The sequence below is a fragment of the Spirochaetota bacterium genome (genome assembly GCA_040756435.1).
Lineage (GTDB): Bacteria > Spirochaetota > UBA4802 > UBA4802 > UB4802 > UBA4802.
In genome coordinates, this window is record JBFLZD010000009.1 from 1 (window position 1) to 57671 (window position 57671).

A 57671-nucleotide genomic window follows, 5' to 3' on the forward strand; every position below is an offset into this window, starting at 1 on the left:
TTTCAATTTCTTTGGTAAGTTTAAGTTCGGTTTCTTTAATTTCGTTGCGGACTGTTTCAATTTCTTTGGTAAGTTTAAGTTCGGTTTCTTTAATTTCGTTGCGGACTGTTTCAATTTCTTTGGTTAGTTTGAGCTCCGTTTCTTTAATTTCGTTTCGCACTGTTTCAATTTCTTTGGTAAGTTTAAGCTCAACTTCTTTAATTTCCTTACGCGTTTGCTCAATCTCTTTCACCAATTTTAATTCGGTCAAGGTAATATCCTGCCGTGTTGCAACCTGATTGTTGCTAATAGCTTCCTCTACCATCTCAATGAATTCAGCCAATATCTTAGCCTTTTCCTGGTCATCTTTAAATGCTTCATAAATACGTATGGCATATCCCATTAAAGTACTCCTTGTTTTTTATTTTTTTAATAAGTATGATCATTCTTTATAGAGTATATCCCATGCACTTTCTATGTCAAACGATTTTATCAATAGGTTCAATACTCCCTTCACTACCAGCTACCTGAAGATCCGCCACCACCAAAGCTGCCACCGCCGCCGCTAAAGCCACCGCTTGATGAAAAACCGCCACCAGAAGAAAACCCACCGCTTGAAAAACCTCCACCGCCAGATTTCATTGATGAAAGGATTATGCCAGCAATAAACCCAATAATGGCCAGCAAGATAAGTGCAGATAAAGTGTATCCAAAAAAAGCTCCAATTATAGGAAGCACTATAGCACCCAATATCCCACTCAAAAGGCGCCTGAAAGCACTGATAAACGACATAACAATAAAGGCAATCCACATAAATGCAGCATAGTCAGGAGCTGATTTTTGCGGTTTTAAGCTGTTTGCATCAAACTTTCCCTTTACAATATCAATGATGGCATCAACGGCTTTTGTAATGCCGGCATCATAATCGCCGTTTTTAAATTCAGGGATGATGATATAATCAATGATTCTTCCGGCAAGCAGGTCTGTTAACGTTTCTTCCAGTCCTTTACCCACCTCAATGCGTACCTTTCGGTTATCGCGAGCAACTAACACAATGACACCATTGTCCAGCCCCTTTTGACCAATTTTCCATGTATCAGCTAATCGTATGGAGTAGGATTCAATATCCTCGTTGCCAATTGAAGGAACAGTTGCCACAACCACCTGCGTTGAATCTTCTTTTTCAAGTTGTGTTAATTTTGCCTCTAATTCAGCTTCGGTTGTGGATGAAAGTATATCCGCATAGTCATTGACATGTGCCCGTAAAGGCGGGATGGGCGCTAACTCCTGAGTAATAGCAGTAACGCTCACACACAACGCACATAGTACTGTGAAAACCCATTTCATTGATTGTCACCAACAATTATATTTTTAAGCTCGTCAACATCATCAGGTTTATAGGGATATTCTTTTGATAGTCTGTTGCCAATAGTTTCAATGGTTGCGCACAATGCAGGAATAAACTGCTTTTGTTTAATGCCGGTAATAATTTGCTTAATGCACATATCCCAAAATTGGGGTTCAATTTTTTTATGGGCATCTTCATCAGCAAGTATCCACACCTTTTTTTCAAGAAGTGTTATGTACACAAGCACGCCATTTTTATCAGCGGTTTTATACAAACCATTTTTATAAAATGCAGTGATGGCTGCTTCACGCACTTCGGCATCAACTTCGCGCGGGTTTAAAAAAAGGCGCGTTAAAAAGATGCTTTTAGCAATAGTAACTTTGAAAACAAGAAACAGCAGACTAAAAAACACTATGAATATCCACAGATTGTCTTTGTGAAAATAAAACAATGGTGCAATATAGTGGGTCAGTGCTATGGCAAGTGGCAGCGAAATGACTGCCGAAGTATACACGCGTGCAAGCGGATAATGATAGCTTGCAGTGACAATCATGGGGACAATTTCTGCGCTCGTCAGTTTCTCAGCTTTTTTCACAGCATCAATAATGCACTGCGCATCAGCCTGAGACAATATTTTTGCAACCAGGTCTTTCATAGGTAACTATCGCCTATTCAAATGAAACTTTAGGAGCAGCTTTGGCGCCCTCTTCAGCCTTGAAGTACTCCTTGCGCTCTAAGTGAAGCAGAAAATTATTTGTCAGGTTATAGGGGAAAATTCGTATTGACGAGTTGAATTCTTTAACTGCTTCGTTATAGCGCTGTCGTGCCACATTGATGCGGTTTTCAGTTCCTTCAAGCTGGTGCATTAAATCGGTAAAGTGTGCGTCGGCTTTTAAATTGGGGTAGCGCTCTACAACCACCATAAGACGTGCCAGTGCACTTGATAGCTCGCCCTGCGCTGCCTGAAATTTTGCAATAGCTTCAGGGTTGCTTAAATCTTTTGGCGATAGTTGAACAGAAGTGGCCTTTGCCCGCGCTTCAATGACAGCCTGCAGTGTTTGCTTTTCGTGCGCGGCATATCCTTTCACCGTGGCAACTAAGTTTGGGATAAGGTCAGCCCTTCGCTGCAGCGCCGATTCTAAATCGCCGTATGCCTTGAACACCTCTTCTTCCTGCATCTGAAGTTTATTATATCCACATCCCAAAAAGGAAAACAGTGACAGTGCAATAATAACAGGTAAAAGATAGGAAATTTTTTTCATAAGCCCTCCTGATGGAAAAGATAAACCGCTTTTATGCGTAAGATGAAAATATACGCATAAAACAAAACGGTGTCAAGAATAAAAAATCATGCAGTGCTGGCAAAGTGGGGGTCAGAGCCACATCAAAAGGAAAAGTATATAATCCAAAAAAGGCTGAACTTTTTGTGTCCTGAGCATAAGGGAAAAAATATGCACCATGCAAAGAGAATTAGCTAAAGAAGTTAAGAACAAAAATTATACTTGCAAATAACATAATTTTATTTACTTTATAAAGCAAATATAGTATGCAATATATGAATGATGATAGATTCAAATTAAAAATGTTGGAATAAGCAACTAATGAAACTGAGTAGTGTTGAAGAAAGAAAAATATTACTTGATGCTGAGTTGAAAAAAATTGTAGAAGTTCTTAAACAAAAATATGATCCTGAAAGGATAGTACTTTTTGGGTCTTTGTTAGATGGGAATATCCATGAATATAGTGATATTGATTTGTTAATAATAAAGAAAACTTCTAAACGACCAATTGATAGGATTATAGAAGTAGCCAAAATTATTAATCCATCATTGGGGGTTGATTTGTTTGTCTATACTCCAGAAGAATTTGATACACTTGTAAATGAAAAATATAGTTTTTTTATCAATATTTTAAAAAATAGCAAAATTCTTTATGAAAAAAGAAACAGCAGAATGGATTAGTATAGCCAACGAGGAATTAATGGCTGCTAAATATCTGGAAAAACTTAATTTACCAAGAATGGTATGTTATCATTGCCAGCAATTTGTTGAAAAAGCTATGAAAGCATTCCTGGTTGAAAAAGATATAGAATTTCATAGAACACATAATATTCTTGATTTGAAAAATATAATTGTAGCATTAGGAGTTGATATTCCATTAAACAATGATGAAGCTATTTTTTTAAACAGTATTTATAGATCACGATACCCTGCTGGTTTGGGTTTACTCCCCTATGGCGAGCCCGATAAGAAAGATTGTGAAAAAGCATTGGAGTGTGCCACCAAAATGAGTGATTGGTTGGAAAAAAATATAAAATAACGAATATTTTTAGCTCTTTGTGTTTTCCTCGTCCTTAGTGTAAGAATAAAAAATCATGCAGTGTTGGCAAAGTGGGGGTCAGAGCCACATCAAAAAAACCGTACAGTCATACTGAACTTTTTATTAAAATATATAAAAAAGTGTTGCTATATAATTGTTTTTTTGCACTTTTATTGTTATATTGCTGTAATTAATACATATATAATGTTCCTACTGTTATATGTGTACCAGTTCTTTTTTATAATTGCAATGATGTGTACTTGCCCCTGCCTATTGTATATCATGAGCTATAGTAACAAAGCTGTTGTTATATTCTTATAAGGATTAAGGATATAACAATGTAGGCACTTGCTTATGATGTGTATGAACACGCAGTGAGCAAAGCCTTAATACTTCTACTAATTGGAGGAAAATTATGAAACGCCACACAGTATTAATAATAGCAATCATGGTAATTGCAACAATAGTATCCTGTAGCTATGAAAACACTGCCACAGTTACTATTGACACTGGCATACGCCAGCAGGCGCACCTTAACTGGTTTGGCCGTGTTCTTGCGTTACTTAGCTTTTCACAGCCACTGCAGGCCGATCCAGTGCCTGGGCTTCCATATTCCATTACTCAGATAAAGTTATTTATAAAAGCTTCTGATATGGAAACTATTGAAGAGAGTATACCACTTGATACCGGCAAAATAACACTGGAAGTCCCCGCAGGCAGCCAGCGTACATTTGAGGTGGTAGGATATGATGAAAGTGGTTATAGATATTATGGAGGTATAACCACAGTAGACCTTTCTCCAGGACAAGAGGTTAATCTAAATATTGAGATGGGGGAGCTGTTTGATTTTACACGGTATGATGGAAGTGCTTCATATTATCAAAGTCAAAATCAAATAATTATAACAGCTTATACACAAATAAATCCAAATGTCATTGCATTTAAATTATATAGAAAACCTGTGGGGAGCAACTTTGCAGAAGAATACTATACAACATTAACCAATATACAATTTACAATGGATCAATATTCCATTACATATACTATTCCTGCGACATTAGATTTGAATTATAACTATTTGATTTTATCAGTTACAAGATATGGTGAAAGTGATAGAAGACAACTAAACATTTATTGATTATTAATGAAGAGTATCCAAGATAAGAAAATTTTACAAAAGGAGGAAACCCAATGAAAAAAATCCATACACTGCTTATCATCACTGTGGCGCTGCTTTTTGTAGCAGGTCCGCTTTTTGCTGCCATTACCGTGGTAAGCGTAAAGGGTGAGGCGCTGTACAGTGACGGTGGTGCTTTCAAGCCCTTGCAAAAAGGCATGCAGCTAAAAGAAGGGACAAAAATCCAGACTGGTGCAAAATCACAGGCTGTGCTTGATATAGATGGGCACATTGTAACCATAAAATCACTTACCCTTATCAAGGTGTATAAAAACATTGCCAAAAAGGATGAGTCCACCAACAGCCTGGGCTTAAAATATGGAAGCATCAATGCAAAGGTTAAAAAGCTGCCACAGGTAAAAACAAGCTTTTTAATTACCACACCGGTGGCAACATCATCGGTGCGGGGCACCGAGCAGAATACAAGCTTTGGGCCTGGGTTTGGTATGCAGGTAACAGTCCCTGAAGGTGAGCTTAATGTACAGTCAAATGGAGAAAATAAAAAGGTTGGAGGCAACTTAGAATACAGCAAGGGAGGGGATGATCCGCGCAGTGGTGACCTTACCGGGAATATGCAAAATAACTACATAGGCAAGACCGCACCGGATAATCTCACTGATGAGGAAAAGGACATGATGGGCAAATACGGCGACCAGCTAGTAGATTCAACCCAAACCCCGGCAGATGTGCTGGACAATGTAGGTGGAGCATCATCGATCAATGTCAATTTGATATGGAATGTACAATAAGTCATACTGAACCATGTCCTGAATTTATTTCAGGAGTGATTCAGTGCAGTCATCCTGAACTTGATTCAGGATCTCAAATAGCAATGTGGGATAGTTTGTGCAATGGGGAAAAGGGGATTTGTTTATATAATGACAAACAGAAAAGATGGAACATTGTATATAGGTGTAACATCAAATTTAATAAAGAGGGTTTATCAACATAAGACTAATTTGGTAGAAGGGTTCACATATAAATATAATCTTAAAAGATTAGTATATTATGAAATTTTTGAAACAATAGAGGAGGCTATTAAAAGGGAAAAACAGCTTAAAAACTGGAAAAGAGAGTGTAAGATTACATTAATTGAATCTATCAATCCTCAATGGTTAGATTTATATGATGATATTGCAGCTATATGATAAGAGATTCCGGATCGAGTCCGGAATGACGGATGGCATAAAGATTCCGGGTCAAGCCCGGAATGACGAATGGCGTAAAGATTCCGGATCAAGTCCGGAATGACGAATGTGCAATAAGTCATCCATAATCATGTCCTGAATTTATTTCAGGAGTGATTCAGGATCTTTATGGTGAGAACAAAAGATTCCGGATCAAGTCCGGAATGACGAATGTGCAATAAGTCATCCATAATCATGTCCTGAATTTATTTCAGGAGTGATTCAGGATCTTTATGGTGAGAACAAAAGATTCCGGATCAAGTCCAGAATGGCGGATGACGAAAAGATTCCGGATCAAGCCCGGAATGACGGATGGCATAAAGATTCCGGGTCAAGCCCGGAATGACGGATGACGAAAAGATTCCGGGTCAAGTCCGGAATGACGGATGACGAAAAGATTCCGGGTCAGGCTCGGAATGACGGATGACGAAAAGATTCCGGATCAAGTCCAGAATGACGGATGGCGTAAAGATTCCGGATCAAGTCCAGAATGACAGATGACGAAAAGATTCCGGATCAAGCCCGGAATGATGGCTATGAAGTGGGTGCATAATACAATAATTAGATGTAGAAATTCCGTACCATAAGGAGGTTTCATGCGCACAATTATACTATTAATAATGACACTGTGTATGGCAACAGCTGTTTTTGCGCAAAGTGCCATGCTTGCAGTAAAGCTTGCCGAAAAGCCGGTGGCAACGGTTGAAGATGCAGTGGTGCTTTTTATGATGTCAACCGATGGCACCAGTCAGGGGTATGCAAAGGATGCGGAAGCACTTGCTGCAAAAGGAATATTGCCAAAGGTATATGATCCAAAAACGCCTGCCACCATGGGTATTGTTGCCTACATGATGGCAAAACAGGCAAATATAAAACATTCCCTTATGTTTAATATTTTCAAAAGCCAGCGCTATGCGGTGTTTGCGTGCATAGCAGCGGGGTACCTGCCAGCCAATGCAGGGGAAAGCGTTGCATTAAGCGGTGTGGAGCTTATGGAAATTATGGGCAGGTTTGGAGGTGAATAATGAAAAAAATAATAATATTATTTTTGGCGATAGTTACTGTTAATACATCCCCCCTTCTGTATGCACAGGAGGAATACATACCTTTACCCGATGTTGCCGCTGACCCGGATTTAGCGGTTGCCACAAAGCCAGTGCAACCGTTTACACTGCGGTATGGTGGATGGATTACACCGGTAGTTATAGATCAGCGTACAACTGACACCGATTTGATGACATCCGTAACCACTGCTCGTGTATGGCTTACGAGCACACTATGGGCAAATGCATCATTGTATGTGCGTATCAAAGATAGCTTTTTGGCAGTAATCCGCGAGCAGGATGTGAATATTGATAATACCAGCAACGTATTTGATTTAGATATAGCTCAGGTTACCATTCCAGTGATGAAAAATAAGCTGCGTGTGGTGTTAGGGCGCAAGTATTATGTAACCGGTGCAGGGCTTGTGCTCAACGGCCGCGGTGATGGCGGTGAAGTACAATATTATTCACGCTACGGCGACCTGAAAGCTTTTGGCATGTATTCAGGATTGCTTAATAAAGATGATAACCCGTATGGGTTAAGTTCGCGCGATATAGCCGATGGCGCAAAGCGCATCTTTACCGGTGCACAGTATTCAAAGGATTTTCTGTTCAATAATACCGTTTACCTGTATGGCCTGATGGAGATAGACAAACAGGATGAGGATGCAAATAATAAATCAGCCTACGATGCACAGTACATTGGTGCAGGTGTTAAAGGAGTGGTAAGCGACTCACTGTCATACTATGTAGAATACGTATACCAGATGGGTACATCGTATGCAACCATTATGCCAGGCATACAGGAAGAAAGTGATATCAAAGCTATGGCAGTACTGGCAGGATTGCGATATTTCTGGAAAGCAGCCTACCGTCCATTAATTAATCTGCAGTATGCTTATGGTACTGGAGATAAGGATGCTACAAGCTACAGCAATGCAACCGGCAATACCCTTGATGATGATACGCGCTTCATGTACTTTGGAACATTTTTGGGTGGTTTTGCACTGCGGCCACAATTAGGCAATTTGCATGTTATACGCCCGGGAATTGGATTTTCACCATTCTATAATGGCGGTGACCGCATAAAGGCAATGAACCTTGTTGTATATTATTCATATTACATGAAGGATAAAAAAGAATCGCCCATTAGCGGTGGTGAGGCAGAATTGCCAAAATCATTTGTGGGGCAGGGTGTTGATGTGATGCTACGCTGGCCGGTGTATTATGATTTTTCATTCTTTGCCAATTATGGGCTGTTTTTACCAGGTGATGCGTATCCATCCGGCACATCAGAGCGCCATTTCATCATGGCTGGCGTAAATATTGTATTTTAAACATTCAGTCACGCAGAGAACGCAGAGTACACAGAGAAAAGGAGGTGTAGTGTAGAAGCTCTTCCAAATCTCTAAAGTTCTGGGTACTTGGCGAACTCTATGTGAGTTTAAAGATATAGCACGCAGGGAACGCAGAGAAAAGAAATGGATGTTAAACTATACAAAATACTTCTATGACTCTGCGTTCTTAATGCTATCAGAGAAGGGTAAAAAAAGTATATCACCCATTATCTTCATATTTATTTACTATTCTTTTTAGTCCTTCTTTTAAGGTAGGAGCTCCAAAATTAATTAATAATCCAACAGGACGATTCATTAATCGAAGATAGGTTAATAATTGCTTATGATGATATGGCAATAACTTTTCAACTGATTTCAATTCAATTATAATTATATCATTAACTAATAAATCAATTCTGAAACCATCATCAAAACGGAAACCTTTAAATGCAAAACTTACTGATTTTTGTCTTTCAACATTTAAACCACGTTCTATCAACATTTTATGTAAAATGGTTTCATAAACTGATTCAAGGAGTCCAGGACCTAATTCGGTATGTATTTCAATTGCACAATTAATTATTAATTTTGTAATTTCATTTATTTCCATATATATTATCCAAAGTATTCCTGATTTTTTAGAATTATTTAGCAATGGTTGTAGTAAAAGTCAATATTTGTGTAACAATAATTTAATATATTTTCTCTGAAGGCAATCTGCGATCTCAGCATAATATAATTAAATATTTTTTTATTGATTGATAGTAAAAACATTAATGTAAATGTTACATCATATTATTATGAAGGAGAATCCTTGACTATGAATGTAAACCAGCGGCTGTTAATTATAATATTTCTTCTTATCATTACACTCTTTATCATAAACTATCGCCCAATTAATGCAAATCCTTTGCTGGATAATGTGGCTGTGGAGCAATATACGCTTCCCAATGGCATTACCTGTTTGCTGGTAAACAGTGGCTATACGCCAACGCTGGCATTGATAATTTCGTTTAAGGTGGGTTCGGTTGATGAAAATTATCAAACTGCCGGTGCAGCGCATCTTTTGGAGCATATGATGTTCAAAGGCACAAAGACAGTGGGCACTACAAACTTTGAAGAAGAACAAAAATTATTGCAACAGATTGAAGCAGTGGGTGAAACAATTGACTGTATATCATTAACAAATCCTGATAATGTACAGTTGCCTCTATTAAAAGAGCGATTGCAAACATTGCAGCAAAAGGCAAATGCGTATGTGGTAAACTCAGCGTATGATGCCATCTACACGCAGGCAGGTGGCATAAACTTTAATGCAAGCACATCACGCGACATGACACAGTATTACATAGAGCTTCCCAATGATGCGCTGGAACTGTGGGCAAAATTAGAGTCAGAACGTATTAAAGAACCGGTCTTCAGACAATTTTATACCGAGCGTAACACTGTGTACGAGGAGCGCCTGATGCGCTATGAATCCGACCCGCAAAGTAAATTATTTGAGGATTTTTTGGGTATTGCATTCCTGGCACATCCTTATCGGCATCCCACCATTGGTTATACATCAAATATTCCATTTTTGTCATTGAGCCTGGTGCGCAAATTTTATTTTGACCATTATGTTCCACAAAAGATGACCATTACCGTTGTGGGTAAACAGGATACATCACAAACGCTGAAAATCCTGAAACGGTATTTTGGGACAATACCACAGGCACCATCGCAGGATTTTATTGCCATAAAAGAAGATAGTAAAAACAATAGAAGGCTTGTAACATATGCAGATGCAACACCGTATCTTTTAATTGGCTGGCATAAGCCCACCATGCAGCATTTTGATGATTATGTATTTGATGTTATTGCTGAAATACTTGCAGGTGGCAAAAGCTCACGGTTGTATAAAACGTTAGTACTGGATAAAAAGCTTGTTTCTCAGGTTGAAGCTTATAACGGGTATCCGGGTTCACGGTATGATAATCTTTTTATACTTGAGGCAACTCCAAAAGATTCTTCACAGTGCGAAGCGGTGGAGGAGCTTTTGTACAGGCAACTTGAAGCACTTGGTACCACATGCACACAGCAGGAAATTGATGCTGCCATACGCCGTTTAGAGTCTTCACTCATTTTTGATATTGATACTAATTTAGGAGTGGCGCGTATGCTTAGCTACTATCAAACAATTACCGGTAATTGGCGTTATATAGCAACGTACAGTGAAATGTTGAAAAAAGTAACACGTGAAGATATCAAACGTGTAATAGATATGTACTGTAAAAAGGAATGGACTACCGTTGCAATTTTGAAAAAACGGTGAGGGTGAAAATGATATGTCATTCAAGATACAACAGGGAACGTATCAAGGCCTCTTGGTCCTGGTTGGGGCGGGACTTTAAAGGACATTGTGTGATACATAACATTTTCAATGGAGAATACATAATGCTAAAGACCATAAAAGCAATAATCATACTGGCTATACTTTTCATACCACTGTTTGTTCCAGCAAATAGTCTTATAACACTTCCACATATTGAAACCATTGATAGCAATGGTGTTCCTGTATTTTATGCGCAGGATACATTACCCCAGTGTACAGTGTATGTTTCTATTGGAGTTGGCTCGTTATATGAACATGCAACTAATGCCGGCATAAGCCAGCTGGCAGCGCTGGTACTGTCACTAGGTGGTTCAAAGAATTACCCCAATATAAATGAATACATTGATGCAATAGGTGGACGTTATTTGGTCAGTGCCTCGTTTGAAACGGTAACTATCAGCATGCGAGTGCATCAGGATGAGGCTGCTAAGGCATTTACAATCCTTGCTGACATCATTGCAAATCCGCTTTTTGATAGGCAGTTAACACAAACAGCACGCTTCATGCTAAAACAGCAAATACAGCAAAAGCAGGATGACCCAATGACTATTGCCATGGAAAAAGCACGGCACTATGTATTTGGCGATAGTGGCTATGGAGCAGTCATGACCCAACAGTCACTGGATGGAATAACCGATGCTGATTTGGAACAACTGTGGAAGCAATACGTTGTTAAGGAAAATGTGCGCATTGGAATTGTAACATCGCTGAATAAAGAAAACGTAATACAATATGTAGCACAAATGACCAACGCTCTGCCTCATGGGTATGCAATCGATTACACAGTCGATATAGAAAAAGCAAAGAACAATATCAGCACTAAAAAGATATATTTTATTGAAAAGGATATACCGCAGTCAACGATTGTCATTGCAACAGTTGCTCCGTCAATTAAAAGCAACAATCGTTATGCGCTGGAAGCTGGTAATTACATACTGGGTGGTGGGTCGTTTAATTCATGGCTTATGGATGAAATACGGGTAAAACGGGGATATGCGTACTCCACAGGTTCAATAGTACGCATGCGGAAAAATACTGGTTTATTTTTAGCTTACGCCCAGACATCAGCAGCAACGACATTGGCAACTATCGCAATTATGGAAAACGTTTTAACTAATTTTGCAAAAACAGGGCCATCTCAGCAGCAGTTACAATGGGCAAAGGAATCACTATTAAAAAGTTATATATTTGAATTTAACTCATTGCGTGATATTATACAGTACTACATGTGGATTGATTATAATAGGCTACCTGAATCGTATATTCAGGAATATCCTGACGGCATTACATCCGTAAAAAACAATGATATTACTATGTCCTTTAAAAGTATTGTCAGTGGCTATGTCATTGTGGTTGTTGGTAATAAAGATGTTAAACAGCAATTGGATGCTGGTAAAATAAACTATACTATTGCTAAATAATAATAAGTTTTACCCAACAAATGATTTACTTGTACTTATCATGTCTTCAATCAGGGCACAGTCAGAAAGGATTTTATTTGCTTCAGCAAGTGTATTGTCTATGGATAGTATTGCATCAGAGTATGTTTGCTTTTGAAACGGCGTCATATTCCTTTTTTCTTCAATGTGCTGCTGTTCCAGCAAAAACCGTATATCAGATAATATTTTTATGATGGTTTTGTATGCAGTCTTCACCTGATACCACATCTCATAATACCTGACATAGCGTAATTTTGATGATTCAGAAGGTATTTCATCAAGAATTTTCCGGTGCTTTGTATCTAATTTTGATTGATAGTAAATTATTGATCGCGGATAGTTGTTGAATTCGTTGTACAATTCAACAATCTTTTCAAGTGCCTGTATGCCATCCATGTCTAAATTTCTGAAATAGTCATTCATGGTATTCCATGTCATCTTGTCAGTATCCGAAATGATATTTGCGTTTGCTATACTGGCAATAATTCCATTAAGACGGTCTTTATGTGTCCTGGTAATTTCCACAATATGATTGATGCACATTTCGGGGTCAAATTCCATAACCTCGCCTAAATAGTCATCCTGATGCATACTTTCAACTTTTTCAGCTTTGCGTTGCAACTTCTGTGAAAAATATGAAGCATGCTTTCGGGGTGTGCGCATGATTTTTACTATTTCTATTTTTCTTTCGGCTCTATTATATCGTAACCCATACATATTGCCGTATTTATCAATATACCGGTTAGCTAAATCAAAAGTACTGATTTTGGATGTATCTATTTCTGATATATCGTCTATGCGGATAAATTTAGTCTTCATCAGTGTTTAAACCTGTGTCAGTATTTCCTCAGGTAATAGTTCATTAAAGCGTATAGCAACGTAACTATCGCCCTTAACTTTCTTTGCTGCATACCGCTGTGCAACTTCGGAAGGGTTATTTTGAATCATTCCTGTGCGTACAATTTCACCTGTTAATTCCAGTTTAGTTCTATTGATTTTGAAATACAGTTTCATTGGCATCTGAACACTGACTCGGCAGTTACATACCATAAATGCGCCGGATGAGCTGATGTTTAGAATATATCCTTTTGATCTTATTGTTGGTTTCTGACTTGTTGTAACTTTTTCAGGATCACCTTCAAAATAATCAAATTTGACCTTGATGTTGCATTCCTTGCGTGGATGTTTACGTTTTTCTGTCATGGCATTTTCCTGTATAATAAAAATTTTTTTATTTTTTCTTTACAGAACACAAAACTGTTACTATAGTAACTTCTATGTTTTGTCAAGAATTGTTTTTTTTGATGTCAATTTTGATTACATTGTTACAAATTCTTGACAGGTATTAGTAATTGCTGTTTATGGCTTACGATATAATGGATACTATCTGTTTAGAGGATATATGAAAGACAAAAAAACCAAATTTATTTTTGTTACCGGTGGCGTATGTTCTTCATTGGGCAAAGGTATATCTACAGCTTCATTGGGGCTGTTACTTGAAGGACATGGGTATAAGCTTTCTATCATAAAGATGGATCCGTATATTAACATTGATCCCGGTACTATGAGTCCGTTCCAGCATGGTGAAGTATATGTTACTGAGGATGGTGCTGAAACAGATTTAGACTTAGGATATTATGAGCGCCTGACTAACGCTAAGCTTACCCGCAAAAATTCTGTATCCACCGGCCAGATATACTATGAGGTGATCATGCGTGAACGCCGTGGGGACTATTTGGGCAGGACAGTACAGGTTATTCCCCATATCACCAACGAAATTAAAAAGCGAATTTATGATGTTGCAAATGAAGATGACCTTGATTTTTTGCTTGTTGAGATTGGTGGAACGGTTGGTGATATTGAATCAATTCCTTTTTTAGAAGCAATACGGCAAATACGACAGGAATTAGGCAAAACAAGAGTGCTCAATGTTCATCTGACGCTGGTGCCAACAATAACAGTGGCTGGTGAGCAAAAGACAAAGCCAACCCAGCATTCAGTAAAAGAACTTATGGAATTAGGTATATTGCCAGATATACTTCTATGCCGTTCATCACGGCCGCTTACTGATGATTTGAAAGGCAAAATAGCATTATTCTGTAATGTGTCGGAACGAAATGTTATCTCGGCTGTTGATATAAGTCATTCCATTTATGAAATTCCTTATATGTTGCATGACAATAAATATGACGAGGTGGTGCTGGAGCATTTTGGTCTTCCGGTAAAACCACTGCATCTTCCCGAATGGGATACATTTATTAAATCCCTGATGAATCCAAAGAAAAAAGTCACGATTGCTGTTGTAGGGAAATATATTTCACTGCAGGATTCCTACCGCTCAATCTATGAAGCGCTTACTCATGGTGCTGTTGCCAATAATGCAGAACTTGAAATTGTACGGGTAGAATCTGAAGAGATTGAACGCAAATTCATGGGCAAACTGGATGAACTTTTTAAAGGGGTTAACGGCATATTAATACCTGGTGGTTTTGGGAATAGAGGTATTGAAGGCAAGATAGCAACTATTGAATATGCACGTGTTAATAAGATTCCGCTGTTTGGCATTTGCCTGGGATTACAATGCGCTGTTATTGAGTTTGCCCGCCATGTATGTGGTATGGAAAACGCAAATTCCACCGAATTTGACCCCACAACACCATATCCTGTTATTTCACTTCTGGAAGAGCAGGAACTTGTGGATAAATTAGGAGGAACCATGCGGTTGGGGGCATATGTATGTGTATTTAAGGATGGTTCAAAAATTAAATCAATTTACAATGCCAATTCTGCAATGGAACGCCACAGACACCGATTTGAGTTTACCCTTAAATATAAGCAGGTATTTGAGGATAATGGTATGGTGCTGTCGGGCTTCCATCCTGAAAATAATCTGGTTGAAACCATTGAATACCGGGATCATCCATGGTTCATCTGTACTCAATTTCATCCTGAATTCAAGTCAAAGCCTGTAAAGCCACATCCTTTATTTAAGGATTTTATTAGGGCTTCGCTGGAAAATATCAGGCAATAATGCAATTTAAATGGACAATTGGGTTGAAATTTTTGTATATTTATGTAAGAATGTGGTGTAGTCAGGAACATCTGAATTGAGGAAGATTGTTGCGAGGGAGTGAATGGCTTTCTTAAAGCTTGATGTGGTACAAACCCAGCGTTTACGCCTTACCCAGAGTCTTAGACAATCCTTAGACTTATTACAAATACCTACACTTGAACTAGAGGAAATATTATTACAGGAACTGGAAGAAAATCCTGTTCTGGAGTGTGACGATACACTTAATGATGGATTTGAATCCCTGGATACTGTCGCTAAAAAGGAAATAGAAGGAACGGTTTCCCCAAAAGAAGATTTTACTCCCGAATATGAAAGCGAAGATACTCCCACTTTAGATTATGACAAAAAGAATGTAATGGAAATTGTTTCGCAGGCTGAAACATTGCAGGAGCATTTATTGGCTCAGGCAAGGATGTTGCAACTTGCACCTGATGAAATGACCATGCTTGAGGAGCTTATTACCAGCCTTGATGATAATGGTTTTTTGCCTGTTTCTATAAAGGATTTGCAAAAAGAATTAGGTGGCGATAGTTCAAAAATAGAAAAACTTCTCAATATAATACACTCACTGGATCCCGTTGGGTGTGGTGCTTCCACTGTTACTGATTCATTGTATATTCAGGCACAATACTTTTATCCTGATGATGTATTGTTGCAACAGATAATAAAGGATTATCTCCCATATATTCAGCGATATGAGTATGATAAAGTGGCTAAACAACTGAATATAAGCACGAAAGAAGTAAAAGAAAAAGCTATACTCCTTACCAGTTTGACACCATATCCGGGTGCACATTTTTTTACCCGTAAGCCATTGTATGTACGTCCTGATATTGAGGTTCATCTGATTGATGATGAAGTTGTTATCAACCTTCTTGATGAATGGATGCCCAAATTATATATTAATGCTCGTTACATTGAGATGCTGAAACAAAAAAAAGTTGATGAAAAAACAAGGGAATTTATACATGATAAAGTTACTGCAGCAAGGAATCTTATAAACAATATCAGCAGGCGGAATGAAACACTTCTTCTTGTTGCGTATGCAATAATGAACAGGCAGAAAGAGTTTTTACAAAAAGGACCTGGCTATTTAAAACCTTTAATTTATGCTGATTTAGAGTCCGATTTGGGATTTCATGAATCTACCATTGCCCGTGCTGTGGCCAATAAATATGCCCAGACCAGATGGGGTGTTTTTGAGTTTAAATATTTTTTTGTTAAAAAAATTCAATCCGTACATAATGAGGATACATCCTCTGATACTATTATGAAACGGATGAAAGAACTTATTAATAGTGAATCAAAACAAAATCCGTTAAGTGATGAGGAAATACTTGACATATTGAAGGCAGAGGGTATCCGTATTGCGCGCAGGACTATTGCAAAATACAGGGATATGTTATCTATCCCTGCATCACATATTCGTAAAAAATTATATTTAATGAAACATGAGGGTGACCATGAATCTAACAATTACAGGCAGAAATTTTGAAGTAAGCGATAGCATTCGTGAATATGCTGAAAAAAAGTTATCAAAGTTAACCAAGTATTTTCATCAGTTGATTGATATGCATGTATGGTTGCTGATAGAACGTCAGGACCATATAGCTGAAATTACTATTAATGGCGATGGCGTGCAGTTTTATGCTAAAGAAAAAGCTGGTGATATGTATTCTTCTATAGACCTCTTGCTTGACAAGATTGAACAGCAAATAGTACGATATAAAGAACGGCATTCAGGACATAAGGTTACGCCGTTAAGTGAGCTTGAAGATATAGCTACATTTACTGTCAAAGGTGAGCAGAGTTCCATAACAATACGGCAGGTGAGCAATAAACCGGTAGATGAAAAGGAAGCATATCTGCAAATGAAACTGGATGGCAGTGATTTTACTTTGTTTAAGAAGGGCGAGAAATCAATTAAAGATTCAGTTGACTATATGAATAAAAATTATGCTGCAATTTATAAAGATGGCAATGAGTACACAATGATTGAAATACCGTTTGAAATGATACAGGAAAATTCATTTAACCCGTCAAAGTTTAATGAATATACTCTTGAAATCAAGAATGATTCATCAGTAAATCCAGATATTAAATTTAAAAAGAAAAAATCATGTAATATTAAAATGATGGCAATCAATGATGCGGTTATCGAAATAACAAAAAATAACACTCCATTCATTGTATTTTTTAATACTGAAACTAACTATCTCAATATAATTTACAAACACGGCAAAAATTTAGAACTTCTGGTGCCGGCATTTTAATGGAACAATGAAAAAACAACTGCGCATCCGTGATATTTTAGAAAATACACAAAAGATTGACCTGCAGCTTACACTGATCACTGGCAGGGAAGGAATTGATAAGGCTATCACCGCTATTGAAATTAACCGGCCGGGTCTTACCCTGGCTGGTTTTTTTGATTATTTTGCCTATGACCGTATTCAGATTTTTGGATTAGGTGAAACAGCATATATCAAGCAGTTATCTCGTGAAAGGCGAGAGGAAATTTACAGTAAATTTTTTTCTTATAATATAGTTTGCTGTGTATATACCCATAATGAATATCCGGATGAGGTGTTTATTGAGTACGCTAAAAAGCACAGGGTTCCAACCTTTGTTACTCAACATCCAACAACCCGGTTTATAAGCTTGTTAAGCCATATCGTTGAGGCTGCATTTGCAGAGTCGGTAACTATACATGGTACATTAATTGATGTATTTGGCATAGGAATATTGCTTATAGGTAAAAGTGGGGTTGGGAAAAGTGAAACTGCCTTAGAGTTAATAGAAAGAGGGCACCGGTTGATTGCTGATGATCTGGTTGAGATAAAAAAAATTGATGAGTCCTTGTTAATGGGAAGCGGCTCTGAACTTATACGCCATCATATGGAGATACGGGGAATTGGAATATTGAATGTTCGTGATATATTTGGTATCAGATCAGTAAGGAACAGAAAGCGTATTGAGCTTGTGGCTGAATTACAGGAGTGGGATGCAAATACCCACTATGACAGGCTTGGTATAGAAGAACAGGTGTATACCATACTTGATATTGAAGTTCCCTATATTATTGTTCCAGTAAGGCCTGGAAGGAATATCCCGATAATTATAGAAACTGCAGCACTTAATCAACGGTTAAAAAAAATGGGCGTATTTTCCGCGCTGGAACTTGATAAAAAGATTCAGGAATGGATTGCAAGGGAGAATAACAACAAATGAAAGAAAAGAAGGTAAAGGTAAAAAGTGATGCTGGTGTCCATGCGCGTCCTGCATCAATACTGGTACGAGAAGCAATGAAATTCCCATGTGATATCTATATCATTAAAGGACAGATGGAAGCAAACGGAAAATCCATCATGTCCGTGCTGGGATTAGCTATAACCAAGGGAAGTTCTCTGATAATACGGGCTAATGGCGAAAAGGAAGAAGAAGCTGTGGATCGATTGTCAGCTCTTATTGAAAATGATTTTGCGGAGTTAGCCTCAAAATGAAAACCCATGGTATACATTGCATACTATGGCTATTGATTGCAGTTATACTGATATTGCAAAGCCCTCTTCACGCGCAAACAAAGAAAAAAGAAGTTCCTCCCCAGGAACTATCGCTTACTGATGATGAAATCAAGGTGCTTTTTGAAAAAAAGAAGGATCCACTTTTTGCTGGTATTCTTTCTTTTTATATGCCAGGTCTTGGGCAGTTTTATAGTGATGAAAAATTAAAAGGTGCTCTTTTCCTGGTAACAGAATATACCATAGTGATAGGATCACTTTTTTATTTTCTTGATTTTAATTTTAAAGCTGGAAGTGATTCTGGTTTTAATTTAGGAATTGATGCAAAGCGTACTGATTTAGGTGTTATCAGCACTCAGCGAAAGTATCTTTTTTATGCTACAGTTGCCACACTATCACTAATTCATATTTATAATATTATTGATGCAGTTCAAAGCGCTGGTTCCTTTAATAATTCATTACAGCAAAAGCGCCAGGAATTGATAAAAAAGTACCCACAAATAAACTTAGGATATAATAGTGATGGAGGTATGTATTTTGGGTTATCGTCTGGTTTCTAAGATAAGTTTAGTTGCAATTATCATACTATCCTTGTTTTCAATTGCATTTGCCCAGAAGGATAAACAAATACAACAAAACAAGCTATCTGCTGTACCGGGGAATGTTCCTCCTCCTATTCTTTTTGAAGAGCCTGAACGAAAAGACCCATTTATTGCGGGTGTGCTGTCCTGGTCATGGAGCGGATTGGGACAATTCTACACTCAAAATTATAAAAAGGGCTCAGCATTTTTGCTAGCTGATCTGGCTGAAAAAGGGTTGCTTGTATACATGTTATTTTATATTTCTGATAAGTATTCCAGTAGTGAGCAGGATGTAAACTGGCAGGATATCAGTAAGAAGGACCGGACTATTGTGGTGGGGCTACTCTTTTCAATCTTTTTTACCAGGGTGTTCTCGGTGATTGATGCTGTTGATTCAGCTCATGACTATAATAGATTGATTTATTATCCATACTGGAAAAGCAAACAGGGATTTAAAACTTCGTTTGAACCTGAAAACAAATCACTACATATAAGTGTATCGTATCCAGTGAATTTTAAATGAAAAAATTAATTATAACTATATTGTTGTTATTATATTCTATAACTATTTTTGCACAGGATATTACTTTTGGGAATGTTAATTTTAATTCCAATAATCTCAATGTATTTTTTTCGGTTACTGACGTTAAATCAAATGATATTGTTGAGGCATTAAAACGCGGGCTTGAAGGCCAGGTAGAATATACAGTCCAGATTGTTGAAGACCCTTTACTACCGCTGATGCCAAAGGAAATTATTAAATCTATTACAGTGAAGAAAAAAGTAAAATTTGATTTTTTTAATAAGTCCTATATAGTGACACAGGCAAAAGTTCCAATCTCCTTTTATAGTGATGAATCGCTTATCGATGAGCTATTTTTTAACAGACAGATAGTTATTGAAGATGGCTTCAAATACAGGAAATCAAATTATTTAGTACGTGTCCGTGTTACTTTCACTTCAGTTAAGTTATATTTTCCATTGAATATTATATTTAATTATGTTGTTGGCTTCTGGGATTTTGATACTGGATGGCAATATGGGCCAAAATTGGTTGGAATACCTTACTCTGAATAATATTCTATGATAGCAATTATTCCTGAAAACTATGGTATGAATAAAAAGCAATATTCCTGCACTGCCTCAGGTGGTCATAGTGTGCGTTAATATTTTGTTTGTAATTTATATTTAAGGAATAATTTGTGATACTATGATGTTATTGTCCATAAAAGATTATTTAAAAGAATATGTATCAAAGAAAAATATTAAAAATTCACTGATTTTTATTGGCACATTTTTTATATTTGCCACTATCATTGCTTTTCTTTTGCCTCCTCAAAGTGAAAATACTTCAGTTGGTGAAGGTTTTTTTGTCAATCTTGTCATGATTATACCACTGGCTGCTGCTGTATTTTTTATTTTAATATCATTTCGTTTACGGGTTCATCCTGAAGTTATTTACAGCAGCAGTATAAGGACTAAAATAGCATTAGCATTAATAGTTATTGCTACCGTTCCAACTATACCCATTATTGTCATTACCAATAATATAGTAAATTCAACTATTAATCAATTTTTTACTGAAAAAACTATTTCTGCGCTGGAAAAGTCTGTTGACCTTGCCAATCAAATGGTTCTTGAAACAGAAGAAAATCTGGTCAAGCAGTTGAATCAACTGAGATATGATTTAAACAATCATTATGTAAGTACAGAATATCTATTACATCCAGCTTTCATTCAGCGTTATATGTATACAAATACTTCGTTATTTGTAACACTTGTTGGATCAAAAGGCGTACTACAAAATAATGTTACATTACTGTATGCTGGTAACAATAATCCTGATATTGTATCCAATATTGTTACCTTTCTTCAACTTGCACATATTACGAGCCTGGTTCATTGCAGCAGATTATCTATATTCAATAACATATACTCAGTTGCTTACACACAATATGGCCCATACTGTATTGTAATGTACAGATTAATACCAAAAGATATGTTTGCAACTGCTGATTTTTTAAATACAGCATACAGTGAATATAAAAAGCAGGAATTTCTTAAGCCATATTTTCAGACAGGTATTGGCATAGCGTTGATTTTACTTTCACTGGGTATTATTTTGCTTGCTATCATCCTGAGCATCATGATATCGCAAAGTATAACACGACCGGTGCTTGAACTGGTTGAAGCTTCTGAAAAGATTGCAAAAGGTGATTTCCTGATAAATCTTACCAGAAAAGAACAGGATGAGATAGCTGTTTTATATGAATCATTTAATCAAATGGCCAAACAGCTTGATCATGGCAGGAAAATGATGTATCAGACACAGAAGTTACAGGCGTGGAGTGACATAGCAAGAAAACTAATACATGAGATAAAAAACCCTTTAACGCCAATTCGACTGTCAGCAGAAAGGCTTTACCGAAGGTATGAGGAAAATCACCCGGAATTTCCTATTATTGTAAAAGATGCAACCAATACTATTATTGAAGAAGTAAATATTTTGATGAACATGCTTTCTGAATTTTCAAAATTTGCCAGGTTACCGGAAATTAATCTGGTTAAAGAAAATATTAATACTATTCTTGAAGATTGTATTGCTATGTATGGAAACGATGCAATTTCATTTATTACTAATCTGGATACTAATCTTCCGCCTGTGATGTGTGATAAGGCATTATTACGCCAGGCTTTTCTAAATATTATTCAGAATTCAATTGAAGCAAAAGCAACCAAAATTACTATCACAAGTATGTATGATAAAGAAAAACAAGTACTATATATTCAGTTTAACGATAATGGTATAGGAATACCTGAAGAAAATCTATCTAAAGTTTTTGAACCAACATTTTCAACCAAAGAAAGCGGCATGGGTCTGGGGCTGGCTATAGTTGAAAAAATTATTATTGACCATAAATGGAATATAACCTGTGATTCAAAAGGTAAGGGTACACAATTTACGATTACCATACCCTTACAGTAAGATATTGTTCCCAAAGAAGCTTCTGTATTGTAGCGCAATCTATGTTTATTCTATTTTGAGGGATTATGGCAAAAATACTTGTTGTTGATGATGAAAAAAACATATTGAACACTATGAAAGCCATATTGCAGGATGAGGGCCATACGGTGTATGCTGTTGAAAATGGCAATGATGCGGTTCAATTTATCAAATCAAATGAGTGTGATGTCGTATTTCTTGATGTATGGCTTCCTGACATTGATGGATTGGAGGTACTCCAACGTATCAAGCAAACAAAGCCGGATGTAGCTGTTATCATGATTTCAGGACACGGGTCAATTGATATAGCAGTGAAGTCAACACGGTATGGTGCCTATGATTTTCTGGAAAAGCCACCTTCAATGGAGCGTGTCATAACCTCATTAAAGAATGCGCTGGAACAGATTGAATTAAAAAGAGAGAATATTCTATTAAAGAAAAATATTACATTAGAAGATGAGATGATTGGCAACTCACCTCCAATGCAGGAGGTTAAGCGGATCATTGATACAGCTGCGTCAACCAATGCCAGGGTTTTTATTACCGGTGAAAATGGCACAGGTAAGGAACTGGTTGCCCGTGCTATATACCGTAAATCAAAACGCAGCGATAAGCCTTTTATTAAAGTCAACTGCGCAGCAATACCCGATGAGCTTATTGAAAGTGAGCTGTTTGGACATGAAAAAGGCTCATTTACCGGAGCTGTTGCCCGCCGCTTGGGAAAATTTGAATTGGCTGATAAAGGAACAATATTCCTGGATGAAATATGTGATATGAGCCCCAGCGCGCAGGCCAAGGTGCTGCGTGTATTACAGGAACAACAGTTTGAGCGAGTGGGTGGTAATGATGTCATTACGGTTGATGTTCGTGTTATTGCCGCAACCAATGTGGATGTTAAAGAGGCCATTGAGCAGGGGCGCTTTCGTGAAGATCTGTACTATCGTCTTAATGTTATCCCCATCTTTGTACCGCCTCTTTCAGAACGCCGTGAAGATATTCCGTTGCTGGTTGATTACTTTCTGGAAAAATTTGCGCGCGAGCATGGTCTTGGCATCAAACAGATGAGCGATAGTGCCATGGAATTTTTAGTCAATTATTCATGGCCAGGTAATGTCAGAGAACTGAAGAATGTCATTGAACGGCTTACCATTATGGTGCCTTCTGAAGTTATACAGGCACAGGATGTTACCAAACATATTGAGTCCTATGATTATGAGGATACTATTGCCAAAGAAACATCCAGTTTGAAAAAAGCACGTGAACAATTTGAAAAAGAGTATATTATTAAAATGCTAAAGCAATATGATAAAAATATATCAGCCACAGCCAAAGCGTTGGGAATTGAGCGCACTAATCTCCACAGGAAAATTAGGCAGTATCATATTAATATTGACAGGTTATAGCACGCCAGTGTGTATTTTACTTTATTCTAAAACTTATCTACAGGCACTATCATGTACCATTTACTTAAAGAAGCAATCATGACTCATATACAGTATGACAGGCGAATCCCACTGGTACTGGCCTATACTGATGAAATTAGCTATTTTTCAAACAGGAAAAATGTTGTTGCACCTGTTGTATTGAGTACGCTTCAGGAAAAAGTACAGCAAATGGTAGCGCAATGCAATAAATGCAAGACCACAGAAAAGAATACAATCCATGGTGGTGATGCTTCGTCAGGAATCATGATACTATTGAATCCGCCATCCATGCTTTCGTCTGTTGAAAAGAAGGTGTTGCAGCCTGATGTTGATATAATGCTTGATAAGATGATGAAAGCTATTGGTGTTCATGTTCAATCCTGCTATATCACACACATGATTAAATGTGAAAGTCAAAGTCAACTTCCCGGTACCATGTTTTCACACTGCCAGAATCTTCTTGCAAAAGAAATAGAACTTGTAAAACCACAGATAATTATTGTTATGGGTGAAATGCGCCCCTTACAGAAGATTGTTAAGAACAGCAGTGGTATCCAGTGGTTTAACATTGAACACCCTATTACCCTGTTAAAAAACCCTGAATTAAAAAAGCCAGCATGGAATACATTGAAGCTTGTTAAAGCTGTGCTGGATGGGAAATAGATATGTTTGTAGATGTTGCTGTAGGATTCCCCATTGATGGTTTTTTTACATACAGCACCGATGATACCACCATAGCAAAAGGGATGCGAGTTGTAGTTCATTTTAAAAACCGTAAAACTACCGCGTATGTTGTTAATGTCCATGACAATCCCCCGGGTTTTGATGTGAAGCCCATCATCAAGGTGCTTGATACACAGCCCATCTTTGATGATCGCTTGCTTACGCTGGCACATTTTATTTCAAACCATTATGTGTGCTATTTTGGTGAGGCACTGGGTACTGCATTGCCTTCAGGAAAATCATATACTACACGCACAAAGCCGTTTACTTTTGGCGATAGTTCTAAAGAGGTAATACTTACTGAAGAGCAGGAACAAATATATAAAGCCATTCTTAACCAACCGCAGAAGGTACATTGCATTTATGGTATAACTGGCAGCGGTAAAACCGAAGTGTACATTGCCCTTGCAAAAAAGATGATACAGCAGGGGAGAGCTGTTTTGTATTTAGTGCCTGAGATTTCTATTTCCTCACAGATGTTTGACCGCCTTAAAGCAGTATTTGGAGACACACTGGTAATGTATCATAGCGGCATGAATCCAAACCAGCGGCTTGTCAGCTGGAAGCGCTTTTATACGGGTCAGGCAATGATTGCGGTGGGTACGCGTTCAGCAATTTTTATGCAGGCACCAACATTAGGTCTTATCATCATTGATGAAGAGCATGACAGCTCTTATAAAGAAAACAGCACGCCGCGCTACCATGCACGCACCGTCGCCTGGTACAGACACCGCCAGGAAGGTGCAATGCTGGTGTTGGGTTCAGCAACACCGTCACTTGAAACACTGTATGCAATACAGCGTAATAGTATAGTTCAGCACCAATTGCACAAGCGTTTTGGAACTGCCAGACTTCCTGAACTACAGATAGTTACCGTAAAGGCATCAAATGCACGCACTATATTTTCAAATACATTACTGTTTTCAATTAAAAAGGCAATTGAAGCAAAGCAGCAGGTAATACTGCTTTTGAACAGACGAGGTTTTGCTCCGGTGATGTTGTGTCAGGATTGCGGCACATCTGTCCAGTGCCCGCATTGCAGCATTAGTCTTACCCATCATAAACAAAAATTACTATGTCATTACTGCCACTATGAAACTGTTGTACCGGAACACTGTAATAACTGCGGTTCAAAAAATCTGGTTATGGTTGGCAGTGGTACCCAGCGTGTTGAAGAAGTTTTGCAAAAAATGTTTCCTGGAGCAACGTTAGTACGCCTTGATCAGGATTCAGCACGAAAGAAAAACTTTCTTCCCACTGTGGTCAATGATATGATGAATGGGAAAATTGACATTTTGCTGGGAACGCAGATGGTGGCAAAGGGATTTGATTTTCCCAATGTATCGCTGGTTGGTGTTATTCTGGCTGACATTGGGCTTTTACTTCCTGATTTCAGGGCGGTGGAGCGCACATTTGCATTGCTGGTACAGGTAGCAGGTCGTTCAGGACGTGGTGATATTCCCGGCAAAGTAATAGTACAGACATTTAATCCTGAAAATCCTTTATTTCACTATTTGAAGAACCACGATTATATTGGTTTTTGTCACAGGGAGCTTTCATTACGCAAAGCTTTACAGTACCCGCCATATGTTCGCTTAGCACGGCTTGTGGTCAGAGGTGCAAAAGAGGATATTGTGGCAAATGTTGCTGGTCAGTGCAGGGATATATTACAGGAACTATCGCCACAATTTCCTGACATAACAATACTTGGACCATCCCGGGCACCACTGTATAAAATAGCATCACAGTACCGGTATCATATTGTGTTGAAATCAAACAATGTTGAAAGGTTGAGTGGCATACTGGCTCAGTGTAAAAAGAAGATGAACCCGCAGGGAACATATTTGGAGATAGATATTGACCCATTGGATCTTTTGTGAAAAATAGAAGTGTTATGACATCACTGATGTCTAAAATTGGTACAATTAGATTATGACAATTTTTCTTCCAGAACAATTTTCTTGCCTGCAATAGTCAGATAAAAAATATCATCAGTTTCTTCAAGGCGGTCAAGAATAGTAAATGATGCGGAACGTTTGAATTTTGCAAGCATTGTGTTATTGCGTACATAGCAATACAGCTCTTTCCCTTTGCGAACATGTAGTGTGGAAACATCAAGCTCTTCTTCCTGACCGGTGCTAAGAGTCAGGATTACTGTTTCAAAATCAGCAAAACCTTTGAAACGGGCGCCGGTTACAAATATCGGAGCATCCTCAACCACTATGGGGTAGGTGAATTGTGCATAGTGTATTACATATGTCCCGTCTTTTGTAATGTTGATTGATTTATTGAAAAAATCTATAATACGCTGATTGGTGAAAGGTTGTCCATTGTGAAACCAGTTACCTTCTGCATCCAGCCTGATTTCGTCAATCTTTTCACCCTGCGCTAAAAGCTTTTTAATTTCTTCAGGAATTTCGGGGTATTGCATAGATACTATACCTTTATTCTATTTCAATGAAAGTTGCTTTTTGCATGCTTCCTTTGCATAACCATGGGCTGTCTCAAAACAAACCGTATGGCTTGCAATAACCACAGTGTACGGCACTGCAAGGGCAGCGCTTGTGCTGAGTGCTTCGACAAGCTCAGAAACCGCTTGTCGAAGGGAAGCAATCCTGATGCTGTAGAAGACAAGATTGCTTCGTCACTTCGTTCCTCGCAATGACAGAAGGGTAAAAGTCTTTGCAAAGAGGTGTCTTTTGGGACACCCCAAAAACAAAAAAATATTTCAATGAAAGTTCTTTTTCATATGCTTCCACTGCATACTTGTTGCTGGATGACAATCCAGCAAAAAAAATTATTTTAATGAAAGTTCTTTTTCATATGCTTCTACTGCTACTTTTCGGTTTAGCCGTATTTCTTCGTTGGTTGGGTCAAGCTCAGAAGCTTTTGTTAAATATTGCAGCGATTTTTTGTATTCACGTTTAGCATAGTAGCAGCGACCTATATTATGATATGCCTGTGCAGTGATGGCATCATCACTGGAAGTTTCAAGTACCTGATAAAAAATCTCCAATGCCTTATCATATTTATGCTGATTATATGCAATAGTACCCATTGCAAGTAGCGCTTCGGGTTCATTGGGTGAAATAAGTAATGCTTTCTGGAGTGATTGCACAGCCTGTGCCTGCTGTTTTTCATCTTTTGCACTGGATAAAATAATACCAATATTTACATAGGCTTTTTTTGCATACTCATTGTTGCCATTTATTGCAATTACTCTGTTGAATGCTTCCAGTGCATAGTCATTTCTTCCTTTGTTGTAATAGAGCATGCCAAGGTTAAATTGGGCTTCCTGCAGATTGGGCCACAGACGTACCACTTTTATATATTCATCCAGCGCTAAGTCTAAATAACCTTTTTCATAATACAGGTCGGCAATGGCAAGCCGTGGTTTGGGATTGTCAGGATTATATTGTGCAGCGTCGTTAAATGCTGCAATGGCAAGCTCGGGTTTCCCGGCATGTTTATAGGTAATGCCCAGATTATACAGGGTGGAGCTGTCTTTAGGATCTATTGCCAGTGCCTTTTTATAGAAGCCTATTGCATCATCATAACGGTGCTGGTCATCACGGATATTGCCCATATTGGCATAAGCCACCCGGGCATTTTCTGAAACAGGCTCATATATGGTAATCTGCTTGTAATAATCAAAAGCAGTGTCTAAATCGCCTTTGCGGTAATATAATTCTGCTAATCGGGCAATGATGGCAACATTCCTATTTTGCACTGGCTGCAGGCGTTCAAGCACTGCAATACTTTCATCATAGCGTTCAAGTGATGCGTATGCTTCTGAAAGGCCTTCTAAAAGCTTTTCTTCATATACGCCAGATGATTCAGCTGCCTTAAATTCAGCTAACGCCTTTTCATACTGCTGGCGCTGTATATACACTATACCTAAGTTGTAGTGATTAACTGGCTCACTGGGGTCAAGCTGTATAGCCATGGTCAGATATTTTTCAGCCATTGCGTAGTCGCGCCTGGCGGTATAAAATGCTCCTAGACGGCCATAGGCTAATTTTGCAATATTTCCTGATGAATCAGCAGTTGCAGCCTTTTTAAAGTATTCCACTGCTGATAATTCATCACCGGTTTTCAGGAATGTTAGTGCTGTGTTATAGAGGGCTTGCGGATTATTGGGTGCAATGTCCAGTGCTTTTGTATAGCTTTTAACTGCATCAGGAAATCTGCCCATATCAAAAAGTATATTTCCTTTGAGTATCAATAAATCAGGATTGTTTTCATCAATGTCAATGGCTTTTTCCATAGTGGCCAGTGCATTGGGGTAATCTTTTTTGTGTCTGTAGGCAAGTGCTAAATTTTTTAAAATAGTGCTGTCTTTGGGTTTATATTTTAACGCTCGCAGGAATGTTTCAATGGCTTTATTGTAGTCGCCCCTGTCATCATGGATCATGCCAATATAGGTGAGGGCAATAGCCTTATCGCTATCAGGTGCATCGGATGCAACCACTTCATTGAATTCGTCTATGGCACTGGTGTAATTCTTTTTAAAATAATATGTTTTACCACGAAGTATGTGAGGGTTTTGCGATAGATCCTCGGGAATTAGCTTCTGGTCGCTTATGCCAGGTAGTAGTGTATTGTCCTGTGCAATGGTTTGTTTTTGATCAAGGAATGATGATGGTTTTTTTATAACAGTTACTATCGCCACAACCAATATGACAAAAAGAATGAGAGACAAAGCTGCAATTAATGGGTGATATTTTTTTGGTATTGATATGCTAAAACCTTTTTTTATGGATTTTTCATTTTCTATAGAAAAGATGCGCATGCCTTCCGGCTGATTTTCTTCAGGAATGATGGTAAATCGGTGTTTTTTTATAGGAGGCATGTTTCACCTCGTCTGAAGTTCATGTACCCGTATTGCATCAAGAATCCCGTTTATAAACTGGCCCGAGTTTTCACTTCCATAAATTTTCCCCAATTCAATCCCTTCATCAATAGTGACTGCATGGGGTATGGAATCTAAATATAACAGGGCATAGATTGAAATTCTCAATATGGACTTGTCAACAGGGTTTATGCGTTCAAATTTCCAGTTTTTTGAATATCGTTTTATCAGGTCATCAATAAAATCTAAATGATCTATAGTACCTTCAATTAAAGTTATGGCAAAGTCCCTGATATCTTCCGGGATTTCCTTATCTACCCATTGCAGGGAAATTAGCTCCTGTAATGGAGTACGAACTGTTTCGTACATGTACAGGGCCTGCATGGCATATTCACGGGCTTTTCTTCTATGACCCATTAGCTTATCTTTTTATACAGTTGTGCCATCTCAATGGCTGCCATTGCAGCGTCAAAGCCTTTGTTGCCTGACTTGGTTCCTGCTCGCTCAACAGCCTGCTCAATGGTATCGGTTGTAAGAACCCCATAGATAACCGGCACCTGCGATTGCAGCGATACAAGCGCAACACCCTTTGACACTTCTGCTGCCACATAGTCAAAATGTGGAGTAGCACCTCGTATAACTGCACCCAAGCAAATGACTGCATCATAACTGCCTTTGGTGGCTACTTTCATTGCCACAGGAGGAATTTCAAACGCACCGGGCACCCATATAACGGTTATGTTTTTTTCATCGGCATTGTGCCGTTGCAGGCAATCTAAAGCCCCGGATAAAAGCTTGTTGGTAATAAATTCATTGAAACGTGATACTATTAACGCAACCTTTAAACCGGATGCATCTAATTTTCCTTCAATTGTGTTCATAGTTAACCTGCTTGTATGTTAAATTTTAATTTAGGCGATAGTTCATACTAGTAAATCTAATACATGAAAAAGTTTGTTTCAATATATTCTATTCCGTCAAGTTATTTTTTAAAAACCAGCAGCGGTCATTATCATAACGACCTGACTCACATTGTCATCACTTGAGAAAATTTTGCTGATACCATGCGTCAGCCAGATAGGAAGTCCCCCGGGTCCCAGTATTCTGAATCCATAGCCGCTACCTGCAATTTTTTGTGATATAGGATTTATAATATAGGCATAATCGGCGTAAAGATTCATCCGTAAACGTTTAGCTATATTGAATCCGTACTGCATATTGCACAGGGCAAAAGACTCTACTCTGAACTGATCCACTGTAGTGCCATGTACCACATCTAACTTAGCATTGTCAATGGTTCCGCCAAAGCGTGGCTGGGATAAAAAGTCATTATCAATGCCACCTTTAATACGCATGCGTACAATGACATTTTGGCTGTTACCAAAAACTTTGCCAAAGGTTACTGTTGATGAATAAATAACAAAGGTTTTAGCTTCTTTGCCCATCTGAAGCTTGCCAGGTTCACCCCACGTGTCCCACTGACTTCGTATTCCATATCCAACCCAGTTCTGAAATGCAATGCCATTAAATAATTGATCAATTCCCTGTTCAGTATAGTGCTCAATATTCCAGTCAATGCGCGGGAAAAGATTATAGTGATTTTTTGGCATAATAAAATCAGGTGGTGTATCTCGCTCTACAAAGAAGTATTGCCGGGAATCAATTGTTAAGCCCAGTATGTTATAGAACGGCAAAGAAATTTTTACGGTAACTATCTCCGATGTGTAGTTTGTATAAAACAGGAGGTCTTCATTAAAGCGCTCCCCAAAAAATCCAAAGTTTGTGCCACTGGCATATAAAAATGATCCAATGAATGTTTCCTGCAAGGAAACATTATCCCATATAAATTTTTTCTGGGTGAATTTTGCAGTAGCTTTGAATCCAACCCAGGTAAAAGCAAAATCCGTATTTGAGTTAAAAATATTGTTTTTGTTATAAAGGATAGCAGGAGCAAAAATACTATTTTTGGATTCCAGTGGTATCTCACCCAGTAAAACTATAATAGTTGAGATATCTTCATGGGTAGCATCTTTCAGTTTATCAAAATCAGCTTGCTGGTATGTTTGTATTTGTTTTTTGTCTGTTATATCCTGTTCTGCCTCTTTTTTTTCTTTGTATAATGTTTGTTTGTCAATTGTCTCAATTGTTTTCTTTATAGTTTTGCCAACAGAGGATTTTTTTTCCTGGGGTTTGTCCTGCGCAAATAGAGTCATTGAAATACAAATGACTGAAGCTAACAGAATATATCGTATAGATTTTTCCACCATGAGTTCCTTAAATTTGTAATAATGTTATTGTATACAATACCTACGTTAGTTGTTCTTTCCATTTTGTATAAAAATTGTATACGCAATTCATACCGCAGTAAGTTTATATAGTATATTGTGATAATGTTGATCTAAGGCGATCAGCAATAACTTTCATCACATTTATAGCTATTGCAGGATTTGATTTCAAGGTTAATAAAAAATCATTGCGTTGTAAGGAAAGCAAAAGAGATTGTGTGGTGGTTTTCACAGTAGCGCTTCGGGGCTCCTTATCTATAATGGATAACTCACCAATACAATCTCCCATTCTGAGACGGGCTATCTCTTTCCCTTTTCTGGTAACACTGACTTCACCTTCCATAATAATGAAAAGTTCATCACCCGTTTGACCTTCTTTGATGAATTCAGTATTTTCAGGAAGCTTTTGTATGCGGGCAATCTGCATCAGATGGACAAGCTGGTCAACAGGTGTTTCTTTGAAAAGGGCATTTTGTTTTAGGAAGGTAAGTATTTGAATTGTCTGTGCCACGGAATCCTCCTTACTACTGTTGGGATTATTAATCAGGGAAATACAATAGTCAAGCTGTTTTGACAGTACTGGTATACATGAACGCAGATATTTGCAATTTTTAATAAAAAGAGGCAATGGAGCAGGTGCAACTTCCCTGGCAGAATACGTTTCAAGTAACGCTACCTTTTTGCCTTTTTGCGTTAGAGTCAAAAATTCAATAATATAATTTTCAATTTCTATATCTTTAAGAAGAAGATTTGATTCGTATGCAATATCAATATGTACTCCAGTAGACAGTGCCAGCGCTTTTATAAGCAAATTCTTTTCATAGAGTATTGCATCATTAAATATAATTGTAAGAAAGTCTTTAAATAATTTATCAATAGGTGTTGCTTTAATGGTGGCACAGCACTGATATAGCTGGTGAATGCGTGCAATGGAAGCATTAATAAAAAGTGGTAGATTTTCCTCTGGTACCACATTCAATGCAATAAATACATTCAGATAGTTTGCCTTGTTATGGTAGGGCCGTTTCTGAATGATTCGGTTTTCCAGAATTGAATAGTTGGTTTCAGGACTGAATAGTGAAGAAAGCATTTCAACAGGTAGATCAAAGCGATAATCACAAAGCAAAAACCTTATCTCAGGATGTATCCGTGCTTTGGTCAGGAAATGCTGCAGGTTATGCAGAGGTGCATGTTTAAAGCGATACAGTATTCGTATAACCTGAGATTGAGTAAGCATGTTAGCATGAAGGATAATAAATTGAAATAGGCAAAGATTACCGCTGGCCAGTGCTAAACGATAGAGCATGCTGATGTATAATTGGGGTTTGCTAACAGAACAAAGCATGAGAAACTCCATGTCAGATTTTTCTTTGCCCTGCATAATGCATTGTTCAAGCTCATGGAATCTGTTGGTGATGAATGCTTCATTGTATGCACTGTCATTTGTCAGCAAAGAGTAAATCAAAGGTTCAATTGGAAGCAGCGGTTTAGATTGCAGCAAAATTTCCTTACGGGTAACTATCGCACATTGTGACAGGAAACGATAGGCATATACGCGTACCAGTGGGTTTTCATCATTTACTGCTTTTTTACTTATTTCAATGGCACGTTCTTCAGGTGCTTCGTATATAATAGATAGCAAATGTATCTTGGTGTTTTCAGATAGCAAATCATAATACTGGATAATCATGGGAAACAGTTCTGCTGACATACCTTGCTGCAGCAGAGTATCAATAAATTCAGATTTATTTTCTATATTTGGGTTTTTTGCAATCTCAATGATATCGCTGCCGGTTATATGTAAGGTTTTTGGTAGCTGTGGTTGCAATTTGAAATAGATTGCTTCTTTATACAGGGCATTCTGTTTTATGGTGATAGCTACAAATAATAATCCCACTGCAAATGCTATGATGAATACAATTTGTAATGAAAGCGTTGCGTATAATGAAAGCAAAAATCCACCTGCTATCATGCCAAGGGGGCTGACGATGCTGTTAATGATTGATCGTGCCTGATTTACTCTGTCGGGAGGTTGTATGGATAGCATTATGTTGCTCACAGGCTGGCGAATAAAGAAGCTCATATTTTTTCTGAAAAAACGCAATGCTACAGCAGCAAGTAATGTGGGTGATAATACTGCATACATGATAATCAAGCAGTATGATGATGGATAGAGCAGATTGGCAGTTGGAATACTCAATTTTTTAATGATGCGTGATGTAACAAAAAGTTGCATGGCTACCGTTATGAAATCGGTTATAAATGTATATCTGCTTATAAAAACAGCCAGTTGTCCCTGTGAAGGATATATGTGTGTGGCGATACGTGCAAAAAAATACTCTGTGTGCTGGTTGGCAATTGCCATAGTAAATACTGCAACAGCGCTTACAATAAACATGCGGCTTGAAAATAGAGTAGAAAGTTTGTCCATAAATGTGTGTTTGTAATAACTGCGCGTGCTTGTATTGATTTTTGTAGTTGCAAAAAATGGGATAAGTATCATAATTCCGGCAGCAAGCCATATATATGCAGCATAGTGAATGAAAAGTGTACTGTACAGGGAAATTATAATGGTGATAATTATTCCACCTAATTTGGAACCAGCCATTAAAAACGGGAATATCCGTTTGGAACTTTGCAGGGTAAGGAACTGAAATGAAAAATTAATGAAATGAGCATCTAAATAAAATGTTGCAATATAATTTCCAATAAAAAGATACAGAGGGTCATGGAGTGCCCAGCTTGAAGGAAGCAAAGTGCTTCCGGGTATACAGCAAAATAGCATAATGAGCAGAACATATGCCCGCTTTAAAGAAAATAATTCAAGGAAATAGGTGTAGATAAATCCAGAAAGAAATAATACAATACCATTGATTGCAAAAAATTTGGATAGCCCTGCTGCTCCGTATGTTTGTAAAAATAGTGATTCGGTATACACCTGACCGGTTGCAAAGAAGATTCCTGAGAACAGGTAAAGAAAGAAAAGCGGGATGGTGAATGATACTTCCTCACTGCGCAGTGAAAATATTTTCCATCCCGCTTCTTTTATATTCATAATAAAGATGAAGTCCCATAGCTCCTTTGATTGTATTATCGGAACTATCGAACATAAAAATTACTTGCTCATTGCTGCCTGAACAAACTCTAATGTTTTGCGTACATTATCATCAAAGAAACATTGCAATCCTTTTGTCCAGCTTCCGTCTTTAAGGTCTTTGCGTATTCTGTCAGCAGTTTCCTGGCGTATGCATAATTTAAGTGGTGTAAATGCATTGCCGGGATTGTTTTTCCATAGATTAATAAGTTCCTTTGCCCTGCTTATCAGCTTATCCTCTTCAACAAGTTCGTCAATAAGGCCTAATTGTAACGCCTGTTCAGGACCAAACATATTACCAAAATACATGATGTCTCTAAACTTTTTGTCACTGTCGAGGCCAAAGCGTACCACATTCCACTGAGCAACAGAAAGAGGCAGGCCAATCTTGATTTCGCTCATGCCCATCTTGATTTTTGGATGGTTTTTCATAATACGATAATCACAGGCCATTGCAAAAATCATGCCGCCGGCAACAGTGTGACCATTTAATGCTGCAATAACCGGCTTTTCAAACATAAAGAGTTCCAGTAAAATTTCTTCTTCAACTTCAAAAAATTTAACCACTTCATTGACATCCTTAAAGCTCAAAAACATTGGCAGGCTGAAACCGGATGAAAATGTTTTCCCTTCACCGGTTAAAATAACACCTTTGATTGAAGTATCAGCTGCTGCTTCTTTAAGATAATTGCGAAGGTCATTTAGCACTGTGTCGGTGAGTGCGTTCATTTTGCCATCATTCAATGTAAGAATGTAGACATTATCTTCTACTCTTTTTTGCAACATACCATGCCCCCATTACGTGTAAAAAAATTTAACTATATATGTACACAATATTGTACAAGCGTAAAAGTTGTAAAGAAGAAATTTTTAGAAAAATACTCTTGACCTTTTTATAGTGCCTGTACGTGCTATTGTCATTGTTAGGTATAATAGTTAGGGATTGAAAAAAGCAGATGCCTTAACACGAAAATAATAGAATTTGTTTTTCTCCATACTATACTGGTGTGGATAGCATCATATGATTAATGCAAATTCTGGATCAAGCTTGGGATATATTAATAAGAACTATGTATTTTGGAGGACATAATGCAAGACATTACCTGGATACCATTTGATATTGCCACGCAATATATGATTGATGTGTTTACCAGCATAGGTGTACCAGAAGAAGATGCTGCAATCTGTGCTGATGTGCTGATTACCGCCGATAAGTTTGGCATTGATTCGCATGGGGTAAATCGATTAAAACCAATATATTATGATCGTATTAAAATAGGCATTCAGAAACCGGTTACACACTTTGAAATCATTAAGGAAGGCCCAACCACGGCAGTAGTGGATGGACATGATGGCATGGGACAGGTTATAGCCTATAGGTCAATGCAAATGGCTATCGACAAGGCAAAAAAGTATGGCTTAGGGATGGTTGCTGTGCGCAATTCCACACATTATGGCATTGCTGGCTACTATGCAAAGATGGCGGCTGATAATAATATGATAGGAATAACCGGAACCAATGCCAGACCGTCGGTTGCGCCAACCTTTGGAGTGGAAAATATGCTGGGTACAAATCCATTGACCTTTGGCATACCCACTGATGAAGAGTTCCCGTTTTTGCTTGATTGCGCTACCAGTTTGAGCCAGCGGGGCAAGGTTGAAGTGTATGCACGGCTTGGGAAATCCCTTCCTCCGGGATGGGTTATTGACCACGAGGGAAATACCTGTACGGACCCACACCAGGTGCTGGATGGCCTTATCAAGGGTACTATGGCTCTGACCCCACTTGGAGGCATTGGCGAAGAGGGTGCTGGTTACAAAGGGTATGGATACTGTACGGTGGTGGAAATTTTATCAGCTGCATTACAGGCAGGCAGCTATTTAAAGATGCTCTCTGGCTTTGATACTGCGGGGAGGAAGGTGCCGTATCATTTGGGCCACTTTTTTATAGCCATTGATATTGAAGCTTTTACAGATATTAATTCGTTTAAAGCAGTTACCGGAGATATATTGCGCCAGCTACGCAATTCGCGCAAGATGCCCGGGCAGGATAGAATTTATACTGCCGGTGAAAAGGAATATCTTGTGTATTTAGAGCGCAGAGATAAGGGGGTACCGGTTAACAGGGAAGTAATGAGGGAGCTTATTACGATGCGCGATGAGCAGGGTATTACAGGATATGAAATTCTGAAGTTGGTATGATTTCTGCACGACAAATGGAATATAGTTTATGAACAAAATACAGGGTAATGTGCACTTAAAGTTACGAGTATGACAGGGAACGCAAAGTTTGAAAAAATAAAAAATTTTTTAAATTTTTTTATCATAAAGCGTTTTATATAGATAGCAAAATAGTGGAATGCTCAATATATGATTGACTTTTCATTATTGATGTGTTACAATTTTAAAATGGAAGGAGATAAAAAATGGGAATGCATCTTTCGGCTGATCTATACGACATTTTTGAAGATGTTTTTAAGGGTAAGGAAAAGGCAAAAAAAGTAATGAATGGCCTTGAAGAGGTGATTGTGACTACAGTGCATGACAGCTGGTATAGAACAAAAGAAGAGCTTAAAATGGAAGTATTCAGTCATTTTGCCACAAAAGAGAATCTGGAAAGCCTTCGTATTGAGTTACTTGGAAAGATGGAGAAAGACAAGGCCGAGCTATTGGGGATCATCAATCAGAATAAAGAAGAGCTTTTGGGCATAATGAAGCAAGACAAGGCTGAACTTACAGGGAAAATTGATGCGTTATATCAAAAGACTGAGAGAGATAAAGCTGAACTTACAGGGAAAATTGATGCGTTATTTGAAAAGACTGAGAGAGATAAAGCTGAACTTACAGGGAAAATTGATGCGTTATATCAAAAGACTGAAAAGGACAAGGCTGAGTTTATATTAAGGATAGAAAGGCTGGATAAAAAGTTCAGTATATATTTTGCAGTGCTATTATTTGCCATTATATTCCTGAATCAGAGTGCATTAGAATTCATTGCCAAAATGATAGGAATAGTGCGGTGAAAATGCTCTGAAATTACTGAAGTATAAAAGTAAATATATTCAAAGGAATACCCCATGGGCAATGAAAATGATTTTCCTCAGGAAATAACTTTTAAAGTTATATGCAAAAATTTTCCGTACATAAGGGATATCCTTTATAACACCTGTGGAGAACATGCTCAGGCCATATCTATAACCCAAAAAGAAAGCAGTCGCAATACGTTTATTTCCTATACAATTACGGCAACATTCAGCACATCAGAACATATAGATAGATTGTGCAACGCTATTGCTCACATTGAAGGTTTTATCACAATGTTTTAGGCATTTTTTCCAGCAATAGCTCCAGTACTCCATGCAAACTGAAGATTATATCCACCACTGTCACCATCTACATCTAATAGTTCTCCTGTAATAAAAAGTCCTTTGTGCAATGTTGATTCCATCGTTGCACAGTTAATCTCACTTACATTAATACCACCAGCAGCTACCACTGCCTCAGTAAATGGGCGCGGCTTTCCCGGATACAGTGTTGCATGGGTAAATGCCTGAACGATTATATCAATATCGTTGAGTGATTCAATTGCAGGCCATTCATACGGAATACCTGCCATAGATAAAAACACACGGGGCATTTTATTGTTCATTATCCCATACAGGGCAAATTCAAGTGATTTATTTGGTTGAGAAAGCAACATTTTAAAGTGATCACACAATGCAGAGTAATCATAATAGGGAAAGATGTTACACTGGATGGTTACATCCTTTCCCTGAAGCAGTGCCGCATTGACAGTGCGTGAGATTGCAAGCGCAGCAGGGCCAGATATGCCATACGCAGTAAATAGCACTTCATCGGTTACTTGCTGTACAATGATGGTGTCAATTACCACACTCAATGTGCAGTCCCAGCGTATTCCCTGTAACGTATGAAGCTGTTTGTTGACAATGTTTAGGGGCAGTATTGCCGGGAATGGCTCAATGATGGTATGCCCTAATGACCGAGCAAGTTCATAGCCATCTTTTGAAGCACCCAGTGATCCGTAGGCGCAACTGCCGCAGGCAAGTATAACTTTATGGAAGAAATGTTCTTCTTTACCTGCAGTGGTTACCTTAAAACCGTGATGTACAGGCTGTATTGATTCAATTTTTCGTGAAAGATGTATTTGAACATTATTGTGCGATAGTTCATGTTCAAAAACTTTCACCACCGTGGAAGCTTGCAGTGATGCAGGATACACCTTGCCATTTTCCAGTGTGGTTGTTATAATGCCAATAGAATGAAAGAAATTAAGCGTGTCCTGTAATGAAAAGCTCTGCAGCACTGTGGTAACAAACTGAATATCACCGGAGTGATAATGCTCTGACCCCATATTCATGTTAGTCAGGTTACATCTGCCGTTACCGGTTGCTGCTACCTTGCGGCCAATCTTATTCTGTTTTTCAAATATATGGACTTCGTTATGCTTATTGAGTGAAGCAAAATACGCAGCAATAAGCCCTGAAGCGCCTGCGCCAATAATTCCTACTTTTTGTTTCATGTACGTGCTGTTCTGCAACTCAATAGTATTGAGCCAACCATGCTAATAATATGTATAAACATAGACCTAAGTACAATGAGTGTATCAGGCAATAGTTTTTTCATAAATAACTATCTCCACGGAATAAGTGACACAGTTGTAATAGTGGATATAATAGCACTAAAAATCAATGTTTTTTATTCAATAAATAGTTAAACCACCATGCCTGCATCAAGAACTCCGGTTGCTTTGCCTTTGTCCACTACTTTTTTACCATTTATGAACACATAGTCAATACCTGATGGCCGTTTGTTGGTCTGGGTTAAGGTGTTATTGTCTTTGACATTTTTCCAGTCAACTATGGTAATGTCGGCCATATATCCTTCTTTCAGGTAGCCGCGTTTTTTTAACATAAAACGGTCAGCAATAGCACCAGTCATTTTCCGGATTAAATCCTGGGGCTTAAGTAGCTTGTAATCACGTGCTATTTCAAAAAAGCGAGGATAGTTGCCAAACGCAGCCGGATTCTGTGCCCCCTGTGAATATGGTGTAGCATCGGTCATAAACAGTGATGCGCGATGCTTCATGAGATCCAGTATATTCTGAAAACTGGAATAACGGTGATTGAGTACCCGTGCACGGCCGTTGGATTTCTTTGCAAAATCAATGAAATTTTCATATTGACTCATGCCACGTTCTTTTGCAATGTCTTTTAAAAATTTACCATTGTATTTAGCAAGCTCAGGATTGTTGGCATTAATAATCTGAATATCGTTATAGCCAAAACCAAGCAATGCAACTATCAATTCTAACTGAGCGCGGAGTTTAAGAAGAGCCACCTTATCTTCATATATCTGTGGTGTTTGGGCCAAAAATGAACTTGGGAAAAATACATTAATGACCGATGTGCCACAATGGTATGCATAGGTATCAAACATGACATCCATCCCTGAGTTTATTGCTTTGTCAATAATGGCAAGTGCATCAGGGCAGTTTTTCCATGTCTTGGTGCCTACAAAAATGAGGTGCGATAGCTCTAAGCGAACATCTGTTTGCTTTGCAATGTCAAGCATCTCATTGATTGCAATGATATTATGTGGTGTACCAAAAGGCTTTAGCGGATATGTTGCCGAAAGTGCTGAATACGCTTTCATGTGACAGGTAACTATTTTGTCTTTTTTCTTTACAAGTTTACAGATTTCTGCTATTTCATCGTTGGTTGCAAAAATTCCCGGTTCATATTGCAGTCCAAACGAAACGCCATATGCACCTTCATCCATTGCTTGTTCTAACAGATACAGCATTGTTTTCATCTCATCGTTTGATAAAGGCTTTGATTCATATCCTCTAAGTGACATGCGTGTTGTTCCGTGTCCAGCAAGGTTTACCATATTCATGGGAATGCCGTGACTTTTGCAATAGTCAAAGTACTTTTGCATTGAGGTAAGCGATATTGCGACCTGTTTTACAAAGTTGTCATTTTGCGTTGAACTATCGCCTCCAAAAAATCCTTTACCAATATTTTTAATCATTGAAAGGTATGTGCTTTTTGGTTTGAAGCCGGCAACACCATACCCGCAATTTCCAGTAACCGTTGTGGTGATCCCCTGTTCCATAAATGGATTTTTAAGCTCAGGATGTCCATCTAGCGGCAAAACCCAGTCTAAGTGTGAATGGCAGTCGATAAAGCCGGGTGATATGATTTTATCAGTGCAATCAATTGTTGTGCCTGTGAATTGGATATCTTTTGGTGTTACTATTTCGATAGTGTCATGGTGTATCATGACATCGCCGGTGTAAGGTGGGTTGCCACTTCCATCTATGATAAGGCCGTTTTTAAGCAAAATACGTGAAGGTGAGTAAGCAACTCCCATAACAGGTCGTTTTTCAGGTTTGTACGAAATCCAGTTAAGGTTCTTTGATGGTTGCTGTGGCACTTCATCAGAGCAGTGAAGCAGAGAGAGTGCAGAAAGTGATATGAGCAATGAAGATGTAGTGTATAGAAATTCTTTACGTGTTTGTTCATTTTCAAATATTGATTGGTCAAATTTCATGGCTTCCTCCAAACTGATGGGATAAAAGACTTTATTATAAATTAACGTAATAACTAAAGGTAATTATTTCAACACAATAATTTAAAAATCTAAATTTTCAACATATTTTAATATTTGTTCACAATTATACTACACAAAAAATTTTTTATAAACTACAGAAAATTTGGTTGACCGTTCAGTAGGTATGTATTACTGTATTACTGTAATACATAATAAATATGCATTATTAATTAAATGCATATATAAATTAATATTTAATATATGGAGGATTGAATGGCAAGGGGTGACAGAGTTGCAATTATTGATGGATGCCGTACGCCCTTTTTGCGTTCCGGCACCGAATATCGAGAAATGATGGCGTATGAAATCTGTCGTCATGCGGTTAAGGGTTTAATAGCAAAAACAGGTATTCCCAATGACCTGGTGGACCATGTTATTATGGGTGGTGTTGCAAATGATATTGCTACCACAAATGTTGCACGTGAGATTATGCTGGCTGCTGGGCTTCCCTACACAATACCTGCATATACCTGTACTGTGGCGTGTATATCTGCTAATGCTGCTATTATCAGTGGAGCCAATTTAATTGTGAACGGCAATGCGGAGTGTATTGTTGCGGGAGGTGTTGAGACTTTTTCAGATCCTGATATAAAAATATCTAAAAACTATCGCCGATTTATTTTGGACCTCACCATGTTCAAGCGCCCAAAAAGTATCATTGGCAAATTGAAATTATTAAAAGGCATGAGCTTTAAGGATTTTATTGTGCCTGAGCAGCCTGCAATTGGTGAGTTTTCTACAAAAATGCGCATGGGGGATACTGCAGACAGGCTGGCAAAGCGATTAGGTATAAGTCAGCGTGAACAGGATGAATTTGCAGCACTATCGCATAACCGTGCAGCAGCTGCATGGGAAAAGGGGGTCTTAAAAAAAGAAGTAATACCGGTTGTGACCCCTCAGGGCAAACTTGTGGAAAAAGACAATGGTTTCCGTAAGGATACAACCCCGGAAAAATTAGCAAAATTAAAACCTGCCTTTGACAGGCGATATGGCACGGTAACCGCAGGCAATTCATCATTTTTGACTGATGGTGGGGCAGCGGTTCTTCTTATGAGTGAAACAATGGCAAAAAAGATGGGGATAAAACCCCTGGCATATATCAAGTCATATGCTTTCACTGCACAAGACCTGTGGGAGGAGCTTCTGCTAGGTCCTTCTTTTGCGATACCAAAAGCGTTAGCAATGGGTAAACTTAAGTTTAAAGATATTGGCGTATGGGAAATTCATGAAGCTTTTGGCGCACAGATGATTGGTGTTATTAAAACACTTGCATCATCTTCTTTTTGCAGAGATAGGCTGGGATTGCCCGGCAAATTGGGTGAAATCCCCATTGATGCACTCAATGTATATGGCGGTTCGCTTTCATTGGGACATCCATTTGGTGCTACCGGGGCACGTCTTGTTACAACATGTGCCAACAGGTTGCGTGAAACCGGCAAACGATATGGTGTGGTTGCCGGGTGTGCAGCCGGTGCAGTGGGCAATGCCATCATATTAGAGCGTGCATAAAGGAGGAATGACCATGAACAATTTGCAGTTTTTAAAAACTGAAGTTATCAATGATGTGCTGGTGGTAAGCATTAATTGCCCCGGCAAGGTAAATAAAGTTTCCAGTGATCTTTTAAGTGAAATAGAAACAATAATTAACCAGACTCAAGGGAAACACTATAAAGGGATGGTAATACTCAGTGAAAAGCCGGACAACTTTGTTGTTGGTGCCGATATTGATGAATTAAAAGCAATGAAAACCGACGAAGAGATTAAACAATATATTTCTAAAGCAAATGATATTCTGTTTAAGTTAGAAAAACTTCCATTTCCTACTGTATCAATGATTAATGGCAACTGCCTGGGTGGTGGTGTGGAGCTTACGCTTGTCACTGATTACCGCATTGGTACTGATTCCCCTGAGACGGTGATGGGTTTGCCTGAAATTAAGTTAGGCCTTATTCCTGCAGCAGGTGGTACGCAGCGCCTTCCCCGCCTTATTGGCATACAAAATGCACTGCCACTCATTTTGCAGGGGGGTAATGTGCGGCCACGGCGGGCAAAGCGCCTGGGGCTTATTGATGAGATAGTTATACCATATGGTTTAAAAGAGATAGGAGTTAAAAAGGTATTACAGTTAAAAGGCAAGCGTAAAATAAAAAGAAAAAGGAAATTTATTGAATGGTTGCTTGAATCAAATCCGTTAGGCCGAAAGATTATATTTTCACAAGCGCGAAAGATGGTGATGAAGCAGACGCGGGGATTATATCCTGCAGCGCTTGCAGCTATAGATTCGGTTGAGTATGGCTACAAAACCAATGTTACCAAAGGTATAGCAAAAGATATAGAGCGTTTTGTGACTTTGGTGAAAAGTTATCAATCAAAATCACTGATGAATCTTTTCTTTGCAATGACCGATCTCAAGAAAAATCCTCTGGAGAAAAAAGCAAAGAATATTTCAAAATTAGCAGTGATAGGCACCGGCCTCATGGGTACAGGAATTGCTCAGGTCTCACTGCCGTTATGTGACACAGTGCTTGTCAAGGACACCGCACTTGATGCAGTTTCGCGGAGTATGGCGCAGATACGGAAGAGTTTAGAAAAACGAGCTCGCTCTGGAGCCATACGGGACTTTGATAAAGAAATATTGTGGGGCAAAATAGTGCCATGTGATGATTATGTGAATTTTAAGAATACCGACCTTGTCATTGAGGCAATATTTGAAGACCTGCAACTGAAACAGAACCTGGTAAAAGAGGTTGAATCAGTTACCAGTGAAAAAACAATTTTTGCATCAAATACATCAGCTATTCCTATTAGCCTTATTGCTAAAGCTTCAAAGCGGCCACAGAACATGATAGGCATGCATTATTTTTCGCCGGTTCCTGCAATGCCGCTTTTGGAAATCATTAAAACACCAAAGACAGCTGACTGGGTTGTGGCGACAGCTCTAAAATTTGGCATTGAGCAGGGGAAAACATGCATAGTGGTCAGAGATGGTCCTGGATTTTACACAACCAGGATACTTGCACCATATCTTAATGAAGCGGTGTTCCTGATTGAAGAAGGTGTCCCAATGAACGATATTGACCGTGCACTGCTACAGTTTGGCTATCCAATTGGCCCTGTTGCACTCATTGATGAGGTTGGTATTGATGTTGGTGCACATGTAGCAATTGAGCTGGGGCAGGAATTCAAGGCACGGGGTGCTGCACCGTCCAATGTATTGCCACTTTTATTCAGTAAGGGATTTAAAGGCAAAAAGAATAAGAAAGGGTTTTACGACTATAGCAAACCCAAAAAGAAAGGTATGCGTTTGCCTAACGAAGAAATCTACAAGGTTATAGGGAAGGTAACATGGCAGCATTTACCTGTGCAAGAAATTCAGGAGCGTGTAAGCCTCATGATGATTAATGAGGCAGCTTTATGTCTACAAGAGGGTATTATATCATCACCACGTGACGGTGATGTTGGTTCCATTTTAGGATTGGGTTTCCCGCCATTCAGAGGAGGGGTGTTCCGTCATATAGACCGGGAAGGTGTCAAGTCCATTGTTGATACCATGATGAAATATTATGATAAAGGAATGAAACGTTTTAGCCCGGCGCAGATACTTGTAGATATGGCAAAGAGTGGCAAACGCTTTTATAAAGATTAATTTAAGAGATGGGGGTTGGCTATGTATCCCGGACTAATGCAGGTATTTGCAGATCATGTGTCACAACAGCCTGAGATGGTAGTTTTCAGATATAAAGAACATGGAAAGTTTATTCCTATGAGCTATCGCCAGGCTTACGAAAAAGTTGAGGCGATAGCTTCTTGGCTTAAAGCTAAAGGTATTGGCAAAGGTGACAGGGTTGCAATATTATCAGAAAATTCAGTGTATTGGGCTCTAGTTGATTTAGCCATTATATCATTAGGTGCTATTTCAGTTGCTATCTATCCTACACTGACACCGCGCGATGTCCATTATATCATTCAGAATTCAGGCAGTTCCATTGTCTTTGTCCAGGATCTGATGCAGTTGGAGAAGGTTCTCAGTTATCAAAATATTGATGACATTACCTCAATAGTTGTAATGAATAATCAGTACAAAGGAGATAGCAATGTTGTAAATCTGCAAGATGTCATCCATTATACTGAAACAAAAATAAACATTTATGATACTGTACAGACCATTACTTCAGAGGATCCTATCTGTATTATCTACACCAGTGGCACCACCGGACCACCGAAAGGGGTGGTGCTTACACATGGAAACATAGCTTATGTTATCAATACTATTGCCGGCATGATTGGAGATGTGAGCGTTATTACGGAAAGTTTAAGTTTTCTGCCGCTGTCGCATGCACTGGAGCGTATTGCAGGATTGTTCTTTGGTGTGTATTTAGGAAAAACGGTGGCGTTTGCGGAATCACTCAATACTATACTAGTTGACATGCAGGAAGTCAAGCCCACTCATGCTATTGCAGTCCCGCGTGTATTTGAAAAAATATTTGAGCGTGTGGTTCAGATGGCTGAAAAAAGCCCCGTAAAAAGGAAGATATTCTGGTGGAGCGTTAAGGTTGGCAGAGAATGGAGTGAAATTGTATCTAATAAACAAAAGCTGACGATACTTTTGAAAGTAAAGTATGCTATTGCCAATCACCTTATTTTTAAAAAGATAACCAGAGCAACCGGTGGCAGACTGAAATATTTTGTTTCTGGTGGGGCGCCGCTTTCAAAACAGATAGCCGAATTTTTCCATGCTGCAAATATTCTGGTACTGGAAGGATGGGGCGCTACGGAAGTATCAGCACCTGCAACATGGAACAGCCCACATGCATTTAAATTTGGATCAGTAGGCAAGCCACTACCTGGTGTTGAAGTGGTGGTGGCTGATGATGGGGAACTGCTGGTCCGCGGTCCCATTGTTTTTAAAGAATACTGGGGCAGACCTGAAGCTACTGCTGAAGCTAAAGACAGTGAAGGTTGGTATCATACCGGCGATATTGGATTTATTGATAAGGATGGATGGGTATACATCACAGATAGGAAAAAAGAACTCATTATAAACGCTGCTGGAAAAAATATTTCACCGCTTAATATTGAAAGTGTTATAAAGCAGTCACCGTATATTTCCAATGTGATGGTATATGGCGATAGAAGGAAATATATAACGGCACTGGTTAACATTGACAGGGACAATGTATTGCAGTATTGCAGGGAAAAAGGTCTTGATGTCAATGAAAAGACCGATTTACATACCCTGCCACTTGTCAATGAGCTTATTGGAAAGGAAATAGAGCGCTTGAATAAGGATTTAGCGCGCTTTGAGCAGGTGAAAAAGTTTACCATCATTCCTGAAGATTTTTCAGTTGAGAATGATATGCTGACCCCAACGCTGAAATTAAAGCGGAAAAACATAATATCACGGTATAAGGATGCCATAGATGCCATGTATGAGGGAGAATTATTGCTGGTTGAATAATTAAAGTAATATTGAGGTGCACATAAAGTTTACAAATCATCCTGAACTTGTTTCAGGACCAAGTTTTAAGGTGATATAAGTAAATTCCTATTTTCTATTTTCAAAGGAGAGTACAATGAAACGTTCCATACAATTTACTCAGGAACATGATATATTCAGGCAAACAGTGCGAAAATTTTTTGAAACAGAAGTCATGCCGCATTACGACAAATGGGAAGAAGAAGGTATAGTGCCACGACAGATGTGGAAGCGATGTGGTGAGTTGGGGTTACTTCTTCCCTGGCTTGATGAAAAGTATGGTGGGCCCGGTGGAGATTTTTTGTATTCGGTGATAGTGAGTGAGGAATTAGCTTATAGTGGTGCCAGTTCATTCATGATACCGTTACATAACGACATAGTGGCACCATACATCTATTCGTTTGGCACAGAAGAACAGAAGATGAAATATCTTCCAGGGTGTGCGTCTGGTGATATAATTCTGGCAGTGGCCATGACCGAGCCTGAGGCAGGTTCAGATTTAGCAGCAATGAAAACCAGTGCAACCCTGGATGGCGACAGCTGGGTACTCAATGGCCAGAAGACATTTATATCCAATGGCATATTAGCAGACCTTGTAGTAGTAGCAGCAAAATCGTCAAAAGAAGCACCACCCCATCAAGCTGTAAGCCTTTTTCTTGTGGAAAACGGTTCACCTGGATTTACAAAGGGGAAAGCAATAAAAAAGATAGGCTTAAAAGCACAGGACACAGCAGAGCTATTTTTTGATAACTGTCGCATACCAAAAGAAAATCTTTTAGGCCAGGAGGGATTAGGGTTTATTTACCTTATGCAAAAATTACAGCAGGAACGATTAGTATGTGCTTTAGCATCACAGGCAGCCATGGAAAAATGTTTAGCAATAACTATCGACTATGTAAAAGAACGCAAACTTTTTGGAAAACCATTGTCAAAATTCCAGAATACACAGTTTACTATAGCGGAAATGGCTTCGGAAATTGCTGTTGGCCGTAGTTTTATTGATGACCTGATACTGCATCACATTCAGGGTGAAGATGTTGTCAAAGAAACCTGCATGGCAAAGTACTGGATATGTGAAACAGCAAAGCGTGTTGCCGACCGTTGCTTGCAACTTTTTGGCGGTTATGGGTACTGTACTGAATATCCTGTGTCACGATTTTATGTTGATGCACGGATTCAGACAATCTATGCAGGAACATCCGAAGTGATGAAAATGATTGTCTCAAAAATGATGGGATTGTAATTTAGTAGTTGACATTCGTGATAAATTGTAGTGTAATCCTTGCGTTTTTCACAATATGTTCACAATTTTAAAATTGTTGAATTATGGAGGCCGTTATGAATCCAGTGATACGCAAGGGTTACACGTATATGGCGTGGCTTTTCATTGGTGTTGATACCGCTTTTTGGGGAACTATCTCCCTTTTTTCCTGGTTTGTAAGCCCAAAGGGTAACCTGGCGCACTTCTGCATGCAGAACTGGTCAAAAAATATACTCTGGTTTTGCGGCATTCGCTATCAGGTTGAAGGTCTTGAAAATATTTCTAAAGATAAAGTTCAGATATTTGCATCAAACCATCAGAGCTTTTTTGATGTATGGTTGCTCAGTGCTATTATACCAGTAAAGTTTGGCTGGACAGCAAAAAAGGAGCTTTTCAAGATCCCATTTATGGGATGGCACATGACGTTAAGTGGCTACATCCCTATTGACAGAAAAAACAGGGAGCGGGCAATTGAAAGCATGAAATTGGCTGCCATTAAAATACGGAAAGGTAATCGCATCATGATATTTCCTGAAGGTACACGCAGCCGCACAGGAGTATTACAGCCGTTTAAAAAAGGCTTGTTTTATTTATGCATTGAAACAGGAGTGCCGATAGTTCCTATTTATATACACGGTACCTATCAGCGGCTTAAACCTGAGTCAGGTGATATTAATCCCGGGAAGGTATATGTGCTTGTTGGCAAAGAGATGCCAACCAGTGATTATACCGTTGATACCATTGAGCAGGCAATGGAAGATTTACGCCAGAGAATTTTGGCTTTACAAAATGAGTGCTTGCAGCGATATGGTGAAGCGGTATAGGTGTATATTCTATTTTTCAGGAGATGCAGTGTATGGAAGATCTTAAAAAAGCATATCGTACCATCATGGATGACCATTTCCCTGATACCATGAGCATTACCTTTGGCAATCAAACACTTGTATATAGAAAGCGAACATGGAAGATTAATGATGAAGGGCAGCTCATTGAAAAGGGTTTACGCTACGGCGAAAATCCCGGGCAGGAAGCGGCATTATATGAGCTTGTCAATGGTAATCTTGTATTGGGCGATTGTGCGTTCATTACACCGGGGCATTCGCTGGTAAGCGGCATTGATGAATCAATGATGCTTCAGTTTGGAAAGCATCCTGGCAAGATTAATTTTACTGATATTGACAATGCACTCAATATATTAAAATACCTGATGAAAAAACCTGCAGCAGTTATTGTAAAACATAACAATCCCTGTGGCGTTGCGTATGGCTTAACAATTGCAGATGCATACAACAGGGCAAACAGGGCTGACCGCATAGCAGCATTTGGCGGCTGTGTTGCATTTAACAGAGCTGTCGACAAAGAGACTGCACAGCTTATTTCAGCTAATTATTTGGAAGTACTGGTTGCTCCTGATTTTGAGCCAGGGGTTATGGATATCCTTTCAAAGAAAAAAGACCTGCGTATAGTGCAGATAAAACGAATAGACAGACTGGAAGAATATAAAACCATGCGGTTTGTTGATTTCAAGTCGCTCATTGATGGCGGAATTATTGTGCAGCAATCGCCCATAAATATTGTTAATAAAAAGGAAGACTTGAAGCCTGCACAGGCGGAATATAAGGGTCAGCTGTACAAAATTGACAGGCTACCAACTGAAAAAGAATATGAAGATTTATTGTTTGGCTGGTTTGTGGAACAGGGTGTTACTTCTAATTCGGTATTATATGTCAAAGATGGTGTTACTGTAGGGATTGGTACTGGTGAACAGGACAGGGTAGGTGTTGCTGAAATTGCTGTTCAAAAGGCGTATACTAAATATGCTGATATACTCTGTTTTGATAAATATGGTATTTCATACTATCAGTTAGCACTTGAAGTTGAAAAAGGAATACGTAAAGAAGCTGATAAAATTGAGATAGATGAAGCAACAAAAGTAGCAAAAGGCGGGCTTATTGGTGCAAGTATGGTTTCGGATGCATTCTTTCCCTTCAGAGATGGTGTTGATGTGGGTATAAAACAGGGGATTACTGCAATTGTACAGCCTGGTGGCTCAATACGTGATTGGGAAAGCATTATGGCCTGTAATGAAGCAAATCCAAAAGTTGCAATGGTATTTACAGGGCAGAGAGCGTTTAAGCATTAACATAAAAAAGCAAAAGCGCATTATCTGCGCTTTTGCTCATATTCCTTCATATATTCTTCTATTAAACTGCCGGTTTTGTGCTGTTCTTCTTTCACAGGTTTCATGCGGCGAGCAGCAAAATCAGCTATAGCTTTTACTGGTTTTTTAAACAGGTCAATGATAAATTCAACAAAATCGCGCAGTGCTGAAAGCATAGTTTTAATAATTGAAGTCTTGGTGCCTTTAGGGGCTGTTCGCATGGGGGTAATGCTGGTAGCAATTTCTGCCACATTTTTTACGCCATACATAGCAGGAATGGGGTTGTAGCTATCCTTAATATACGCTTTTTGTGGCTTAAAAGGTACGCGTTTGGGTAGGCGGCTTGTCAAAACTATGTTTGTTCCTGATTCGGTTGTTTTGTCAATGATGAAAAGAAAAATATAATATATGTACAGAAACAGGTTTCCAAATATGGCAAAGAAGTGATACCAGATATCAAGAAATGCCCAGAATACATCAGCCCAGATTTTTATAAAGTCTACTATCTTATAAAAGAAATTAAAAATATTGTCAACGGTATTTACCCAAAATTGTTTTACTACTCTATAGTTCATAATTGTTTCCTCGTTTTAAATTAAATAATGTGATAATAAACAATGGTTGTCGTATTGGTGCATAATCGTCAATAAAAATTTTTAAGGCTCTGACCCCTTACAATACTATCACCCCTTCGGGGTTTTATTGTGAATAACAGATATAATCCCGAACCTTGTCTTGAATTAATTTCAGGATTGATTTAGTGCAGTAATCCTGAACGTGATCCATAATGTAATTACAATGAGTCATCCTGAACGTGATTCAGGATCTACAATGATGAGGATAAAGATTCCGGGTCAAGCCCGGAATGACACATTACTTTGTCATTTCGAAGGAACGAAGTGACTGAGAAATCTTAAAGTTGGAGGCAAAGATTTCTCGCTTCGCTCGAAATGACATAAAGGATTGCTCGGAATGATAAAAAGAGATGACCGGAATGACGTATAGGCAACAAGTCATCCTGAAACCATGTCCTGAATTTATCTCAGGATTGATTCAGGATCTACTTATTAGGCTCTGACCCTCAAATTCCACTTTCTCTCTAATATCTCAGCGCATTCTGCGTACTCTGCGTGATGCATTACTTTATTTCACGCAGAGACCGCAGGGATGGGGAGAGTGTGGCTCTGACCCCTTACAATGATGTCACCCCTCCGGGGTTAGAGTGATGTTGTGATGGGGTTGTGAAGATAGTATGCTCTGACCCCATTACAATAATTTCACCCCTTCGGGGTTTTGTAGTGAATAACACCGGGTCATCCTGAAACCATGTCCTGAATTTATCTCAGGATTGATTCAGGATCTACTTATTAGGCTCTGACCCTCAAATTCCACTTTCTCTCTAATATCTCAGCGCATTCTGCGTACTCTGCGTGATGCATTACTTTGTTTCACGCAGAGACCGCAGGGATGGGGAGAGTGTGGCTCTGACCCCTTACAATGATGTCACCCCTCCGGGGTTAGAGTGATGTTGTGATGGGGTTGTGAAGATAGTATGCTCTGACCCCTTACAATACTATCACCCCTTCGGGGTTTTATTGTGAATAACAGATATAATCCTGAACCTTGTCTTGAATTCATTTCAGGATTGATTCAGGATCTACTTACAATGCTATGACCCCATTATGGCTTACGTATCATCCTATCCAATAAAGCTCTGCCCCTCAAATTCCACTTTCTCTCTAGTATCTCAGCGCATTCTGCGTACTCTGCGTGATGTATCAGTTGGTCTCACGCAGAGACCGCAGAGATGGGGAGAGTAAGGATAAAAATAAATACTACACTTGTATTAATAAAGTCCTCCATTACATGTGTGGATAGTATTAAAATTCTTGATTATTGAATCAGGATATTGTATACTTTTCATTATGGAATACTCAACAGCATTACGTCCGTTTATCATCAAACGGCTTGAACAAATAAAGAAAGCAGATATCCTTATTGGCATACCATGCTTTAATAATGAAGCAACCATTGCCAATGTCATGACCATGGTAAGTGATGGGCTATTTACCTATTACAAAGACTTGCGGCCAGTAATCTTTGTATCTGATGGTGGTTCCACTGATGATACACGGGATATTGCCCAATCAATTGAATTAAAACCGTGGCAGGAGCGCATTATTCAGATTTATCGGGGTATTGCAGGGAAGGGATCTGCGTTCAGAGCAATTTTTGAAGCGGCAAAAATTCTTAATGTGGAAGCATGTATGGTGGTTGATTCTGACCTGCGCAGTATTTCTCCGCAGTGGGTTCAGCGGTTACTATCGCCCGTACTTGAAAAAAAATATGAATTTGTAGCACCTGTATATACACGGTACAAATATGACGGTACTATCACCAATAATATTGTGTATAATATAATACGTGCGGTATTTGGCAAACGCATACGCCAGCCCATAGGTGGTGACTTTACGTTTTCAAATAGGCTGGCGCAGTTGTATTTAGATAAGCCGGTGTGGTCCACCGACATTGCGCGGTTTGGTATTGATATATTCATGACTGTCAATGCAATCGTAAGCCACGTAGAAGTGTGTCAGGCAAATTTAGGAGTAAAAATACATGATGCCAAAGATCCGGCGCAATCGTTGGGTCCAATGTTTGTACAGGTTATAGGGACACTCTTCAGGCTTATGGAGCACTATGAGCCATACTGGAAAAATATTGAAGGTAGCAAACCGGTGCACACCTTTGGTGATATTGATATGCTTGAACCTGAGGCAATCGAAGTTAATCTGCAGCGTCTTGTTGATGAATATAAAACAGGCTTTATGCAGTTTAATGCTCTGTATAAAGAGATGTTCAGTAACCAGGTGTTTGCAGCACTTAACAATTCAGCTCAAATGGATGTAAAAAGTTTTAACATGCCCGTTGAAATATGGGTTAAGATTGTATATGAGCTTGCAGCAATTTACCATACCTGGCAAATTAATAAGGTACGGCTTATAAATCTTATGGTGCCGCTGTATTTTGGACGCATAGCGTCATTCATTAATGAAACGCTTTCTATGAATTCATTTGAAGCTGAAGAATTGGTGGAACAGCAGGCTGTAGTGTTTGAGCAGTATAAATCCTATTTAATGGAAAAGTGGCAGGCAACAGGGAAAAATATTGAAATATGATTTATTCTTTTAATAGTTCCCACAACACAATACCGCAAGCAACCGATGCGTTAAGTGATAATACTTTACCTTTCAGTGGAATGCATACAATGACATCGCACAAGCTTTGCGTTAGCTGACGCATGCCGCTTCCTTCGCTGCCAATGACTACAATTGCAGGTTTATAGGTAGCAATAGAACTGATTGGTTGAGTGCCCCTGTCGCTTGTTCCAATAACCCAGAATCCTGCCTTTTTAGCTTCATCTAAGAATCGTGCTAAGTTAGGTACCTGGTGGACCGGGATATGAGCCGTAGCCCCCGCTGATGCTTTGATGATGGTTGGTGTAATCTGGGGTGCATGTGCTTTTGTTACAACTACTGCACTGCCGCCAAGGGCCTCGGTTGTGCGGATGATGGAGCCAATATTGTGCGGATCGGTTATCTCATCACAGGCCACAATAACACCGTGACTGGAAGCAATTGTTTTTAACTCAAATTGTTTTTCTTCCTTTTTGGGGCAATAGTTCATGACAAGAGCAACACCCTGATGATTGGTATCACAGTGCAAAGCAAACCAGCTTTTATTTACCTTCTGTACGGGAATATGTTTACTGTGGGCCGCAGAAATAATAACGTCGATGATTTTTCCGTGTGCGGATTCAGACACATACAGTGTTGCATCCCCCTCGAGGGTGGAAAGGTATTCAAGTACCACCTTGCGGCCTGCTACGATTTGAGTATCCACCGTGTACCTTCTTTGGTATCCTGTACTATAATCCCTTTTTGCAGAAGCTCGTCACGGATGGCATCAGCTTTTGCAAAATTTTTTTCTTTACGAGCTTTGTTACGTTCTGCAATAAGGGCTTCAATTTCTTCTTTACTTATATTAATAATTTCAGGGAAGAAAATAAATCCAAATACTGTGTCTATTTTTTTTATTACGCTTATTACATGCGCTGCATCGGTTTTATGTATTGCGCCGGTATCGATCATTGTATTTATGTCATGGACAAAATCAAAGAACACACCAATACCTCCGGCAATATTCAGATCATCATCAACGGTTTCGGTGAATGTGTGTAACAATGCATTGCATCTATCAATAACCTGTTGATTGATAGGCGCATCATGGTTAATGTCACCAAGTCGTGCAATGAGGTTATCAATTCTTAGCAATGCCTGAGTTGCTTGATTAAGCCCATCAAATGTAAAATTGAGCTGTTTACGGTAATGCGCGGTTAAAAGCAGGTAGCGGATTGCTCGTGGGCTATACCCTTTATCAAGCAAATCGCGCAGGGTATAAAAATTGCCCAGTGACTTTGACATCTTTGAGCCTTCTACAAGCAGGTGCTCAACATGAATCCAGTAGCGCACAAATGGCTCATCGTAAGCTGCTTCACTCTGAGCTATCTCATTTTCATGATGCGGGAAAATTAAATCAACGCCCCCTGTGTGAATGTCAATAGTGGTGCCAAAGATTTTGCGCACCATTGCTGAACATTCAATATGCCATCCAGGTCTTCCTTTGCCAAACGGGGTATCCCAGTATGGTTCATTGTCTTTTGGTGCTTTCCACAGTGCAAAGTCACGCACATCCTCTTTGCTGTATTCATCAGCATCATAGCGGGCACCAGCTTTAATATCCATATTGGTAACATTGCTTAAGCGCCCATACCGGTGGAATTTTGCAATACTGAAGTAGATGGAACCATCTTTTTCATAGATAAGCCCTTTTTTGTCCAGATGGGTTATGATATCTATCATAGCATCAATGGATTCAGTAGCACGGGGATAATGCTCAACGGGTTCAATGTTAAGGGTTCTCAGGTCATCAAAGAATATATGGGTATATTTGTCAGTATATTCCTTAAGTGTTATGCCATCTTTCAGTGCACCTGCTATTGTTTTGTCATCAACGTCTGTGATATTCATGGCGTGATTAACCTTAAAGCCTCTGAATTTAAGATAGCGCCGCAAAAAGTCGTTAAACACAAAAGTGCGGAAGTTGCCTATATGTGCATAGCTATACACAGTGGGGCCGCACGAATATATGGTAACAGGCGGATAATCTTCTATGTTGTCTTTTGGTACACCACCAGGTATAAATGGTTCAAGACGTCGGGTAAGTGTATTGAATATTTTAAGTGCCACCGCTTTTCCTCCAAAAGTTTGGTGATAGTACTAACAAAGAAATTGCAGCTACTGTAAACAGTCAAGTAAAAGTAAATAGTACTTCAATTAAAATGGAGTACATAATTTGATCAGTAATAATTCCTTAAAATAATTTCATAATGAATATACTGTACACCCCCGCCGCCTTCGGCGGCGGTGTACAGTATTTTATATTTTGTTCATATTTCTACATTTTAGGAATAATTAATCTAATTTGATGATAAAAAATATGTCAATCCTGTAAAATTTCCTCTGTAACTGGTACATATTCAATGGTTTTTTCTTTTACCTCAATAGAAGGAGGAAGGGCAGGCATTTCCGGTGCCGGGGTATATGCTTTAGTAAAATCAATTTTATTAAAATCTTCAGGTGAGAGCTTATAATAGGCCAAAAGAAGGTGCAGCTTTTTGATATATTCAATGAGTTCTTTCATTTTTTTGTTTTTGCGGTCTATGGTTTCACGTGATTCTTTAACAACGCGTTTTAGCAGTTCGGTTCTTTTTTTAAGTTTTTCTTCAAGTTCAACAATGCGTTCGTAATACTCTTTATTGACTTTCTTAAAATCAATGCGAGCTATAACAATTTCACCTTCGTCTTTTTCCTTTTCTATTTCCTTAATGATGTCATTGAGTTCCTTTGATGACAAAAGGTCCTTTGTAGATGTCTGCAGCCATTTTTTGCCGTCATCATCAGTAAACTCATATACATCAGGAAGTGTTTTCTTTTTTCGTTTAAATAACATACTCGTTACTGTAATGTATATTCCTGTAGCCCCGGTTTATACGATACTATATTCTTTAGTATACTATCGACATTTTATCAACATCTGTTTATGTAAATATTTAAAGTTACATCACTGATTGGAATACTCTTTCATCTTTGCCTTGATTTCCTTGTTTGATGTACTCCATAGAATGGTATTACCAGCCCAGTTTTTATATTCCTTGAAGTATGTTGTTGCAATCCCTATTGATTGATATAGCGGAAGCTGTACAGTATATCCCTCATCATCAGTTACTTCAATGGTGCCATCCTGTGCCCCAAAAGCAATAGCATTGAGCAAAAGCTTTTGAATTAGCTCTATATCGTAGTTACTTGTTGTAAGCAGTTCAAACGGCTTTTTAGTTTCCAGTTTTACCACATAATTATTTTTTTTAATAAAGTACACAACGTTATTTTCAGTATCCATTACTATTGTATCAAAGTCCTTTAACACAGTAAGCTGCCCTTTAGAAATATATGATTTTACAACCTGCATGATGATTCTCAATTTAACTGAATTCATGTACTGCGGTTTAATCATATCGATATGTGCCTTCATCAGGGCTTTCTGTTCTTCATCCTGAGGCTTTTCCTCAGGCTTTTTATATTGCGATAGAACCTTATCAAGGTCAAGGTTTTCCTTGTTCTCCCGTGTAATATATGCTGATACAGGTGGTGAGCTGTCTATAACAAAACTTTCCTGTAAAGCCTGAACTTTGTACCAGTAAACAATTCCTGGCTGAACATCGGTATCAGTATAGGTGGTGGTGGAAATGGTGGCTATAGAATCATACGGTCCTTCTTTTAAAAGCGAACGCAGTATGGCATAGGAACTGCTATTGCCATAGACTTCAAAATTCACGGTAATCTGATTTAAGGAACTATCGCCCAGAGCTACTACATTGCTGATTTTTATTATTTTTGTTTGCAGTATAAGCGATAGTTGCTTTTCAAGATTTTTTGCGGAAAGATGAATGCTGGTATACAAAGCCCAGTCAAACGATGTTGTGATGAAATCATCATTTTCCCGTGAATACAATTTATATTCAATGTTTATCTGCCCCACTGAATGCGATAGCTCCGAAAAAAGGACATAGTCAGTTTTGTGTTTATTGGAAAATTTTTTAATTGTCAAGCGGGCACCGTCATCGTTTAATTCCAGAATGGAGTTATATGAGCTGACTTTTTGCATGCTATCTATTGAAACACCTTCAATAGTCATATTTTTAAGTGACTCAAATAATATGGAAGATTGTTGAGCCAGATCTTCCGGGCAAAACGGAAAGAT

The 57671-nt window shown here is 38.6% G+C and carries 52 protein-coding genes (1 of these 52 running past the window's edge); 31 read left to right on the forward strand and 21 right to left on the reverse strand.

Annotated elements, in window-relative coordinates; genetic code table 11:
* From AB1444_04070 to AB1444_04085, 4 genes are all read right to left on the reverse strand, one after another.
* The coding region (locus AB1444_04070) for a hypothetical protein (GenBank protein ID MEW6525827.1) at positions 1 to 382 on the reverse strand (382 nt) is incomplete at its 3' end.
* Between the two features lie 113 nt (positions 383 to 495).
* Positions 496 to 1326 carry a YgcG family protein gene (locus AB1444_04075; GenBank protein ID MEW6525828.1) on the reverse strand — a complete coding sequence of 277 codons (831 nt, stop codon included), beginning with the start codon at positions 1324 to 1326 and terminating at the stop codon, positions 496 to 498.
* Entirely contained in the window at positions 1323 to 1982 is a 660-nt protein-coding gene (locus tag AB1444_04080) for a TPM domain-containing protein (protein ID MEW6525829.1), read from the reverse strand. The genes AB1444_04075 and AB1444_04080 overlap by 4 nt, the downstream gene beginning before the upstream one ends.
* Positions 1983 to 1995: 13 nt before the next feature.
* The gene (locus AB1444_04085; protein MEW6525830.1) at positions 1996 to 2589 is read right to left on the reverse strand and encodes a LemA family protein; all 594 of its coding nucleotides are present in this window, start codon (positions 2587 to 2589) and stop codon (positions 1996 to 1998) included.
* A 339-nt stretch (positions 2590 to 2928) separates the two neighbouring features.
* On the opposite strand from AB1444_04085, the gene AB1444_04090 reads away from it, so the two are divergent.
* The 7 genes from AB1444_04090 (at position 2929) to AB1444_04120 (ending at position 8390) form a co-directional block, all read left to right on the forward strand.
* Positions 2929 to 3288, forward strand: a complete 360-nt coding sequence (locus AB1444_04090) for a nucleotidyltransferase domain-containing protein (GenBank protein MEW6525831.1) — start codon at positions 2929 to 2931, stop codon at positions 3286 to 3288.
* Positions 3260 to 3646 (forward strand): HEPN domain-containing protein, encoded by a 387-nt coding sequence (locus tag AB1444_04095; protein ID MEW6525832.1) that lies wholly within the window; start codon positions 3260 to 3262, stop codon positions 3644 to 3646. The genes AB1444_04090 and AB1444_04095 overlap by 29 nt, the downstream gene beginning before the upstream one ends.
* 415 nt (positions 3647 to 4061) lie before the next feature.
* A complete protein-coding gene (locus AB1444_04100) occupies positions 4062 to 4784 on the forward strand; it encodes a hypothetical protein (GenBank protein MEW6525833.1) in 723 nt (240 codons plus the stop codon).
* Positions 4785 to 4837: 53 nt separating this feature from the next.
* Positions 4838 to 5572 (forward strand): FecR domain-containing protein, encoded by a 735-nt coding sequence (locus AB1444_04105; protein MEW6525834.1) that lies wholly within the window; start codon positions 4838 to 4840, stop codon positions 5570 to 5572.
* Between the two features lie 102 nt (positions 5573 to 5674).
* On the forward strand, positions 5675 to 5971 hold the full coding sequence (locus AB1444_04110; GenBank protein ID MEW6525835.1) for a GIY-YIG nuclease family protein: 297 nt from the start codon (positions 5675 to 5677) through the stop codon (positions 5969 to 5971).
* A gap of 635 nt (positions 5972 to 6606) precedes the next feature.
* Positions 6607 to 7035, forward strand: coding sequence for a hypothetical protein (locus tag AB1444_04115; GenBank protein MEW6525836.1), 429 nt, complete (start codon positions 6607 to 6609; stop codon positions 7033 to 7035).
* Positions 7035 to 8390, forward strand: coding sequence for an alginate export family protein (locus AB1444_04120; GenBank protein MEW6525837.1), 1356 nt, complete (start codon positions 7035 to 7037; stop codon positions 8388 to 8390). Before AB1444_04115 ends, AB1444_04120 begins: the two co-directional genes overlap by 1 nt.
* A gap of 220 nt (positions 8391 to 8610) precedes the next feature.
* Here the strand turns inward: AB1444_04120 and AB1444_04125 are convergent, their stop codons facing one another.
* The gene (locus AB1444_04125; GenBank protein MEW6525838.1) at positions 8611 to 9000 is read right to left on the reverse strand and encodes a GxxExxY protein; all 390 of its coding nucleotides are present in this window, start codon (positions 8998 to 9000) and stop codon (positions 8611 to 8613) included.
* A 210-nt stretch (positions 9001 to 9210) separates the two neighbouring features.
* Here AB1444_04125 and AB1444_04130 point away from each other — a divergent pair, with 210 nt between their 5' ends.
* Positions 9211 to 10704 carry a pitrilysin family protein gene (locus tag AB1444_04130; GenBank protein ID MEW6525839.1) on the forward strand — a complete coding sequence of 498 codons (1494 nt, stop codon included), beginning with the start codon at positions 9211 to 9213 and terminating at the stop codon, positions 10702 to 10704.
* 122 nt (positions 10705 to 10826) lie between these two features.
* On the forward strand, positions 10827 to 12185 hold the full coding sequence (locus tag AB1444_04135; protein ID MEW6525840.1) for a pitrilysin family protein: 1359 nt from the start codon (positions 10827 to 10829) through the stop codon (positions 12183 to 12185).
* A gap of 9 nt (positions 12186 to 12194) precedes the next feature.
* Here AB1444_04135 and AB1444_04140 read toward each other — a convergent pair whose 3' ends face one another.
* Both AB1444_04140 and AB1444_04145 read right to left on the reverse strand, forming a co-directional pair.
* Positions 12195 to 13022 (reverse strand): hypothetical protein, encoded by an 828-nt coding sequence (locus AB1444_04140; protein MEW6525841.1) that lies wholly within the window; start codon positions 13020 to 13022, stop codon positions 12195 to 12197.
* Between the two features lie 6 nt (positions 13023 to 13028).
* A complete protein-coding gene (locus AB1444_04145) occupies positions 13029 to 13406 on the reverse strand; it encodes a PilZ domain-containing protein (GenBank protein MEW6525842.1) in 378 nt (125 codons plus the stop codon).
* A gap of 199 nt (positions 13407 to 13605) precedes the next feature.
* On the opposite strand from AB1444_04145, the gene AB1444_04150 reads away from it, so the two are divergent.
* The 12 genes from AB1444_04150 to priA all read left to right on the forward strand — a co-directional run bounded on the left by AB1444_04150 (position 13606) and on the right by priA (position 26409).
* Positions 13606 to 15234 (forward strand): CTP synthase, encoded by a 1629-nt coding sequence (locus AB1444_04150; GenBank protein ID MEW6525843.1) that lies wholly within the window; start codon positions 13606 to 13608, stop codon positions 15232 to 15234.
* Positions 15235 to 15337: 103 nt separating this feature from the next.
* Positions 15338 to 16771, forward strand: coding sequence for an RNA polymerase factor sigma-54 (gene rpoN, locus AB1444_04155; protein ID MEW6525844.1), 1434 nt, complete (start codon positions 15338 to 15340; stop codon positions 16769 to 16771).
* Positions 16740 to 17549: a ribosome-associated translation inhibitor RaiA gene (raiA, locus tag AB1444_04160; protein ID MEW6525845.1), complete on the forward strand. Its 810-nt coding sequence runs from the start codon at positions 16740 to 16742 to the stop codon at positions 17547 to 17549. Before rpoN ends, raiA begins: the two co-directional genes overlap by 32 nt.
* Positions 17550 to 17556: 7 nt before the next feature.
* Complete coding sequence (gene hprK / locus AB1444_04165; protein MEW6525846.1) at positions 17557 to 18507, forward strand: HPr(Ser) kinase/phosphatase; 951 nt, start codon at positions 17557 to 17559, stop codon at positions 18505 to 18507.
* On the forward strand, positions 18504 to 18779 hold the full coding sequence (locus tag AB1444_04170; GenBank protein ID MEW6525847.1) for an HPr family phosphocarrier protein: 276 nt from the start codon (positions 18504 to 18506) through the stop codon (positions 18777 to 18779). Before hprK ends, AB1444_04170 begins: the two co-directional genes overlap by 4 nt.
* A complete protein-coding gene (locus tag AB1444_04175; protein MEW6525848.1) occupies positions 18776 to 19357 on the forward strand; it encodes a hypothetical protein in 582 nt (193 codons plus the stop codon). Before AB1444_04170 ends, AB1444_04175 begins: the two co-directional genes overlap by 4 nt.
* Positions 19335 to 19901 carry a hypothetical protein gene (locus AB1444_04180; protein ID MEW6525849.1) on the forward strand — a complete coding sequence of 189 codons (567 nt, stop codon included), beginning with the start codon at positions 19335 to 19337 and terminating at the stop codon, positions 19899 to 19901. The genes AB1444_04175 and AB1444_04180 overlap by 23 nt, the downstream gene beginning before the upstream one ends.
* Entirely contained in the window at positions 19898 to 20455 is a 558-nt protein-coding gene (locus tag AB1444_04185; protein MEW6525850.1) for a DUF4390 domain-containing protein, read from the forward strand. The genes AB1444_04180 and AB1444_04185 overlap by 4 nt, the downstream gene beginning before the upstream one ends.
* A gap of 133 nt (positions 20456 to 20588) precedes the next feature.
* Entirely contained in the window at positions 20589 to 22364 is a 1776-nt protein-coding gene (locus AB1444_04190; protein MEW6525851.1) for an ATP-binding protein, read from the forward strand.
* 65 nt (positions 22365 to 22429) lie between these two features.
* Positions 22430 to 23785, forward strand: a complete 1356-nt coding sequence (locus tag AB1444_04195; GenBank protein MEW6525852.1) for a sigma-54 dependent transcriptional regulator — start codon at positions 22430 to 22432, stop codon at positions 23783 to 23785.
* A gap of 51 nt (positions 23786 to 23836) precedes the next feature.
* Positions 23837 to 24469 carry a uracil-DNA glycosylase family protein gene (locus AB1444_04200; GenBank protein MEW6525853.1) on the forward strand — a complete coding sequence of 211 codons (633 nt, stop codon included), beginning with the start codon at positions 23837 to 23839 and terminating at the stop codon, positions 24467 to 24469.
* A 2-nt stretch (positions 24470 to 24471) separates the two neighbouring features.
* A complete protein-coding gene (gene priA / locus AB1444_04205) occupies positions 24472 to 26409 on the forward strand; it encodes a primosomal protein N' (GenBank protein ID MEW6525854.1) in 1938 nt (645 codons plus the stop codon).
* 50 nt (positions 26410 to 26459) lie between these two features.
* Here priA and AB1444_04210 read toward each other — a convergent pair whose 3' ends face one another.
* The 7 genes from AB1444_04210 to AB1444_04240 all read right to left on the reverse strand — a co-directional run bounded on the left by AB1444_04210 (position 26460) and on the right by AB1444_04240 (position 35546).
* Positions 26460 to 26960 (reverse strand): hypothetical protein, encoded by a 501-nt coding sequence (locus AB1444_04210; protein ID MEW6525855.1) that lies wholly within the window; start codon positions 26958 to 26960, stop codon positions 26460 to 26462.
* Between the two features lie 366 nt (positions 26961 to 27326).
* Positions 27327 to 29381: a tetratricopeptide repeat protein gene (locus AB1444_04215; protein MEW6525856.1), complete on the reverse strand. Its 2055-nt coding sequence runs from the start codon at positions 29379 to 29381 to the stop codon at positions 27327 to 27329.
* A gap of 3 nt (positions 29382 to 29384) precedes the next feature.
* Complete coding sequence (gene nusB, locus AB1444_04220; protein ID MEW6525857.1) at positions 29385 to 29798, reverse strand: transcription antitermination factor NusB; 414 nt, start codon at positions 29796 to 29798, stop codon at positions 29385 to 29387.
* Complete coding sequence (gene ribE, locus AB1444_04225) at positions 29798 to 30262, reverse strand: 6,7-dimethyl-8-ribityllumazine synthase (GenBank protein MEW6525858.1); 465 nt, start codon at positions 30260 to 30262, stop codon at positions 29798 to 29800. The genes nusB and ribE overlap by 1 nt, the downstream gene beginning before the upstream one ends.
* Positions 30263 to 30370: 108 nt before the next feature.
* Complete coding sequence (locus AB1444_04230) at positions 30371 to 31648, reverse strand: hypothetical protein (GenBank protein MEW6525859.1); 1278 nt, start codon at positions 31646 to 31648, stop codon at positions 30371 to 30373.
* A gap of 103 nt (positions 31649 to 31751) precedes the next feature.
* Positions 31752 to 34721 (reverse strand): cyclic nucleotide-binding domain-containing protein, encoded by a 2970-nt coding sequence (locus tag AB1444_04235; GenBank protein ID MEW6525860.1) that lies wholly within the window; start codon positions 34719 to 34721, stop codon positions 31752 to 31754.
* Positions 34722 to 34781: 60 nt separating this feature from the next.
* Positions 34782 to 35546, reverse strand: coding sequence for an enoyl-CoA hydratase/isomerase family protein (locus AB1444_04240; protein ID MEW6525861.1), 765 nt, complete (start codon positions 35544 to 35546; stop codon positions 34782 to 34784).
* Positions 35547 to 35849: 303 nt separating this feature from the next.
* Here AB1444_04240 and AB1444_04245 point away from each other — a divergent pair, with 303 nt between their 5' ends.
* From AB1444_04245 to AB1444_04255, 3 genes are all read left to right on the forward strand, one after another.
* On the forward strand, positions 35850 to 36962 hold the full coding sequence (locus tag AB1444_04245; protein MEW6525862.1) for an Ldh family oxidoreductase: 1113 nt from the start codon (positions 35850 to 35852) through the stop codon (positions 36960 to 36962).
* A 224-nt stretch (positions 36963 to 37186) separates the two neighbouring features.
* Complete coding sequence (locus AB1444_04250; GenBank protein ID MEW6525863.1) at positions 37187 to 37783, forward strand: hypothetical protein; 597 nt, start codon at positions 37187 to 37189, stop codon at positions 37781 to 37783.
* Between the two features lie 54 nt (positions 37784 to 37837).
* Positions 37838 to 38086 (forward strand): DUF493 family protein, encoded by a 249-nt coding sequence (locus AB1444_04255; protein MEW6525864.1) that lies wholly within the window; start codon positions 37838 to 37840, stop codon positions 38084 to 38086.
* On the opposite strand, the gene AB1444_04260 is transcribed toward AB1444_04255, so the two are convergent.
* Entirely contained in the window at positions 38083 to 39300 is a 1218-nt protein-coding gene (locus AB1444_04260) for an NAD(P)/FAD-dependent oxidoreductase (GenBank protein ID MEW6525865.1), read from the reverse strand. The genes AB1444_04255 and AB1444_04260 overlap by 4 nt on opposite strands.
* A gap of 191 nt (positions 39301 to 39491) precedes the next feature.
* On the reverse strand, positions 39492 to 41333 hold the full coding sequence (locus AB1444_04265) for a hypothetical protein (protein MEW6525866.1): 1842 nt from the start codon (positions 41331 to 41333) through the stop codon (positions 39492 to 39494).
* Between the two features lie 273 nt (positions 41334 to 41606).
* Between AB1444_04265 and AB1444_04270 the strand changes: the two genes are divergently transcribed.
* From AB1444_04270 to AB1444_04295, 6 genes are all read left to right on the forward strand, one after another.
* Positions 41607 to 42902, forward strand: coding sequence for an acetyl-CoA C-acyltransferase (locus tag AB1444_04270; protein ID MEW6525867.1), 1296 nt, complete (start codon positions 41607 to 41609; stop codon positions 42900 to 42902).
* A gap of 13 nt (positions 42903 to 42915) precedes the next feature.
* Positions 42916 to 45039: a 3-hydroxyacyl-CoA dehydrogenase NAD-binding domain-containing protein gene (locus AB1444_04275; GenBank protein MEW6525868.1), complete on the forward strand. Its 2124-nt coding sequence runs from the start codon at positions 42916 to 42918 to the stop codon at positions 45037 to 45039.
* 21 nt (positions 45040 to 45060) lie between these two features.
* The gene (locus AB1444_04280; GenBank protein MEW6525869.1) at positions 45061 to 46851 is read left to right on the forward strand and encodes a long-chain fatty acid--CoA ligase; all 1791 of its coding nucleotides are present in this window, start codon (positions 45061 to 45063) and stop codon (positions 46849 to 46851) included.
* Between the two features lie 115 nt (positions 46852 to 46966).
* Positions 46967 to 48112 carry an acyl-CoA dehydrogenase family protein gene (locus AB1444_04285; protein ID MEW6525870.1) on the forward strand — a complete coding sequence of 382 codons (1146 nt, stop codon included), beginning with the start codon at positions 46967 to 46969 and terminating at the stop codon, positions 48110 to 48112.
* A gap of 95 nt (positions 48113 to 48207) precedes the next feature.
* Positions 48208 to 48954, forward strand: a complete 747-nt coding sequence (locus AB1444_04290) for a lysophospholipid acyltransferase family protein (GenBank protein ID MEW6525871.1) — start codon at positions 48208 to 48210, stop codon at positions 48952 to 48954.
* A 32-nt stretch (positions 48955 to 48986) separates the two neighbouring features.
* Positions 48987 to 50273: an IMP cyclohydrolase gene (locus AB1444_04295; protein MEW6525872.1), complete on the forward strand. Its 1287-nt coding sequence runs from the start codon at positions 48987 to 48989 to the stop codon at positions 50271 to 50273.
* Between the two features lie 20 nt (positions 50274 to 50293).
* Here the strand turns inward: AB1444_04295 and AB1444_04300 are convergent, their stop codons facing one another.
* Complete coding sequence (locus AB1444_04300) at positions 50294 to 50866, reverse strand: hypothetical protein (protein ID MEW6525873.1); 573 nt, start codon at positions 50864 to 50866, stop codon at positions 50294 to 50296.
* A 1350-nt stretch (positions 50867 to 52216) separates the two neighbouring features.
* On the opposite strand from AB1444_04300, the gene AB1444_04305 reads away from it, so the two are divergent.
* Positions 52217 to 53470: a glycosyltransferase gene (locus AB1444_04305; GenBank protein MEW6525874.1), complete on the forward strand. Its 1254-nt coding sequence runs from the start codon at positions 52217 to 52219 to the stop codon at positions 53468 to 53470.
* Between the two features lies 1 nt (position 53471).
* Here AB1444_04305 and rlmB read toward each other — a convergent pair whose 3' ends face one another.
* From rlmB to AB1444_04325, 4 genes are all read right to left on the reverse strand, one after another.
* Entirely contained in the window at positions 53472 to 54194 is a 723-nt protein-coding gene (gene rlmB / locus AB1444_04310; GenBank protein MEW6525875.1) for a 23S rRNA (guanosine(2251)-2'-O)-methyltransferase RlmB, read from the reverse strand.
* The gene (cysS, locus tag AB1444_04315; GenBank protein MEW6525876.1) at positions 54176 to 55600 is read right to left on the reverse strand and encodes a cysteine--tRNA ligase; all 1425 of its coding nucleotides are present in this window, start codon (positions 55598 to 55600) and stop codon (positions 54176 to 54178) included. Before cysS ends, rlmB begins: the two co-directional genes overlap by 19 nt.
* Before the next feature lie 253 nt (positions 55601 to 55853).
* A complete protein-coding gene (locus AB1444_04320) occupies positions 55854 to 56363 on the reverse strand; it encodes a hypothetical protein (GenBank protein ID MEW6525877.1) in 510 nt (169 codons plus the stop codon).
* Positions 56364 to 56474: 111 nt separating this feature from the next.
* Positions 56475 to 57671, reverse strand: the 3' portion of a protein-coding gene (locus AB1444_04325; protein MEW6525878.1) for a hypothetical protein. It continues 87 nt past the right edge of the window; the window shows 1197 of its 1284 coding nt (coding positions 88–1284); its start codon lies beyond the right edge, outside the window — the gene reads right to left on this strand; its stop codon occupies positions 56475 to 56477.

Coding starts and splice junctions, on each gene's coding strand:
- AB1444_04210 (MEW6525855.1), bottom strand. CDS start 26,960: ATGCAATACCCCGAAATTCCTGAAGAAATTAAAAAGCTTTTAGCGCAG.
- ribE (MEW6525858.1), bottom strand. CDS start 30,262: ATGAACACAATTGAAGGAAAATTAGATGCATCCGGTTTAAAGGTTGCG.
- priA (MEW6525854.1), top strand. CDS start 24,472: ATGTTTGTAGATGTTGCTGTAGGATTCCCCATTGATGGTTTTTTTACA.
- AB1444_04255 (MEW6525864.1), top strand. CDS start 37,838: ATGGGCAATGAAAATGATTTTCCTCAGGAAATAACTTTTAAAGTTATA.
- AB1444_04260 (MEW6525865.1), bottom strand. CDS start 39,300: ATGAAACAAAAAGTAGGAATTATTGGCGCAGGCGCTTCAGGGCTTATT.
- AB1444_04130 (MEW6525839.1), top strand. CDS start 9,211: ATGAATGTAAACCAGCGGCTGTTAATTATAATATTTCTTCTTATCATT.
- AB1444_04175 (MEW6525848.1), top strand. CDS start 18,776: ATGAAAACCCATGGTATACATTGCATACTATGGCTATTGATTGCAGTT.
- raiA (MEW6525845.1), top strand. CDS start 16,740: ATGAATCTAACAATTACAGGCAGAAATTTTGAAGTAAGCGATAGCATT.
- AB1444_04085 (MEW6525830.1), bottom strand. CDS start 2,589: ATGAAAAAAATTTCCTATCTTTTACCTGTTATTATTGCACTGTCACTG.
- AB1444_04135 (MEW6525840.1), top strand. CDS start 10,827: ATGCTAAAGACCATAAAAGCAATAATCATACTGGCTATACTTTTCATA.
- AB1444_04080 (MEW6525829.1), bottom strand. CDS start 1,982: ATGAAAGACCTGGTTGCAAAAATATTGTCTCAGGCTGATGCGCAGTGC.
- AB1444_04095 (MEW6525832.1), top strand. CDS start 3,260: ATGAAAAAAGAAACAGCAGAATGGATTAGTATAGCCAACGAGGAATTA.
- AB1444_04320 (MEW6525877.1), bottom strand. CDS start 56,363: ATGTTATTTAAACGAAAAAAGAAAACACTTCCTGATGTATATGAGTTT.
- hprK (MEW6525846.1), top strand. CDS start 17,557: ATGAAAAAACAACTGCGCATCCGTGATATTTTAGAAAATACACAAAAG.
- AB1444_04265 (MEW6525866.1), bottom strand. CDS start 41,333: ATGAAATTTGACCAATCAATATTTGAAAATGAACAAACACGTAAAGAA.
- AB1444_04125 (MEW6525838.1), bottom strand. CDS start 9,000: ATGGAAATAAATGAAATTACAAAATTAATAATTAATTGTGCAATTGAA.
- AB1444_04295 (MEW6525872.1), top strand. CDS start 48,987: ATGGAAGATCTTAAAAAAGCATATCGTACCATCATGGATGACCATTTC.
- AB1444_04270 (MEW6525867.1), top strand. CDS start 41,607: ATGGCAAGGGGTGACAGAGTTGCAATTATTGATGGATGCCGTACGCCC.
- AB1444_04110 (MEW6525835.1), top strand. CDS start 5,675: ATGGGGAAAAGGGGATTTGTTTATATAATGACAAACAGAAAAGATGGA.
- nusB (MEW6525857.1), bottom strand. CDS start 29,798: ATGGGTCATAGAAGAAAAGCCCGTGAATATGCCATGCAGGCCCTGTAC.
- AB1444_04100 (MEW6525833.1), top strand. CDS start 4,062: ATGAAACGCCACACAGTATTAATAATAGCAATCATGGTAATTGCAACA.
- AB1444_04115 (MEW6525836.1), top strand. CDS start 6,607: ATGCGCACAATTATACTATTAATAATGACACTGTGTATGGCAACAGCT.
- AB1444_04090 (MEW6525831.1), top strand. CDS start 2,929: ATGAAACTGAGTAGTGTTGAAGAAAGAAAAATATTACTTGATGCTGAG.
- AB1444_04200 (MEW6525853.1), top strand. CDS start 23,837: ATGTACCATTTACTTAAAGAAGCAATCATGACTCATATACAGTATGAC.
- AB1444_04240 (MEW6525861.1), bottom strand. CDS start 35,546: ATGTTGCAAAAAAGAGTAGAAGATAATGTCTACATTCTTACATTGAAT.
- AB1444_04215 (MEW6525856.1), bottom strand. CDS start 29,381: ATGCCTCCTATAAAAAAACACCGATTTACCATCATTCCTGAAGAAAAT.
- AB1444_04150 (MEW6525843.1), top strand. CDS start 13,606: ATGAAAGACAAAAAAACCAAATTTATTTTTGTTACCGGTGGCGTATGT.
- AB1444_04245 (MEW6525862.1), top strand. CDS start 35,850: ATGCAAGACATTACCTGGATACCATTTGATATTGCCACGCAATATATG.
- AB1444_04105 (MEW6525834.1), top strand. CDS start 4,838: ATGAAAAAAATCCATACACTGCTTATCATCACTGTGGCGCTGCTTTTT.
- AB1444_04285 (MEW6525870.1), top strand. CDS start 46,967: ATGAAACGTTCCATACAATTTACTCAGGAACATGATATATTCAGGCAA.
- AB1444_04235 (MEW6525860.1), bottom strand. CDS start 34,721: ATGAATATAAAAGAAGCGGGATGGAAAATATTTTCACTGCGCAGTGAG.
- AB1444_04275 (MEW6525868.1), top strand. CDS start 42,916: ATGAACAATTTGCAGTTTTTAAAAACTGAAGTTATCAATGATGTGCTG.
- AB1444_04280 (MEW6525869.1), top strand. CDS start 45,061: ATGTATCCCGGACTAATGCAGGTATTTGCAGATCATGTGTCACAACAG.
- AB1444_04290 (MEW6525871.1), top strand. CDS start 48,208: ATGAATCCAGTGATACGCAAGGGTTACACGTATATGGCGTGGCTTTTC.
- AB1444_04190 (MEW6525851.1), top strand. CDS start 20,589: ATGATGTTATTGTCCATAAAAGATTATTTAAAAGAATATGTATCAAAG.
- AB1444_04230 (MEW6525859.1), bottom strand. CDS start 31,648: ATGGTGGAAAAATCTATACGATATATTCTGTTAGCTTCAGTCATTTGT.
- AB1444_04300 (MEW6525873.1), bottom strand. CDS start 50,866: ATGAACTATAGAGTAGTAAAACAATTTTGGGTAAATACCGTTGACAAT.
- AB1444_04170 (MEW6525847.1), top strand. CDS start 18,504: ATGAAAGAAAAGAAGGTAAAGGTAAAAAGTGATGCTGGTGTCCATGCG.
- AB1444_04250 (MEW6525863.1), top strand. CDS start 37,187: ATGGGAATGCATCTTTCGGCTGATCTATACGACATTTTTGAAGATGTT.
- AB1444_04195 (MEW6525852.1), top strand. CDS start 22,430: ATGGCAAAAATACTTGTTGTTGATGATGAAAAAAACATATTGAACACT.
- rpoN (MEW6525844.1), top strand. CDS start 15,338: ATGGCTTTCTTAAAGCTTGATGTGGTACAAACCCAGCGTTTACGCCTT.
- AB1444_04185 (MEW6525850.1), top strand. CDS start 19,898: ATGAAAAAATTAATTATAACTATATTGTTGTTATTATATTCTATAACT.
- AB1444_04075 (MEW6525828.1), bottom strand. CDS start 1,326: ATGAAATGGGTTTTCACAGTACTATGTGCGTTGTGTGTGAGCGTTACT.
- AB1444_04305 (MEW6525874.1), top strand. CDS start 52,217: ATGGAATACTCAACAGCATTACGTCCGTTTATCATCAAACGGCTTGAA.
- AB1444_04140 (MEW6525841.1), bottom strand. CDS start 13,022: ATGAAGACTAAATTTATCCGCATAGACGATATATCAGAAATAGATACA.
- AB1444_04120 (MEW6525837.1), top strand. CDS start 7,035: ATGAAAAAAATAATAATATTATTTTTGGCGATAGTTACTGTTAATACA.
- AB1444_04145 (MEW6525842.1), bottom strand. CDS start 13,406: ATGACAGAAAAACGTAAACATCCACGCAAGGAATGCAACATCAAGGTC.